This window comes from Edwardsiella sp. A.80236 (genome assembly GCF_044540725.1).
Classification (GTDB): Bacteria; Pseudomonadota; Gammaproteobacteria; order Enterobacterales; family Enterobacteriaceae; genus Edwardsiella; species Edwardsiella tarda.
Genome location: NZ_JBIUCY010000014.1, coordinates 1 through 57671 on the forward strand (window position 1 = coordinate 1; position 57671 = coordinate 57671).

Consider the following 57671-nt stretch of genomic DNA (forward strand, 5'->3'; position numbering starts at 1 on the left):
TTTTGCTTTCTCTGCCTGGCTGGGCGACGTTGTTGTCGTTGTTCCCGGTCAGTGGTGGCGCATTATAGGGACTTCTCACGAGGTGACAAGTCTTAATTTTAAAAAATCTGCCGTTCGATTTATTTTTCAACAAATTTGATAAATTAGACGGTAGCTTTCGCGGATTCGTCCACAAAATGAGCAAAATCGCGTGCAAAATGGTCAACCTGCTGCCAGTCGGTATATTCGATCTCTTTCGTCGTATCCGTCTCGCCGCCAGTCATCTTCATAATCATCTTAATCATCACGCGATCTAGCCAACCATAGCGGGGATAACGCAATGCGCCCGCAAAGACGACACATTGTGTCGGTTGCCAAGGCGTCGCCAATAGAAACTTACGCGTATAACCATTGGTCTGCGGCGTCCGCTTTTCCGGTTTACGCGCCGTCAGGTTAATAGCAAAGAAGGCACTCGGCATGGTATTCAGTTGCTGAGCATGACGCTGAGCGAAACGGTACAATGTGCGAGGGAAGTGGCCATAACGCACCGCGGCCCCAATCGCGACGGCTTGATAAGCGCACAGATCGATATCTGCCGCCTGATCGAGATCTCGCAGCTCACATTCCAGCGTCTCGCTCATCGCCGTCACGATCGCCGTCGCGATGGCCTTGGTTTGCCCGTCATGGCTCGAGTACAGCACTAAGGTTTTCATACCTGACCCCTATTCCATCAGTTGCGCCAGAAGGTTGGCGTAAAGAGTACCAATAATGTAAAGACTTCCAAGCGGCCAAACAGCATGGTGACCACCAGTATCCATTTAGCGGCATCATTCATCGAGGTAAAGTTATCGGCCACAACCCCGAGGCCGGGCCCAAGGTTATTCAACGTGGCCACCACCGCGGCAAACGCAGAGAAGTCATCCACTCCCGTCGCGATAATTGCCAGCATGCTGATGATAAAGACCAACGCATAAGCAGAGAAGAATCCCCATACGGCCTCCAAGATCCGCTCTGGTAAGGCGCGGTTACCCAGTTTGATGGTGTAGACCGCGTTAGGATGTACCAGACGTTTCAACTCACGCGACCCCTGCAAGAACAGAAGAAGAATACGGATAACCTTCAGCCCACCGCCCGTAGAACCGGCACAACCGCCGATAAACGCGGAACAGAGCAGCAAGACCGGTAGGAACAGTGGCCACTTGGCGATACTGTCAGTAGTAAACCCCGCGGTGGTGGCCATCGAGACGACCTGGAAGAAGGCCTGATTCACCGTTTGCCAACCGCTGGCATACACATTATGTAGCCATAGCACCAGCGTACATACGCTGACCAGCGTCAGTTGTACCACGATAAACATGCGAAACTCGGGGTCGCGCCAGTAGACCTTGGGGCTCCTTCCGCTGAGGAAGGCAAAATGCAGGCTGAAATTACAGCCAGAGATCAGTAAGAACACCGCGATGATGGTGTTGATGGTCGGGCTATTAAAGTAACCGATACTGGCATCATGGGTCGAAAAGCCGCCGATGGCGATGGTTGAAAAGCTGTGCGAGATAGCGTCGAACACATCCATTCCTGCCCCCCATAATGCGATGGCACAGGCGATAGTCAGCATCACATAGATCAGCCACAGGGTTTTCGCCGTCTCGGCAATGCGCGGCCGCATCTTATTATCTTTCAACGGTCCCGGCATCTCGGCCCGGTAAAGCTGTAGGCCACCGACGCCCAGGATCGGCAAGATGGCCACCGCCAACACGATGATCCCCATCCCCCCCAGCCATTGCAGCATCTGGCGGTAGAACAGTATCGCTTTGGGTAGCGAGTCCAAACCGACCAACGTGGTCGCCCCGGTGGTCGTCAACCCCGAGAATGATTCGAAGAAGGCATCGGTGACGCTGAGATTGGGGCGCTCAGAAAAGAGGAAGGGCAGCGCCCCGACACTCCCTAGCACAGTCCAAAACAACACGACGATAAGAAAACCTTCGCGTGGCTTCAGCTCGTGCTTCTGCTTACGCTGCGGCCACCAGAGCAGCAGGCCGATCCCGAGGGCGACGAAAAAGGTTTCCACAAAGGCGCGCCCGGCACCATCGCGATAGATGAGTGCCACCAACCCGGGAATAAACATAGTACCGGAGAAGAGAATAACCAGTAGGCCGACGATGCGAATGATGGCGCGAAAATGCATCCAGAAACATTCCTTGCTCAATGAGAACTCAATAACGGGAGAGCGCGGATTATTGCGAAGTTACCTGCAATTGCAATGCACCACGGCTGATGTTGCGGAGTTTCTCGCCGACCTCATCCTGACGGCCACACGGTAAACTAAGCTGCAGCATCACCTGTGCAGTGAACGAGCTACCCTGCACATGACCGCCGGCCTGCTCCACGATCCCTTCAACCTGCGCCAACTGGGCATAATCGCAACACAGGGTATAGTCCACCATCGGCACCCGCTGTTGGCAATGGAGCGCCTGCAACGCCTGCTGAACGCCGCTGCCATAGGCTCGGACCAGACCGCCCGTCCCCAGCTTGATCCCTCCGTAATAGCGCACGACTACCGCACAGATCTCTCCCACGCCGCTGCCCATCAGTTGGGCCAACATCGGCTTACCCGCCGTACCGGATGGCTCACCATCATCCGAGAACCCCAGTTGCTGAGTATCATCCGGCGCACCGGCCACAAATGCCCAACAGTGGTGGCGCGCATCGGGATGATTACGCTTTGTCTCCTGGATGAAGGCCTTCGCCGCCTCGACGCCCGGCGTATGAGCCAGCAACGTAATGAAGCGGCTTTTCTTAATCTCCTCGCAGACACTGACGGCCTGCGCAGGAATGGGGTACGGCTGTAACATCAGGCGAGATGCAGGTCGCGCGTCATGTTCTCTACGCCATTCGCATGGAAGATCACGTTATCTTCAATACGAATACCGCCATAGGGACGCAACGCCTCGATACGACGACGGTCGAAGTGATGGCCAAACTCACCCTCCAGCCACGGCGCCAACAACGTATCGATGAAATAAAGCCCCGGCTCGATGGTCATCACCATGCCTGGCTCCATGATGCGCGTACACCGCAGATAAGGATATTGCGCCGGCGCGGCCAGATGTGTCCCTTGCTCATCCTGCATAAAACCCGCGACATCGTGCACCTGCAGCCCGAGCGGATGCCCCAGGCCATGCGGCATAAACGGCGTGGTCAGCCCTTGCGCTACCGCTGCCTCATCGCTAATACCGGTCAGAATGTGATGCTGACGCAGAATCGCCGCCAGACGCTGATGGAACTGTAAATTATAGTCGCTATAGCGCACACCGCAGCGCAGGGTGGCGATCAGCGCCTGCTGTGCCTGATTAACGTCGGCAACCAGGGCGGCAAAGTCACTCTGCGCCTGTGCGGCGTAAGTTCGAGTCAAATCTGCGGCATAACCATTGAACTCCGCACCGGCATCGATCAGGAAACTCTGGATCTCGGCGGGGGCCCGGCGCTCTAAATGGGTATAGTGTAGGACAGCGGCATGCTGATTGAGGGCGACGATGTTGTCATAAGGGACATCGTTGTCGCCCTGCCCCGTCGCACTCAGATAAGCCAGGTTGATATCGAATTCACTCATCCCCGCACGGAAAGCCTCGAGCGCCGCCTGATGGCCGTCTACCGCGATCCGCTGCGCCTCACGCATACAAGCCTGCTCATACTCGCTCTTATAGGCACGGTGGTAATGCAGAAAATCCAGCACTGCTTGGGGATTCAGATTGGCCTCACTGATCCCTAGCGCCCGCGCCCGCTCACTATTCGGCCCAATATAGGCCACATTGTGACGCTCGCTTGGCAGTAGCGCGCCGATCTCATCGACCTGGCGCAGCGCCGTCATCTCCACCTGTTCCGTCCAGAAGGCCTGAGGAAGCGGAGAGACGCTATGCCAATAGTCTAATGGCGAATAGAACCATAGCTTAGGTTTATTGACGCCGTCGACCCACAGCCAGCTATGCGGCACCTGTGTCACCGGGACCCAGGCCTTAAAGTGCGGATTAACTTTAAAAGGGTAATCTTGATCATCCAGAAAGCGGCCAAGCGGTTCGCCAGAATGGATCAGTAAGCCATCCAGATTATGACGTTCCAGAATGGTGCGTGCGCGCTGTTGCAGTAGCGCGAGGTGCTTCGTGTAGAGCGAGGCCAAGGTATCCATGTCATTACCCTTTACAGACGTCGAATAGTGCCCATCTTAGCATAGGGTAGTGCACAAAATCCCCTCGCGGCGACCCGGCTAAAGAGGCGGCAATGCCCGAGATGCAGAGAGGGCGATGAGAGTGATACGGGGCAAAAAGCGGATCACGCTACCCCGCATCGCCATGAGCGGCAGACGTCCTACGTCTCCCGCTTGCTCGATCAGATAAACGCGAATGCGTCGCCGTAAATATGCTCCGGGTTAGCTTCCCGTTCATTACAGAAACGCTCACGGGCGATCTTCGCCATCTCGAAACGACCGGCGATATAGATATCGTGTTCGGCCAGCGAGCCGTAGTCTTGCATCACCGCGCTGATCACCGTCCCCGTTCGCCCCGCCCAGTCGGCCTCCGGCTGCTCTACCGTCGGGATGACCCGGAGATTCGGGTAACGCTCGCTCAGCCGCGATAACTCGTCCAGATCGTACAGATGCTTCAGTTCACGCCCCCCCCAATAGAGGGCAATCTCACGCTGCGGGTGTTGCGCCAACGCCATCAGCAAGATCGAACGGGTATAAGAAAATCCGGTTCCGCCGGCAATCAACACCAGAGGACGCTGACTATCCTCGCGCAGCCAGGCGTCACCGTGGGGCATATCGACACACAGCTCCCGATCGCGCAGGATACGATCCATGACCGCCATGGCGTAGAGATTCAATTCCGATGCGCCGATATGCAGTTCGATGCAGTCGCTCTGTAACGGTGTGGACGCCATGGAGAAGGGACGTTTATCCCGCTCATCCATCACCACCATCAGATATTGGCCGGCGCGAAAAGCGACCGCCTGCTCAGGCACCAGACGCACGCGATACACGGTATCCGTAATGGCATCTACTGAAGTAACTTTACAGCTCAACATTGTCATGTGATTACTCTATCGGCTCATGCGCACAGCGTTGAAACTACTGTGCATCCTCATCATCGTTAGCAAAAATGTTCAACTCGTTCCAAATGGCGTCGACTCTCTCCCGTACACGCTCATCCATCACGATGGGTCTCCCCCACTCCCGCTGTGTCTCTCCCGGCCACTTATTGGTCGCATCCAGCCCCATTTTCGAGCCTAAACCGGATACCGGAGAAGCAAAGTCCAGATAATCAATCGGGGTATTTTCCACTAATAGCGTATCACGCGCTGGATCCATTCGTGTCGTCAATGCCCAAATCACATCCTGCCAATCGCGGGCATTGATATCATCGTCACAAACAATCACAAATTTGGTGTACATAAATTGGCGAAGGAATGACCACACGCCCATCATCACCCGCTTAGCATGGCCAGGATACTGCTTTTTCATCGTCACCACCGCCATGCGGTAGGAGCATCCCTCAGGGGGGAGGTAAAAGTCGACAATCTCGGGAAACTGCTTCTGCAAGATGGGAACGAAGACCTCGTTCAGCGCCAGACCTAACACCGCAGGCTCATCCGGTGGCCGTCCGGTATAGGTCGAATGGTAAATCGGCTGTTCACGCCGGGTCAGATGAGTGACGGTAAAGACCGGGAAACGCTCCACCTCATTGTAGTAGCCGGTGTGGTCTCCATAAGGCCCCTCAGGAGCCAACTCACCCGCCTCGATATACCCCTCCAACACGATCTCGGCGCTGGCGGGCACCTCCAGATCGCAGGAAAGACACTTCACCACTTCACTCTTATGGCCGCGTAGCAAACCGGCAAACGCATACTCTGAAAGGGTATCCGGTACCGGCGTCACCGCAGCCAGCAGTGTCGCCGGGTCAGCCCCTAACGCGACCGCGACGGGAAAGCGCTCCCCGGGATGCGCCTGACACCACTCCTGAAAATCTAGCGCCCCGCCACGATGCGAGAGCCAGCGCATGATCAGTTTATTCTTACCCAATACCTGCTGACGATAGATCCCCAGATTCTGGCGGCTCTTATGTGGCCCCCGCGTCACCGTCAGCCCCCAAGAGACCAAGGGAGCGACATCTTCCGGCCAGCAATGCATCACCGGCAATGTCGCCAGATCAACCTCATCGCCTTGATAGACGCGCTCTTGGCAGGGCGCCTTGCTCAGACGCTTGGTCGGCATATTTAAAATCTGCTTAAACTGAGGCAGCTTATCCACCAGATCGCGGAACCCCTTCGGCGGCTCGGGCTCCTTGAGGAAGGCCAGGAGTTTCCCTACGTCGCGTAGCGCACCCACCTCCTCCTGCCCCATCCCTAACGCCACCCGTTGCGGTGTACCGAACAGGTTACATAACACGGGAATGTCATAACCTTTCGGATTTTCAAACAATAAGGCTGGCCCGCCGGCACGTAGGGTACGATCGGCGATCTCGGTCATTTCCAAATAGGGATCGATAGGGTGTTGGATACGTTTTAGCTCACCGCGCTGTTCGAGCAACTCGATGAATTCACGCAAGTCACGGTATTTCATGGCATTCTTATAGATTCGGGTGAAGAGCACATTATAAGCGTTCTTCACCCGACTTGCTGCACTTTTGTTACAAACAGGTAACTCATGCAGAGAAAAAGAGCCGCCAGACGATGCGCCTCAAACCTTCACTTAGCGGCAGTGGAACGGCACCAACGACGCGAGCGCCTGAGTATCGTGGTACTCACGAGCCTCTTCGCCATGGCGGAAGACCTTATAGCCCTGCGCCTTAGCACTATAGTATTGCAGCGTCTCGCCGCTGACATGCAGCAGACTTCCCTCACGCAACGCAATCACCGACTCGCTGGGGTTTACCGCACAAAACTCAGCGATGCGCTCATCACGGGTTTCCCCCATATGGCCACTGAGGTGCGCGTCGATATAGTGTGGATTAATCTGCACCGGGAACAGCCCCAGCGATGGTAACACCACGCTGTTGCGTACCGGCATATCATTGGTCGTACGGATGCTCGGTGTGGCCACGTTACAACCGGCGCTCCAGCCGATATAAGGGATCTCACGCTCACGCACCGCCCGTTGGATCGGCACGACCAAACCGTTCTCATGTAGCATCTGGTTCAGCACCCAAGTATTACCACCGCTGACCAGGATACACTCAGCCTCTTCCAACGCCTTCACCGGATCGGCGTGATGATGGATGCTCTCCACCTTGATACCCAACGAATGCTCCAGCTCGGCGGCGCGAGCATCATAGCCGCTACGGATCAACGCATACGGGATCAATAATGCCCGGCGGATCTTCTTCTCCAGTAGCATCGACTGGATCATCCCTTTAGCATAACCCAGCAGTTCAGACTCACCGGATACTTTGCCATTACTCAGTAAAAATAACTCCATGATTTCCCCCGAGGTAAAGCGCCGACGTCGCAACACCGTCCGATAAACAGGCGCCGACGTCGCGCAGCAATTTTTCCCGGCCTTTATAACCAAACATAAAATTTATTGATGTGATCTTATGCCGACCTCGGGTAAAAAACCGTGTAAAAGGCACGATTTGGCGAGCAAATACCCTCACACGGCGCCGAGTCACTTCTGCCCGCGCCGCGAGATATGATAGGCTGCAACGCGTGAGAGGAGTATGACAATATGGAAGCGTGGTATCTGTTGTATTGCAAACGGGGACAATTAGAGCGGGCGCGTGAGCACCTGACACGTCAGGCGATCCCCTGTGTGACCCCGATGATCGCCTTGGAGAAAGTCGTGCGCGGTAAACGTACTCAGGTACAGGAACCGATGTTCCCCAACTATATGTTTATCGAACTCGACCCGGAGCGTATCCACACGACGACGGTGCAATCGACGCGCGGCGTGAGCCACTTTATCCGCTTCGGCAAGCGGCCCGCTACTGTACCGTTTCGTGTCATCAAGCAATTGATGACGGCCCCGATGGCAACGGCTGCCGCCCCACAAACGCCGATGCCTGGCGATAGGGTCCGTATCCTGCAGGGAGCCTTCAGCGGACTTGAGGCGATTTATCGTGAGAGCGACGGCGAAAAGCGCGCCATCCTGCTCCTGAATCTCCTTAACCAAGAAGTGAGTCAGTCAGTGGACAACGGCGACTTTGAGAAGATCCTCTAGTCTCGCCAATACGTTTGAGGCCCGCCTAGGCGGGCCTCGTCATATCACATCACTCAGCGATTCATCTCAGCGTCGTGCAGCCATTGGGCCACCCGCTTAGCGAAGTAAGTCAGTACGCCATCCGCACCGGCACGCTTGAAGCACAGCAGCGACTCCATGATCGCCGGCTGCTCCTGCAACCAACCATTCTGGATGGCGGCCATGTGCATGGCATACTCGCCAGAGACTTGGTAGGCAAAGGTCGGTACGCCGAAAGTATCCTTCACGCGACGGACTACATCCAGATAGGGCATCCCCGGCTTGACCATCACCATGTCGGCCCCTTCTTGCAGATCCTGCGCCACTTCCTGCAACGCCTCGTCACCGTTGGCCGGATCCATCTGGTAGTTCTTCTTATTGCCCCCCTTCAGGTTCGCAGAAGATCCCAGTGCGTCGCGGAATGGGCCGTAATAGCACGAAGCATACTTAGCGGAGTAGGCCATGATCTGGGTATTAACCAGCTTCTGGCTCTCCAACATGTTACGAATAGCGCCGATACGGCCGTCCATCATGTCGCTCGGTGCCACGATATCGGCACCGGCTTCAGCATGAGATAATGCCTGACGAACCAGGATCTCTTTAGTGATATCGTTGACGACATAGCCATCCTCATCGATCACCCCATCCTGACCATGGGTGGTGAACGGATCCAGGGCGACGTCGGTTAAGATCCCCAACTCCGGCACCGCATCCTTCAGCGCACGTACCGCACGTTGTACCAGACCGTCGGCGTTATAGGCCTCTTCGGCATACAACGACTTCTTCTCCGTCCCCACAACCGGAAACAGCGAGAGAACCGGGATCCCTAATTTGGCAATCGCCTCCGCCTCGCGCACCAACACATCGATGGTCATGCGCTGCACACCCGGCATCGAAGAGACGGCTTCCTGATGGTTATTCCCCTCCATCACAAATACGGGGTAGATCAGATCGTCGACCGTCAGTACGTTTTCAGCGCATAGACGGCGGCTGAAATCGTGCCGGCGCAGACGGCGCAGGCGGCGCCCCGGAAAGGCACCTGGGAATGCATAGCTCACGGTAATCTCCTTTACTTATGCCAGTCGAAATAGTCGACGGGCATTGTCTTCGGTCACCTGCCGCAGCCAGCTGGCATCCTGTTGTCGCCAGCGAGCCGCCTGCTCTACGATGTGGGGCAAAAAGCAGGGTTCATTACGCCGCGACGTCGGTTTAGGTGCTAAATCGCGCGGCAATAAATAGGGGGCATCCGTCTCCAGCAGTAAACGCTCGGCGGGGATGTGCGGCAGCAATGCCCGCAACGCCAAGCCCCGCCGCTCATCGCAGATCCAGCCGGTAATGCCGATATATAGCCCCAGCGCCAGGCACTCCTCCAGCTCTTCACGCGTACCGGTAAAACAGTGCACGACCGCACCAGGGATCTGCGTCAGCCAGGGGCGCAACAACGCGATAAAGCGTGGATGCGCCTCACGGCAGTGGAGAAATAACGGTTTCGACACACGGGCAGCCAGACTCAGTTGAGCCTCAAACGCCGCCTCTTGTTGCGCCGGAGGTGAAAAGTTGCGAGCAAAATCCAACCCACACTCCCCAACCGCCACCACCGAGGACTCACTAAGCAAGCGCGCTAACTCCGCGGCACTATGCTCTCCCCAGCTCTGCGCCTCATGGGGATGAACCCCCGCTGTCGACCAGCAAAACCCGGGATAACGCTGTGCTAGGCGATGCGCCTGAACACTCTCTGCCAGATCGGTCCCGGTAATAATCATACCATTTAACCCGACCTGACGAGCGCGAGCAACCACCTGGGGCACATCTTGGGCAAACTGGCTACTGGTCAGATTGACCCCGATATCCAACATAAGCAGGCTCCTTGTGATAATGAGCGTGCGAGGCTCGGCGCAAAAACAAACAGGCCGCCCTAAAAGGCGGCCTGTTAAGCGAGATCCGATCAGCCCGCTTTAGGCTGTTCTTCATCGGGTTGAGCGTCATCCTCGCCATCTTCACTCTCTTCGCCATCACGGCGCCGTTTCCCCACATAGAAGCGGGCAAAGAAGACCCCCACCTCAAACAGCAAGCACATCGGAATGGCCAGCAGCGTTTGTGAGAACACGTCCGGCGGCGTCAACAGCATACCAACGACAAAGGCGCCGACGACGACGTAGGGTCGCTTCTTCTTCAGCTCAGCCGGCGTGGTCACCCCAGTCCAACACAACAGGATGATCGCCACCGGCACCTCGAACGATACGCCGAACGCCATAAATAGCGCCATGACGAAGTCGAGATAATTATTGATGTCGGTCGCAATCGTCACCCCGGCAGGCGCGGTCTTAGCAAAAAAACCGAAGGCCAATGGGAAGACCACGAAGTAGGCAAAGGCCATACCGACATAAAATAGCAGGGTGCTGGAGATCAATAACGGTGTCAGCATCCGCCGCTCATGCTTGTACAGTGCCGGCGCCACAAAGGCCCAAACCTGATACAGAATAAACGGAGCGGAGACAAACACCGACACGATCATAGTCAGCTTAATCGGCGTGAAAAACGGCGATGCCACATCGGTAGCGATCATGCTGGCGCCGTGCGGCAACTGGCTGATCAGCGGTGCTGAAACCAGGTGATAAATGTCGTTGGCAAAATAGACCAACGCCAAGAACACCACCAGGATACAAACAATAGAATTTAACAGCCGCTTACGCAGCTCGATCAAATGACTAATCAACGGCTGGGTATCTTCAACGGCCATGCTGCGAACTATCTTGTGAGGTGGATGGAGACGATGCGGGCTGCACGCTGGCAGGCGTAGCATCGGCGTGATTGGATGATGTAGCCGGCCCATCCTGGGGCACCGCTGGGACATCCTGCGCCGCATCTTGCCGCGGCGCTAACGCAGCATCAGGCTGCGGTTTGACCATATCTGGATGATGGATCGTTTCCGCCGCCGCCGACTCCTTGTCCGTATCGGATCCAGTGATCTCTGAATGATAACTGCGCTTCATTGATTCGGCTGCCTGCTTCAGTTCATCCATGGAGGCTTTCAGCTCGGGAGTCAGATTCTGCAAGCCAGCACTTTCCGCTTTCTTGAGGCTATCCTGCAGCTCCTGGAGCTTCAATTCCTGCGACAGTTCGTTCTGAACCGAGGTTGCCAACGAGCGCAACGCTTTGATCCATCCCGCTACCGTCCGCACCGCTACCGGTAACCGCTCCGGCCCCAAAACCACCAGGCCGATGACCATTACCAGCAGCAGTTCACTAAATCCGATGTCAAACACGGTTTACACCTGCTCTTTATTCTGACTCTTGGACTCGTCTTTCTTCACTTCCGGCTGCTGCTCAGTGATCGATTTGAAATCGGCATCCTGAGGCGCCGCACTGCTGTTTGCATTGCTGGAAGGGGGCGTCTTCTCATCATCACCAATGGCTTTCTTAAAGCCTTTGATCGATGCACCCAGATCCGAACCCAGAGTACGCAGCTTATTGGTGCCAAACAGCAACACCACGATCACTGCAATAATCAACAACTGCCAAATGCTGATACCGCCCATTTTTACTCACCTCTATCGCAAGGGGTTATTCGTGACGCCGCATTATACGGTACACTTCGTCATTTTGAACGTCTTTCGGACCTTTACATCTCCCTAATTCGAGGGATGGATCACCGGATATAACGCCAGCCTGCGAGCCAGATCACGACTCCAGCAACATACAGGCCCACTGGCCAGATCGCAACATCGGCCATCATAAGGATGGTACCACTGAGCAACAGGGTGGCGCCAATACCGAAAAGATAACGTGCCCGCCCCTGTTTATTACCCTGCTGTCCCAACTGACGCGTCATGTTATCCATGCTGTATTGCAGGCGCCGCTGCTGTTGTAAGCTGTCATACAACAGCTCCGGCATTTCCGGCAATTTCTCACTCCAGTAAGGTGCCTTCGCCTTCAGCGCACGCAGCAAAGCTGGTAAGCCGACCTGATCGTGTAGCCAGTTTTCCAAGAAGGGCTTGGCGGTGGTCCAGAGATCTAACTGTGGGTACAGCTGACGCCCCAACCCTTCGACATACAGCAGCGTCTTCTGCAACAGGACCAGCTGCGGCTGAACCTCCATATTGAAGCGTCGTGCGGTGTTAAACAGGTTAAGCAGCACATGGCCAAAGGAGATCTGATCTAATGGTTTCTCGAAGATCGGCTCACACACGGTACGAATGGCGAACTCGAACTCTTCGACGTTGGTGTCCGGCGGTACCCAGCCAGAGTCGACATGCAACTCCGCCACTTTACGGTAGTCACGATTAAAGAAGGCGATGAAGTTCTCCGCCAGATAACGCTTATCCGCCTTATTCAGACTGCCGACGATACCGCAGTCGATGCCGATATATTGCGGATCCTGCGGATGATCATAACTGACGAAGATATTCCCTGGGTGCATGTCGGCATGGAAGAAACTATCGCGGAATACCTGGGTAAAAAATACCTGTACGCCGCGCTCTGCCAACAGTTTCATGTTGGTGTTCTGTGCGCGCAATGCTGCGATATCCGACACCGGTACCCCGTAGATCCGCTCCATCACCAGTACCGATTCACGGCAATAGTCAGAGAACACCTCCGGCACATACAGCATCGGGCTGCCATCGAAGTTACGCCGCAGTTGGATGGCGTTGGCGGCTTCACGCAGCAGATTCAGCTCATCTAACAACGTCTTCTCGTACTCGCGCACCACCTCGCGCGGGCGCAAACGGCGCCCATCCGGTAGCAACTTAGGTACCCAGCCCGCCAGACGATACATCAAGCGAATATCGGCGCGGATGATCGGTTGAATGTCAGGCCGGATCACCTTCAACACTACCTCTCGACCATTCTCCCGCAGCGTGGCGGTATGCACCTGAGCGATGGAGGCCGACGCTAAGGCCTGACTATCAAAGTGATCAAACCACTGAGAGAGATCGCCGCCTAGCGCCGCCTCAATCTGCTGGCGCGCCAGCGCGCCGTCGAATGGCGCGACGCGATCCTGCAACAACGCCAACTGATCGGCGATGGCCGGTGCGAAGAGATCGCGCCGCGTCGAGAGCATCTGGCCAAACTTGATCCACACCGGCCCCAACGTCTGCAATGCCAGACGTAAACGCTCGCCGAGTGGCTTGTCCGCATGGCGGTTGCGCATCCAAAACAGGCAACGACGCCCGATACGCAGCGGCAAGGTAATGCGCATCTTCGGGATTAACTCATCCAGACCATAGGCCAAGAAGACACGAATAATCAGGCAGAGACGGCGCAGTTCACTGGGTGTCATCGGCGCTTCTCCAATTGAGCAAGACGTTGTGCTAACGCCGCCTCTTGACGTTGCAGAGCCGTGACCTCGTCCTGGAACCAGGCATACTCCAACACACCGGGAGCGAGACGCCACTCTTCGATCAGCGCATCTCGGGCATAGTCGCGTTGCCGACACAGCGTACTGCCAAACGCCTGCGCCCCTTTTTGCACCGCCGAGCACACGCCCTGAGCCACGATGTCACCGGTATACGGTGCCAAGAACTCGGCTGGCGCCCACTCGGCGAGATCGAGTAGGGCGACCAACTGCTGCACCACCTGAATATCCCCATCGACCCGCAGATCTCCGGCATGCATCAACGCCGCCAGACGACGGCGATCGCGCAGTTGGGGCAATACCGCCAAGCGTGTACTCACCCGGCAATCGACCGCCCCTTCCCAGGCGGCCAAGACATCGACCTGCTGCTGACTGAAACTCAGGAAGAAGGGCCGATCCAGCTCCGCCAGCGCAATCTGTAGCACGCGTCCGGCCAAACGTTGCCGGGCACTCTGCAACGCGCGATCCCGATACAGCGCGCCATTCAGCGCGCGCTCCAATAACGCCGTGCATAAAGGAGTCAGCATGCCGTCTCCTTCAGCTTAGAACTTATAGCCACGATGCAGGGCCACGATACCGCCCGTCAGATTATCGTAGGAGGTATTTTCAAACCCGGCCTCGTCCATCATCGACTTCAGCGTCTCTTGATCCGGATGCATACGAATAGACTCCGCCAGATAGCGGTAGCTGTCACCATCGTGTGCCACCGCCTCACCGATACGCGGCAATATGTGGAATGAATAGGCATCATACGCCTTACTCAAGGCCGCAAACTGCGGCTTGGAAAACTCCAGCACCAACAGGCGTCCACCCGGCTTCAGTACCCGGAACATGGAGCGCAACGCCTTGTTTTTATCTGTCACATTACGCAGACCAAAGGCGATGGTGATGCAGTCGAAATGATTCTCGGGAAAGGGCAACGCTTCCGCATTCGCCTGTACATAGTTCAGGTTGCCGGCGATCCCCATGTTGCGCAGCTTCTCACGCCCGATCTTCAGCATCGAGTCATTGATATCGGCCAGAACCACCTCGCCCTGCTCACCCACGATCCGTGAGAATTTCGCCGCCAGATCGCCGGTTCCACCCGCCAGATCGAGCACGCGCTGCCCCTGGCGCACACCGCTGCAATCGATGGTAAAACGCTTCCACAGGCGGTGGATGCCGAATGACATCAGGTCATTCATTAAATCGTACTTGCCCGCCACGGAGTGGAACACCTGCGCGACTTTTCCAGCTTTTTCGGTGGTGGCGACAGTCTTATAACCAAAGTGAGTGGTTTCCGGCGTTTGATCTACCATTTCTTTCCTTAGCCTAAATTGGTGGTTGCATGGCACCCGGCCGCGGCGAGGGCACCTCAACGTCAACGTCGCCCGAGGGGAGCGACACAGTATCAACATCAACGGGGTGGAGGGCAGGCGTTACCGGCGCTGAGGGGGTGGAGAAACGAGCAGGGGATGCGGCCTCCACGCAGGCTGCCGCGACGCGTTCTCCGTCCGCTGACAACGGGCCGGTATCCTGGACCAGAGGCGGGCTGATGGGGCGCTTGACTTCCACGCCTAGCCCGCGAAAACTTTCCACTTGGCCTATCAGATTACCACGCCCGTGACTCAGTTTGTTCATTGCCTGACGATAACTTGACTGAGCGCGCTCTAAATTTTGTCCGAGTGTAGACATATCATCGACGAATAAGCGCACCTTATCGTATAGCTTAGCGGCACGATCCGCGATTTTTTGCGCATTTTGACTCTGATATTCGTAACGCCATAAATTATTAATGGTGCGTAGTGCCACTAATAAGGTCGTCGGGCTGGCCAGCATAATATTATGGCGTAACGCCTCGCTAATCAGCTCCGGATCGCGATCGATGGCCGCCTGGAAAGCCGGTTCGAGCGGAATAAACATCAACACGTAATCCAGAGTCTGTAGGCCGGGTAGACGTTGATAATCTTTACGCCCCAACTGGCGAATATGGGTGCGTAACGACAGGATATGCTGTTGTAGCGCCTGTTCACGCACCGCCTCATCCTCCGCGTTGAAGAAGCGCTCATAGGCCACCAGCGACATCTTGGCATCCACCACCACATCCTTACCTTGGGGCAAATGCACCACCACATCGGGCTGCATGCGTCCGCGATCTTCCGTCTGCACGCTGACCTGCGTATGGTACTCATACCCCTCGCGTAAGCCCGAGGACTCCAATACCCGACTGAGTACGACCTCGCCCCAGTTCCCCTGCGTCTTATTGTCCCCCTTGAGGGCACGCGTCAAGTTGAGCGCCTCACGCGCCATCTGAGCGTGTAGCTGTTGCAGGTTGCGGATCTCATGGGTCAAGGTGTGACGCTCTCGCGCCTCCTGGCCGAAGCTATCATTAATCTGGCGACGGAAGCCGTCTAGCTGTTCGCGCAGTGGCATCAAGAGCGCATCGAGACTCTGGCGATTCTGCTCCTCGACCCGCCGCCCGCTGTGCTCGAAGATACGGTTAGCGAGATTCTCGAACTGAACGTTGAGCCGCTGCTCGGCATTCAGCAGCAAACGCTGCTTATCCTCCGCCCCCATGCGTGTCTCTTCCAGGCGAATCGTCACCTCGCGTAGCTCCGCCTCCTGTGCGCTGTTAACCTCGCGCAATGCGCGTAGCTCCTGATTAAGCCGTTCGCACTCCTCGTGCCATAGTTGCTGTTGGCTGATGCGCTCCTGTGCGGCGGCTAACTGGCTCTCCAACGCCCCCAACGCCTGTTCATGCAGCACCCTGACCTGCTGAGCTCGCAGCGAAGCCGTCAACCAACCAATCAGCGCGCCAGCGAACACCGCTATGACGACCCATATTATCGCGTTATCCACCCTGCCTCCGCCTCCATTGTCTCGTCCGACACGGTAATCAGCACCTGTATGGATGTCCAGAGATTAACACTGCAGAATGTGAAACGGCGCGGCATTATTCGCGCCAGGTTAACCCATCCACTGTCCCAACCAGCGTATCCCCAACATGCCGGGCGCCAAGATACCGGCACCCCAGATCAGCGCCGATAGCAGATTCGCCAACTGAAAGTAGCGCTGCGGCATGGCGCAAATGCCTGCCACCAACGGCACCGCCGCTCGCAACGGGCCGAGAAAACGGCCGAAGAAAACCCCCCAGAATCCCCACCGTTCGAAGTAACGGTGGCCGCGCTGCAAGATGTGCGGATTACGCGACAACGGCCAGACATGGCCGATCTGATGTTGATAGCGATAGCCCAGCCAGTAGGAAAGCCAATCGCCGAGAAAGGCACCGCTCGCCGCCGCCATCCAGACCGGGACGAAAGCTACGCCGCCCTCGCCCAACAGGGCGCTCAGCGCGAACAGGATCACCGTCGCCGGCAACAGCAGGGAAATGAAGGCCAGCGACTCGCCGAAGGATAAAACGAAGACCAGCGGGACCGCCCAAGCCTGATGCTGGCGGACAAATTCGACAATGCCTTGAATAATGCTATCTAACACGCCTCACTCCTCATACGACAGCTGGATGCCCAGCTTACCCGCAGTGAGAGCGAGAAAAAACCAACGGCCGCTAAATCGGCCGTTGGTTTTTGGTTAAGCGGGAGACGCGCTGGTTAGGCAGCCGCTTCGGCCTGAGCCGTCGCCAGCTCACTGCCGCGTTTCACCCAGAGCTCACGCCACTTACGCAATGCCGACAGCAGGATCACCATCCCCAGCACCAACATGATGATAGAGATGGTACCGTTGAACAGGTTATACCCCGCCGCCTGCGGATTGAAGTAGACGTTTTTTACCATCCAATAACCGGCATAGTTCACCGTAATGAACAGGTAAACCAGCGGCACGATACACGTCAGCATATACACACGCTTCGTCGCCAGACGCAGGATAATTGTCGCTCCGATGATCAGACCGACAGAAGCCATCAACTGGTTGGAAACCCCAAACAACGCCCATACCGAGTTGATATCGCCGGAGTTAAGGAGATACCCCCACAGTAGGCAGGCCACGATGGAGCAGAAGATCGAACCAGGCAACCAATCGGTACGTTTCAGCGGTGCCCACAGATCGCCGAGGAAGTCTTGCAGCAGATAGCGCGCGACGCGCGTCCCAGAGTCGACCGCCGTCAGAATGAAGACTGCCTCGAACATGATGACGAACTGGAAGAAGTAGGATGCCAGACTGCTAAACCAAGGCACCCGAATAAAAATGTCGGTCATGCCGACGGCCAGGGTCACGGCCCCGCCGGTACGGCCATACAGATCCAAACCAATCTCCTGACTCAGCTGCGGCAGGTGAACCACCTCCATCCCCAACCCGGCCCAAGCCTGAGCACTGGAGTTGATGGCGAAGTAATCCGCCGGATGCAGTGAGGTGGCCGCGATCAACGCCATCACCCCGACCACACACTCTGCTAGCATCGCCCCAAAGCCCACCGGCAGAATGTCGCTCCACTTATCAATCTGCTTTGGCGTGGTGCCGGAGCCGATGAAGGCATGGAAGCCCGAAATGGCGCCGCAGGCGATGGTAATCGAGATAAACGGCCATACCGGACCGGAGAGAACCGGGCCACCACCATGGATAAATTGGGTGATGGCGGGGAACTGGATCGCCGGGTTGATGAAAACCACCCCCACCACCAGCGCGCCGAAGACGCCGATCTTCATGAAACTGGACAGGTAGCCTCGCGGTGTCAGCAACATCCACACCGGCAGCGCGGTAGCGAAGAAGGCATAGGCCGGCAATAACAGGCTTACGGTTGAAGACTTCCAGGTCAGCCACTCGCCAAAGGTGGTGTGCTGAATATAGGGACCGGCAAAGACGCACAGGATGATAGCGGCAATACCGACATAGGTGGCCCCTTTCATACTACCGGTGATGCGCTCCCACAACCCGACGCCGATGGCGATAGGGATGGTCATGAAGACGGCGAAAGTCCCCCACGGGTTACGCTCCAACGCATGGACCACCACCATCGATAAACCGGCCATGGTGATGGTGATGATGAATAACATCGCCAACCCGGTACACCAGCCGGCGATCGGCCCCAGTTCCGCCTTCGCCACCTCGGACAACGATTTTCCCTGGTGTTTCATCGAGGCGAACAGTACCACGGTATCGTGTACCGCGCCGCCGATGACACAGCCGATCAGTAGCCATAATAGCCCGGGTAAATAGCCAAACTGCGCGGCCAGTACCGGCCCCACCAGCGGACCCGCGGCGGCGATGGCGGCAAAATGGCTACCGAAGTTGACCCATTTCTTGGTCGGTACATAGTCTTTACCATCTTCGTAAGTGTGCGACGGTGTGACCTCACTGTCGTCGGCACGTAAGACTTTCTTCACGAAGAAGAGGCCGTACAGGCGGTAGCAAATCGCCAGAATACATAGCGTCGCCACCACGAAGGTAATCGCATGTTGCATGGTTATACTCTCCCCTGAGGATTTCTCAGGGATTACCCTAACCGCTTCCGCGCCACCATCCTGTCCTACACTGATTAAGCGGTCGCCTGGCTCACTAAGCGGTCGAAAAATGCCGCCAAGCGGCACGGCACGGCTGATGGGCGACGCTCATTCTCTCCCCATGCTTCTGCTGTCCCGATCACAAGATGGCTGCCTACTATCTCGCCAAATCACGCCATTAATGTGAAAATAGTCACAATATTTTGTCACTACTGATATCGTTTCTTCACACAGAGTGACTCAAATCACGCATTTGTCCTATAAACTTCAGTAGAGTGATTTCTTGTTCCTCACTGGAGGATAAAACGATGACACAGGAGTCAGCAGCGATGTCTAAACCTGAAGTATTTCACCTCGGACTGGCCAAGAGCGATCTGCACGGCGCCTCACTGGCCATCGTGCCCGGCGACCCGGAGCGCGTAGAAAAAATTGCCAAACTGATGGAGAATCCGGTCAAGCTGGCCTCTCATCGTGAATTCACCAGCTGGCGTGCCGAGCTGGATGGTCAGGCGGTTATCGTCTGCTCCACCGGCATCGGTGGCCCATCGACGTCTATCGCCGTCGAAGAGCTGGCGCAACTCGGCATCCGTACCTTCTTGCGCGTCGGCACCACCGGCGCCATTCAGCCGCATATCAATGTCGGTGATGTGCTGGTGACCACCGCCTCCGTACGCCTCGATGGCGCCAGCCTGCACTTCGCCCCGATGGAATTCCCGGCCGTGGCCGACTTCGCCTGCACCACCGCGCTAGTCGAAGCCGCCCAGGCTATCGGCGCCGCGACGCATATCGGCGTCACCGCCTCTTCGGACACCTTCTACCCGGGCCAGGAGCGCTACGATACCTTCTCTGGTCGCGTCACCCGTCGCTTCCGTGGCTCGATGAAAGAGTGGCAGGAGATGGGCGTAATGAACTTCGAAATGGAGTCCGCCACGCTGCTGACCATGTGCGCCAGCCAGGGGCTGCGTGCCGGCATGGTGGCCGGGGTCATCGTCAACCGCACCCAGCAAGAGATCCCTAACGCGGAAACCATGAAGCAGACCGAGTCCCATGCGGTACGCATCGTGGTCGAGGCAGCGCGTCGTCTGTTGGCGGCGTAACCACACTCATTCGCGCGATCCAGGCCGGGCAATGCCCGGCCGACGACTCAGTCATCGCGCATCCCTGCCTCCTCCCGCAAGCGGCGTGCCGCCGCGACCATGTTAGCCAAGGATTGACGCGTCTCGGCCCAAGCACGGGTCTTTAAGCCGCAGTCGGGATTCACCCACAGCCGCTCAGCCGGAATATGCTCAGCCGCCTTACGCAGTAACGCCACCATCGCCGCCTCCTGTGCTACATTCGGTGAATGAATGTCATACACGCCGGGACCTATCTCATTGGGATAATCGAAGCGGGCAAATGCCTCCAGCAGCTCCATGTCGGAGCGCGCGGTCTCGATGGTGATCACATCGGCATCCAGTGCCGCAATCGCCGCCATGATGTCATTGAACTCGCAATAACACATATGGGTATGGATCTGCGTATCGTCGTGTGCAACCGCCGCCGTCAGACGGAAGGCCGCCACTGCCCACTCCAGGTACGCCGCCCACTCCTCCCGGCGCAACGGTAACCCTTCACGCAACGCCGGCTCATCGATCTGGATGATGCCGATTCCCGCCCGCTGCAAATCGTCGACTTCATCGCGCAACGCTAACGCCAGTTGGCGAGCGATCACCTCACGCGGCAGATCCTCGCGCGGGAACGACCAACACAACATGGTGATCGGCCCTGTCAGCATCCCCTTCACCGGACGCGAGGTCTGAGCCTGAGCGAAGGTCGCCCACTCGACGGTGATCGGGGCGGGGCGACTGATATCACCGATGATTATCGGCGGTTTAACGCAGCGTGAACCATAGCTCTGCACCCAGCCATGACGCGTAAAGGCAAATCCCGCCAGTTGCTCGCCGAAATACTCCACCATATCGTTACGTTCGGCCTCGCCATGCACCAGCACATCCAGTCCCAACAACTCCTGTTCGCGGATAGCCTGGCAGATCTGCTCACCGATCCCACGATGATAGTGTTGTGGTGTTAACGTGCCACGGCGGAAGTCGAGCCGCAGCGTACGGATAGCCGGCGTCTGGGGAAACGAACCGATGGTGGTAGTCGGCCAGAGGGGCAGATTGAAACGTTGGCGCTGATGGCGCGCCCGTTGCGGATAGGCGCTGGTACGCCGTGTATCCGCCTCGCTCAGTGCCGCCAGGCGTTCAGCCAAGGCCGGGTTATGTACCCGCGCGGAGTGACGGCGTCGATAGAGCGGCGCGCTATACGCGAGCAAGGCTTCTCGTTCACGATCCGGCGTATTGAGGGCGCGCGTCAATAATGCCAACTCCGCGCACTTTTGCCGGGCAAAGGCGAACCAACTGCGTAGCTCCTCATCCAGTTCGCTTTCCGCCGCTAGATCGATAGGAGAATGCAGCAACGAACAGGAACTCCCCAGCCAGAGTGGACGCGAGCCGACCCAAGGCTGTAGCCGTTGCTGCCAATCGGCCAGATCGGCGCGCCAAACATTGCGCCCATTGATCACGCCTAACGACAGTACCCAGTCTGACGGCAATGCCCGATGCAGGTTCGCCAGGTCATCATCCCCTTGAGCCAGATCGACATGTAGCCCCTGTACCGGCAGCGTACGGATCAACGACAGGTGATGCCCGATGGCGCCAAAGTAGGTGGTCAGCAGCAGCTTCACCGACCCCTGTAGATAGCGATAGGCTCGTTGATAGGCCTCACGCCACGCCGGCGGCAACGTCAGTACCAGCGCCGGCTCATCCAGTTGGACCCACTCCACGCCGCGCTCGGCCAGTGCCACCAACACCTGACGATAAACGGGTAGCAGCGCATCGAGCAGGCTGAGACGATCAAAGGGCTCCCCCTTCTCCTTGCCTAGCCACAGGTAGGTCACGGGCCCCAACAGCACCGGTTTCACCCGGTGGCCAAGCGCCAGTGCCTCGTCGACCTCCTCCAATAGCTGGCGCCAGCCTAAGAAGAAAGGCTGGTCACGAGTAAACTCTGGCACAATGTAGTGATAGTTGGTGTTAAACCACTTGGTCATCTCCGCGGCCGCCGCCGGTTGGGCGCCAGGCGACTGGCCACGCGCGATACGAAACAGGGTATCCAGATCGATCGTCCCGTCGGCGCGACGATGGCGCGCGGGGACATTTCCCACCATCAGGCTGGTCGCCAACACATGGTCATACCAGGCAAAATCGCCCACTGGCAACACATCAACGCCAGCCTCTTGCTGTTGGCGCCAATGGCGCGCCCGCAGCTCGGCGCCACAGGCCAACAGCGCCTGTGACGACGTCTTACCGGCCCAATACGCCTCTAACGCCTTCTTCAATTCGCGTTGCAGGCCGACGCGAGGAAAACCTAGGGTATGGCTGATTACCGTCATCGTCTCACTCTCTCCTCTCACCTATCGCCCGGCGTCAACCGGCATCGACAATCAATTATGGATGTTTAGCCATCCAGATGTTTACACATCCATAATCGACAGGTAGTGTAGAGGACTCAAGCGCAATCTGTTCACTCATTGACTGAAGGCTTCTCATGATCGAACTGAAACATCTCCGGACGCTCCAAGCGCTGCATCGCTGTGGCTCGCTGGCCGCCGCCGCCGCCCAGCTACACCAGACCCAGTCGGCCTTGTCCCATCAGTTCAGTGATCTGGAGCAGCGCCTGGGTTATCGCCTATTCGTGCGTAAGAGCCAGCCTCTGCGCTTAACTCCGCAGGGAGAAATCCTGCTCGCCCTGGCGCAACATGTGTTACCGCAGGTTCAACAGGCATTGCAGCAGTGTCAGGAGCCGGCATACCAGACATTGCGCCTGGCTATCGAGTGCCATAGTTGTATTCAATGGCTCACGCCCGCCCTGAGTCAATTTCAGGCCGCCTTCCCACAGGTGACGCTCGACTTCCACTCCGGCGTTACCTTCGATCCACAACCTGCGCTGCAACGCGGCGAACTGGATCTGGTGCTGACCTCCGACATCCTGCCGCGCAGTACCCTGCACTACGCGCCCCTGTTCGACTATGAGGTCCGCCTGGTGATGGCGCCCAGTCACCCATTGGCGCGACGCGTCACGATCCGCCCGCAGGATCTGGCACAGGAGACGCTGTTGATCTATCCGGTGGCGCATCAGCGTCTGGATGTCTGGAATCATTTTCTACAGCCGCACGGCATCACACCGCGCTGGAAAGTGGTCGACAATACGTTGCTGTTGTTGCAGATGGTGGCGGCGGGGATGGGCGTCGCCGCCCTACCGCATTGGGTTGCGGATAACGGCGAACGCCAGGGGGCCTTACTTACCCGTCCGTTAGGCGAGGGATTATGGCGGCGCTTGTATGCCGCGCTGCGCACAGGCGAGCAGCGCCAGCCGACGATGCACAGTTTTATTCAGCAGACGCGCCGTCATGCCTGCGATCAGCTGCCGTTTGTGCGCGATGTGGCACGACCCAGCGCCGGTGTACCCAGAGCGATAGGGCGATCACCGTCCCCCCCAGCGTCAGCCTGATCCAGTCGGGGTGTTGTTGCCAGATAGCGAGGTTGACCAACAGCCCCGCCGGGATTAATGCATTATTCATGATCGCCAAGGTACCGGCATCCACCTGGGTCGCGCCATAGTTCCACATGAAGTACCCCAGCCCGGAGGCGCCAACCCCCAACCACAGCAGGATCCCCCACTGTAACGGCGAGCTGGGAAGTTGTTGCGTATTGCCATACAACCACCAGGCAGGCAACGCAATCGCCAATGCCCCGAGATAGAACCAGGAAAAGGCGCGGTACTGTGGCAACGGCATCACCTCCATCAAGCGCTTATACCCCACCTGCCCTAGCGCGAAGCACAGATTCGCCCCCTGGATCAGGGCGAAGCCAAACAGGAATTGTGAGCTAAGTGGGTTATAACGGATGATCAACGCCCCCACGACTGCCAGCAAGGCACTCCCCAGATAGCCGGGGCGTAGTCGCCGTCCCTGCAACAGATCGTAGATCAGCGTGACATATAACGGCGTCATGATAGTGAACAGTAATACCTCCGGCACCGTCAGATAGAGGAAGGCCGGATAGTAGAACAAATACATCAACCCCAACTGGCAAGCCCCCACCGACATATAGGCCAGCGTTTGACGCGGACGTACACCACGCCAACGCAGGAAAGGCAGGAAGACCAACGTCGCCAGCGCGACACGCACCAGCACAGCGAACCAGCTATCGACCTGGCCCGCCAGATAGACGCCGATCAGACTAAAGGAAAAGGCCCACAATAGTGTGGTAATAAGCAACAGCGGCACGGCAACGATCCACTCGTTATATTCGATAGGCGTCATTCTACCCAAGACGAACGAGCGTTGCCGTACGGAGTGGGTTTACCAGTGGATAAACATTAGTCCATTGCACACTTAGCGCTTGCGTGACAGTTGCACACCATCTTGTTCTCGCGCAAAGTCCGCCAAACGATCGAAATCGTGCCAGGTGTAATAACGGGAGGGGGCGGGAAGACGTTTCATCGCACTGCCCGTCAGCAGGTGTAACTCCCCCAGCGAGGCCAGATCATAGTGATACAAGCGGGTCGGCAGCATCAGACGCAGTGGTGGTGCCAATTCGCCTGGCACCGGTGTCGGCAGGCGATCGTCCGCGGTATTGTAGTTGCGCTTCAACACCAAGAATTTCTGCGGCACGGCCTGACGACTGTCCCACCAGCGGCCATCCAACATATCAAACTGAAAACGCGTCAGCACGGCGGGCTGCGCCTGGAGCTGACACAGTGCCTGCGGCAACAGCGTCATCATCGCGGCATCGTATTGCCCCAATGAGGCCAGATGACCATTCAGGATCAGATTCAATGCCAGGCGCGTCCCCAATAGGTTGGAGTAGAGATCCTCCGGGGAAAAGGCCGAGACACCCTCGGAAAAACCGCGAATGGACTCGTAACCATACCACTGAGCGATCTCGTGCCAGGCCGCCACTTGGAACGCCAGGCGTGCCGCCAAATAGGCCGCCAGGGTATAACGCTCCTGCGCCTCTTCTGGCGGAGTAAAGGCGTTGAATACTAGGCGGCGCTGCGCGAGCTCATCCCCCAGATTCAGCTGAAACGCCTGGCCGAGACGCGGATAGAGGTGGCTAAAGATATAGGCCGTCATGTCGGCGCTGTCGCGCACGTGCGCCATATCGATAAAGCCGCCACGACGCGTATACAACACGCCATTATGCTCATTACCCAACCCGGCCAGGCTGGCCAGGGCGCCGAACAGACTGTCATTGTAACGGTGGCGACCCAGCGTATCCGCCTCCACCACGTTATTCAGCCGGTAAAAGGGGATCGGTACCCCCAACGCTTCGGCATTAAGGTCATAGCCGAAGGCGCAACAAGGACGTAGGCCGTCCGGTGGCGGCAATGGCGCACTCACCGGCCAGGCGTGTGCCGCCTGTTGCGGTTGCAACTGTGTCAAATCGAGACTCATCGGTAAGCCGAAAGCACCGACCGTGCCACAGTAAAGCAGCAGCGTCGCGCACCATCCGCGTAGTCTCCCCATCAAAACGCCTCTCCTACCTGAAAATAGAAGCCGCTACTCGCGCGGCCAATACCATAATCCAAACGAATATTAATTCCCGGCTTAAAGGCAAAGCGGTAACCGACGCCCAACGTTGGCAGCCAACGACTGCTGCCCAGCTCACGCACGTTAGGCCCCATGGTGCCAGCGCCACCCCAGACGACAAAGCCATGCCGCCAGCTCAGCTTCTGCCGGTACTCCAACTGTGAGCTAATCAGGTTACGGTCACGATAACGCCCCTGGTAGTAACCGCGCATCCGCTGATCACTGCCGAGCGACGGCAACATGTTCCATGGGACCGCTCCCTGGGTGAACTCGCCATCGATCTCCCAGGCCAGCACACGCCACTCATCCAAGGCATGATAGGTACTGAAACGCGCGATGATATTATCGAAGCGCGTATCGCTGCCCATCTCCGGCAGGTAGTGGGTGTAACGCAGGCTAGCCAGCATGCCACGCCGAGGATTCGGGACAAAGTCCCGGCTGTCATACTGCAGCGACAGGCTCGGCCCGGAACTGGATACCGCGCGGCCATGGGGGATCTGCGCCAAGCGATCGGTCGACTTGACGTCGGCGGCATGCATCATCGACAGCGACCAACCGACACCGAGATAGGTCTGGCTCGCCAGGCGATACAACACCTCAGGCTGTAGACGCAACGACTGTGCCGTGTACTTCTGCCGCCCCTCATCGTCGGCCCCGGCACGGAAACCTTGCCCCCAATAGTAGGTTGGCGTATCGCTGATCCCACCATTGATAAAAATACGCCACTGATCGTTGGCGAAGAAGCTGTAGTTACGGATCCCCAAGCCAAAGGCGCCGGTCGAACTGATATAGCCGCTGAGGGTGATGCTGGAGTTTTGGCTCACCGTATCCGTCGCATCGGGTCGATAGAGCCCCGCTACCGCCGCGCCTAACCCAAGCCCCAGCTCGGGATTGAAGAATGGCCCCGGTAACACCCCCCAATCGATCCCCTTGTCGGGGTCGAAACGATCGTCACCGCCCAATTGCGTCAACCAGCTATCAACCTGCGCACGCGTCGGTAACAACGCCGCCGCGCCCGCCAACGGCGAGAGCGTGCAGAGCAGAGTCAACCCACGCAGGAGGTAACGCATCAGAAACGGTACTCGCCAGCGATAAAGAAGCTATTGCGCTCGGCAAAGCCCACTTCGCTCGTCAGGTTAAAGTTACGGGTGATCTCATACTGTGCGCCAATCAGCACGTTCCACGGCGACGACAGATGCTGGCGTACATCGAAGCGACCTTGCCCTTTCTGGTTAGCGATCCCCATCAATACGGATAACCCCCCCGGCATTGACAGATCGCTAAGGCTACCCTTGAACTCCTGCTGTACATCCTGGTACATGCTGCCGACCCACAGGCTGAGCTTGCCGTTAGGCAGCCCGATGGTATCGATGCCGGGGGTGGTGAAGCGGTAACCGACACGCGGCGACAGGGTGAAGGCGTCGATGCTACCGTCGAGAATATCGAAGCGGGTCTGGGTATAGTTCATATCCATCAGACCGAACCAGTTACCATAGCCACCGGCGAAAACCGTACCGGCACCGTAGGTCGTTCCCTTGAAGTTCAGACGAAAATCCAGATCGCGCAGTTGGCCACTCTGATTCATCGAATGAATAATCCAACCAATCAAACCACTGCTTGGATCGGCATCGACAGAAACCTTGGATAATGAGCTGCCACGCGTCTTGCCCACGATGCCATAGACATTCATGAAGGGAAATACCCACGCATCCAACTTAATCGTTTGAGTGACGCTACGCTGACGCGTACTCCCCACCTTAATCTTGAACAGATCCGTAGGCAGCGTATAACTATCCCAACCTAACCCGCTAAAACTAATGCTATCCACCACAATATTCTGGCGCATATTCATATAGTTAACATTGATACCGAAAGGCTCGGGCAGATCGTAACCGCGCGCGCGCGCCTCATCGCCCCAGATGGGCAGCAGCGAATGCTCGACTGGCGGCTCGCTAGACTGCGCTGGAACAGAGGATTTGCTGCCCGCCGCGTGGGTTTGCTGCGGCAAACCATAGTAAGTGGGAAGAGTGGCGCTGAACTCAGACGGTGTCTCCTGCGTGGCCGCATGGACAACACCGCTCATCAGCACGCCAGACAGGCAGAACAGCAATGCGCGATTATTCATTTTGTTAAGGTGATTAATAATAAAAATGGATAGGAATAAAAAGTAGGTGCGGAGTATAGCAGTAAATGACTGTAACTTCGTGCAACATAACGTGCGTATCCCCCCCGAGGGCGATACGCACGTTATGGCTTAGCGCCGGCGCAAGAGGCGTAGGGCGTTAGCCGTCACCAAAGCGGTCGCTCCGGAGTCGGCTAATACCGCGAGCCATAGCCCGGTGATCCCCAACAGACTGGTGATCAGGAAGATCCCCTTCAGCCCCAACGCCAAGGTAATGTTCTGACGAATGTTAGCGTGGGTCGCCCGCGACAGGGCGATCATCTGCGCCAGCCCCACCAAGCGATTATGGGTTAGCGCCGCATCCGCGGTCTCCAAGGCCACGTCGGTACCACCGCCCATGGCGATACCGATACTGGCCGCCTTCATCGCCGGCGCATCGTTGATGCCGTCACCGACCATCGCAGTCTGCGCGCGTTGGCTAAGCGCCTCCACCTCACGCACCTTATCCTCCGGCAATAGTCCGGCACGATATTCAATACCCAGAGAGCCAGCGATGGCCGCCGCCGCCCGCGGATTATCCCCGGTCAGCATCACCGCCTCCACCCCGAGGGTGCGCAGTGCATCCAGCGCCTCACGCGCGTCGGGGCGTAAGGTATCACTCATGGCGATCACCCCGATGGCTTGGCTATCATGTAATACCGCCACGACAGTCTGCCCGAGCTCCTCCCAAGCGATAATTTGCGCTTGCATACGTTCGGGTAAGACATCGCGCGCCAAGCGTCCCGGTGCAACGACCTGGACTAACGCGCCATCGACCCGTCCCTCAACACCGACACCGGCGCGTGCCTGACAAGCCTCAGCCTGTACGACGGCCAACCCTCGTTGCTCACACGCCTGGAGTACCGCCTTGGCCAATGGATGATGCGAACCCACTTCCACCGCCGCCGCCAGCATCAATACCCGCTCGTCAGAGACACCATCGCGCGCGCTCACTCCGCTTACCTGCGGCGCGCCCTGCGTCAGGGTACCCGTCTTATCGAAGGCGATGGTACGTACCCTACCCAACTGCTCCAACGCCGCACCGCCCTTAATCAAGGCACCGTGACGCGAGGCGGCGGCCAGGCCGGAGGTGATCGCCGCCGGTGTCGAGATCACCAGTGCGCACGGACAGCCAATCAGTAGCATCGTCAACCCACGGTAGATCCAGGTATCCCAGGGCTGGGCGAAGGCCAGCGGCGGGATCAGGATCACCAACAACGACAGCAACATCACCGCGGGCGTATAAAAACGGCTAAAACGATCCAAGAAACGTTCGATCGGCGCGCGACGCTCCTCCGCCTCCTCGATCAGTTGCAGGATACGATCGATAGCATTCTGCCCGGGCTGAGAAATCACCCGCAGACGACATACCCGATCCACCACCAACACGCCGGCTGGGATACGATCCCCCTGCTGGCGCTCCACCGGCAACGACTCACCGGTCAGCGCACTCTCATCGAAGCTGACACCATCCTGCAGCAATTCGGCGTCGGCGGGTAAGCGCCCGCCAGGCGCGATTTCGATCACCATATCAGGGCGCAGCGCCGCGACCGGCAGGGTTCGCCGTTCCCCCCGTTCAATCACCAGCGCCTCATCCGGCACCAACGCCATCAACGCACTCACGCCTTTCCGCGCCCGATTGGCGGCGTAAGACTCCAGGCGCTCACCCAGCATAAACAGCAGCAGCACCATCGCCGCCTCTTCCGTCGCCCCGATAAACAACGCCCCCAACGCGGCGACGCTCATCAAGGTCTCGATGGCGAAGTAGCTGCCGCTACGCATCAGCCTGAGCGCCTTCAACATGATCGGGGCTAAGCCGACCAGCGTGGTGGCGATAAAGGCCACCCGCCCCCAGAGTGGATTGACCCACTCTAGGGCATAACTCAACAGCATCAGCCCAGCCAATAGCAGCAGTGGGGCCGCTTCGCGCCAATGCCAAGCCGTCCCTTGCTGCGGCTTGGCACCGGCCGCTTGGAGGCTAAATCCCGCCTGACGCACCGCCTGCTCCACCGCGGGCGAAATATCTTTCTGAGCGTCGACCACCAGACGTTGCGTCGCGAACAACACCGCGGCGCGCTCCACGCCCGCGAGCTGGCTGACCGCCGTCTCAATCTTCCGGGCACAACTGGGGCAATCCATTCCTGCAACCTGCCAGCTAAAGCGCTGACGTCCAGAGGCTGGAGGGGGGAGGGGGTGAGGATCGGCGTCCTCCTCGACGCCGTCATGGACATGCGCAGCCAGACAGCAGGCGCCATCGCTAGCGGGCGCCAACGGTGACGCCATGCTGATCTTCATGCCACCTTTACCTTGGGTCGGGCGGCTACAACCGTGTTGCGTTGCCGCATGCTGATGGCCACAGCCACAGGCTGCGTCAACGCCATTAGCATGAATAGAGTTATGGGTCATACATCCTCCTCACATCGTTCCCCATATCGCGTTATGGATCACTCTACAGGTTGGAGTCGACTCCAGAGTCAAGGCGCAAATGAGAAATATTCTTTTTCCGTCGCTCTCCCCCACCGCCTAGGTCTGTTGCCAATGCCATGGCCAGAAAGCCGCCGCCAGATCATGCCGAAGACTCGATTTTTTGTTACACTGAATACTCCCGACAAAGAGTATATATTTCATTGAAAATGAAGAAAAAGCGCCCAGTGTTGCAGGATATAGCCGATCGCGTCGGCGTCACCAAAATGACCGTCAGTCGTTATTTGCGTAATCCTGATCTGGTTTCCGCTCCATTACGTGGCAAGATCGCCGCCGCACTGGACGAGCTGGGCTATATCCCCAATCGGGCGCCCGATATTCTCTCCAACGCCACCAGCCGCGCCATCGGGGTGTTGCTACCCTCGCTGACCAATCAGGTCTTCGCCGAGGTATTACGCGGTATCGAAAGCGTCACCGATCAGCATCACTACCAGACCATGCTGGCCCACTATGGCTACCGCAAGGAGAAAGAAGAGGAGCGTCTCACCTCGCTGCTCTCTTACAATATCGATGGTTTGATCCTCGCCGAACGCGACCATACCCCGCGGACCCTGAAGATGATCGAAGTTGCCGGTATTCCGGTGGTGGAGTTGATGGACAGTGTCTCACCCTGCCTGGATATGGCTGTCGGCTTCGATAACGTCGCGGCGGCTCGGGCAATGACCCAGGCGATCATCGATCGTGGTCACCGCCATACCGTCTACTTCGGGGCCCGTCTCGATGAACGTACCGTGATGAAGCAGCAAGGCTATGAACAGGCCATGCGCGCCGCCGGGCTGGAGCCACACAGCGTCATGATCCCGCGCAGCTCCTCCTACTCCGTCGGCGGCGAGCTACTGCGCGAAGCATTGAAGCGTTACCCACAGATGGACAGTATCTTCTGCACCAACGACGATCTGGCCGTTGGCGCCGCCTTCGAGTGCCAGCGCCTGGGGTTACGTATCCCGCAGGATATGGCGATCGCCGGTTTCCATGGCCATGATATCGGCCAGGTGATGGAGCCGCAGATCGCCAGCGTTCTCACGCCGCGTCAGCAGATGGGGCAACTGGCGGCGGAATGCCTACTGGCCCGCCTACGTGGCGAAGCTGGCCACGATGGCAGCCAGATCGACCTCGGTTTCACCCTGCTGCACGGCGGCAGTATCTAACGCCGCACCCGCGCCACGCCACCTCGGCGGTCGCTACCGCGGCCGCCCGCCATCGCCACGATCAACTGCGAGAAGCGTCACACTTATTAATCATACTATTTAACATTTGTTGCTAATCTCTCCAGCTCACCAGAGAATGTTACCCATAACAGTTACCAGTAACATTGATTGTGCGGCGCCTTGCCGCCAACCGGGGAATACAGCATGAGCGAAAGCCAACAACAAAAACACGTCTTTGTTCTGATGGGCGTTTCCGGCAGCGGTAAGTCCGCCGTCGCCAGCGCCGTCGCCCAGCAGCTGGGTGCCGCCTTCCTGGATGGCGACTTCCTGCATCCACGCGCCAATATCCGTAAGATGGCCGATGGCCATGCCCTGAACGACGAGGATCGTACACCGTGGCTCCAGGCGCTCAATGACGCCGTCTTCGCCATGCAGCGTACCAACGAGGTCTCGCTGATCGTCTGTTCGGCGCTGAAAAAGCGTTACCGCGACATGCTGCGCGACGGTAACACCAATCTCTCGTTCATCTACCTGCAAGGGGACTTCGCGCTGATCGAGAGCCGTTTGCTGGCACGCAAGGGGCACTTCTTCAAGCCCCAGATGCTGGTCTCTCAGTTCGATGCCTTGGAAGAACCGACGGCCGATGAGCGTGACGTACACGCCATCGACATTAGCCAGTCGCTGGATGGCGTCGTCGCCAGCACCCTGAACACCATTAACTCCATCATTGCCTAGGAGCCCTGACGATGAGTACTTTAACCCTCGTAATGACCGCAGTCGGCTCCGTGCTGCTGCTGCTGTTCTTGGTGATGAAAGCGCGCATGCACGCCTTCGTCGCCCTGATGCTGGTATCCATCGGCGCCGGGATCTTCTCCGGCATGCCCATCGATAAAATTGCCCAAACCATGCAGAACGGGATGGGCGGTACGCTGGGCTTCCTCTCCATCGTGGTCGCTCTGGGCGCCATGTTCGGTAAGATCCTGCACGAAACCGGTGCCTTGGATCAGATCGCCGTCCGCCTGCTGAAAAGCTTCGGTGAGAAGCGCGCCCACTACGCGCTGGGGATCGCCGGCCTGGTCTGCGCCCTGCCGCTGTTCTTTGACGTCGCAATCGTATTGCTGATTGGCGTGGTGTTCGCCGTGGCGCGCCGCACCAACGGCAACGTGGTTAAGCTGGCGATTCCGTTGTTCGCCGGTGTCGCGGGCGCTGCCGCCTTCCTGTTGCCGGGGCCGACACCGATGCTGCTGGCCTCCCAGATGGGTGCCGATTACGGCTGGATGATCCTGATCGGTCTATGCGCCGCTATCCCGGGCATGATCCTGGCGGGTCCGCTGTACGGTAACTTCATCAGCAAGCACGTCACCCTAGAGTTGCCGAAAGATATCCAAGAGCCGAGCCTGGGCAAAGGCCAACTGCCTTCCTTCGGCTTCAGCCTGGCGCTGGTACTGTTCCCGCTGGTGCTGGTCGGCCTGAAGACCATCGGCGCCCGTTTCGTCGAGCAGGGCTCTGAGTTGTACAAGTGGCTGGAGTTCATCGGCCATCCGTTCACCGCTATCCTGCTGGCCTGCCTGGTCGCCACCTATGGCCTGGCTATCCGCCGCGGCATGAGCAAAGAGAAGGTGATGGACATCTGTTCCGCCGCTATCCAGCCTGCCGGTATCATCCTGCTGGTCACCGGTGCCGGTGGCGTCTTCAAGCAGGTCCTGGTGGACTCCGGCGTTGGCCCGGCGCTGGGTAACTCCCTGATCGGTGCCGGTCTGCCCATCGCCGTTGCCTGCTTCGTCCTGGCCGCCGCGGTACGTGTCATCCAGGGTTCCGCGACCGTCGCCTGTCTGACTACCGTCGGCCTGGTACTGCCGGTCATCGGTGAACTGGGCTACAGCGGCGCTCAACTGGCGGCCCTGTCCGTCTGTATCGCGGGCGGCTCCATCGTCCTGAGCCACGTCAACGACTCCGGCTTCTGGCTGTACGGTAAGTTCACCGGCGCCACCGAGGCACAGACGCTGAAGACCTGGTCAGTGATGGAAACCATCCTCGGGACCACCGGTGCAATCGTCGGTATGCTGTTCTTCATGGCGCTGTAAGCCAAACGCTTGAAACACGACGGGGCGCGAATATCGCGCCCCGTTTTTTTCGTTTTCCGCCCCCGAGCAACCGACGATAGCGCCGTTCTTTGCGCCCGCGACTCGGCTTAGCGCGTCAGGATCAAATGCAAACCAAAGGCGGTAAACAAGCTCCCCGCGACACCATCGATCCAACGCGCCAGACGCTGGTACCCACGGCGCATCACCGGTAGGGCAAAGACCGACGCCACCAGGCTAAACCAGAGCACCGTCTCGGCGACAATCAGCACGAACAGACCGAGACGTTGCCCGGCCCCCACCTCATCGCCCACAAACAACGAGAAGACCGAGCCGAAGTAGATCACCGCCTTAGGGTTAGAGAGATTGGTTAACAAACCGCGCCAGAAGGCGCTGCCGTGTAGCGGAGCCCCGCGCAAAGGCGCGTCCGTGGCAGGATGACGGGCGGCGCACAACATCTGCCAGCCCATCCAACACAGATAGAGGCCACCACCGAGGGTAATGATGCGCTGCAACCAAGCCATCTTCAGTAGTAGCAGGTGCAACCCCATCAACGCCACCGCCGCCCACACGACGACGCCTAGCGAGATGCCGATCACCGCGCGTAACGCCTCTGCGCGCGACCGACTCAAGGCCGTTTGAGAGACAAAGAAAAAATCGGGGCCGGGTGTCATCAGTGCCAGCAGATGGACCACAGCGACAGTAAGAAATAGCATCATCGCAGGAGACTCAGGGGTAAGGTTTTCCCCTATGCTAGCATCGTTGGGACGCCGTATGCGGCATGGTGAATAGCGATTATGCTGATTATTTCACCGCAATTAATCACTGCCTCGGCTACCCACACCCGATGTGACGGGATGAATAGGCCTCACCGCGTACCGAGGGACACCGGCAGGCCATGCCGGGTTATGCGCGACACGGCCGCCGAGACTAGGCCTCGTCGCCGTCAAGATGCTCACGGATCAGCGACATAAAGGGCGCGCCAAAACGCTCCAGCTTACGCTGACCGACCCCGTTGATACTGAGCAAATCGCCCGCCCGTAGCGGCATCTGCTCGGCCATCTCCAGCAGGGTCGCGTCGTTGAAGACCACGTACGGCGGAATATTCTCTTCGTCGGCGATCGCCTTACGCAGCTTACGCAGCTTGGCGAACAACTTGCGATCATAGTTGCCCGCATAACTCTTCTGCATACTGCTACGCGCCTTCAGGTTGATGACGCGCGGCACCGCCAACGGTAATGTCACCTCACCACGCAACACTGGGCGCGCCGCCTCGGTCAGCTGCAACGCCGAGTGCAGGGCGATATTCTGCGTCACTAATCCCAGATGGATCAGCTGGCGCAGAATGCTCACCCAGTGCTCGATCGTGTGTTCGCGGCCAATGCCATAGACCGACAGCTTGTCGTGCCCCAACTCGCGGATGCGGGCGCTGTTCGCGCCACGTAGCACTTCAACCACATAGCCGATACCGAAACGCTGCCCGACGCGTGCCACGGTGGAAAGCGCCTTCTGAGCGTCGACCAAGCCATCATAGCGCTTAGGCGGATCCAGGCAGATATCGCAGTTATTACAGCTCTCCTGCCGCCCCTCGCCGAAGTAGTTCAACAGCACCAGACGGCGACAGGTCTGCGCTTCAGCAAAGGCATTCATCGCGTTCAGTTTATGACGCTCGATCTCCTTCTGCACCCCTTCTGGCTTCTCCTCCAGACAGCGGCGCAGCCAGGCCATATCGGCCGGATCGTAAAACAGCAATGCCTCCGCAGGCAGGCCGTCGCGCCCGGCACGCCCGGTCTCCTGATAGTAGGACTCAATATTACGCGGGATATCGAAGTGCACCACGAAGCGCACGTTCGGCTTATTGATCCCCATGCCAAACGCCACCGTCGCCACCACGATCTGCAGATCGTCGCGCTGAAACGCCTCCTGCACCTCGGCGCGCCGTCCATGTTCCAACCCAGCATGATAGGCTGCCACGCTTAGGCCGCGACTCTGCAGACGTGCGGCGGTATCCTCGACCTTGGCGCGGCTGTTGCAATAGATAATGCCGGACTTGCCGCGCTGCGACTGCACGAAATGCCACAACTGATCCAACGGCTTAAACTTCTCGATCAGGGTATAGCGAATATTGGGTCGGTCGAAGCTGCTGACCTGTACCAGGGGATCGCGTAAATCGAGCAGACGTAGGATATCCTGACGAGTGGCATCATCGGCGGTCGCTGTCAGCGCGATCACCGGCATCGCGGGGAAACGTCGTTTGATCTGCCCCAGCGCGCTGTACTCCGGGCGGAAGTCATGCCCCCATTGCGAGATACAGTGCGCCTCATCGACCGCCAACAGCGTCGGATGCCACTGCGGCAACGTGTCCAGCAGGTTATCCATCATCAGACGTTCAGGAGCGATGTACAGCAGACGGATCTCCCCGCTACGACACCCCGCATAGACCGCCTGTTGCTGTTCCCGACTGAGGGTTGAGTTCAGACAGGCGGCGTTGACGCCGTTAGCCTGCAACTGATCGACCTGATCCTTCATCAGCGAGATCAATGGCGAGACGACAATCGTCAGCCCATCACGTACCAACGCCGGGATCTGATAACACAGGGACTTTCCTCCCCCGGTCGGCATCACGACCAGACAGTCACGCCCCGCGATCGCCGCCTCGACGATCGCCCGCTGCCCTGGGCGAAATTGCTGATAGCCGAACGTATCTTTCAATACTCGTTCAGCCAGCATCTCTGAATCGATCACTGCTGCCGTTGCCACACTACTCCCCATCAAGCCAAAAATATCGGCGCTATTTTAGGCGCACACGCCTATTTTGTCCCGTGTTACAGGATATCGTTCAGCATGATGCCGACCCCGAAACGGGTCTGGCGGAAGTTATAGTCGATCAGTGACTCGCCATAACCGCTAAACAATTGGGTATAGAAACGGACGTGGCGACTCAACGGATAGCTCCAGCCCAACTCCGCCGCACCATAGCCGCTATTCCAGTTATAACGTCCACGTAGACTGAAGACGCTCTCCCCCAAACGATATCCCATCTCGGCCTCGTAGTAGCCCATATATTTGGTGATATCCGGGTTATCGTCCTTGTTTGGGCTCTCTGGGATGCGATACCAGGGGGTCAACTGCAGTTGAAAGTTTCCATTTTGTGCCAGCAGGCGGGTATAGACCCGATTCCAACTACGCGAGGTGGGATCGGCACGCCCGTTAGACTGATGCACCGCGCCCACCTCGATATCGCGCAATGACCAACCACCGAGTAGGGTGTAATCCGTTGCCCAACCGAGGAAGAGACGTGGCTCATAGTTAGTCTCACGGAAGGGGGAGGATTCGCTGCGGTTAAAAGCCTGCCACCACGACTGTTGCGTATAGGCGGCGCCGAGCACCGAGTTCTCGCCGGCGATGCCTCGCCAGATAGGAAACGCTAGGCTGATCTGAAACTTAATTTCGTTCTTCTTCGCCTGATCGCCCCAGTCATAGGAGCTGATCGCTTCCTTATTAATATCGCTGGTCTGGGTATACAGCACATAGTTTGTCGAGTAGGGGTAAAGCGTAAACGGGTTATCATACTGCCGCAGCATATTGGCAATCACCCCGTCGTTATGCTGCAATGCCTGGGTTACTCCCGACGCCCCCTCCGCCTGTACCGTTAACGGCAACAGCGCCAGCCCGGCCACCATCCATGTCCGGCCAGAGATATTCTGTTTTTTTAATTCGCTCATCACTACATCACTCATTGAAATACACCGCCCATAACGGGCAAAACACACCGGAAAGCGCGTGGATGGCGCCCGGCACTAGCCCTAAACACTCGCATCGACACCGTAATTTGATGTCATTTCCTCTCGACCGCACAGCGCCCATACCCGCGGCTTCGCGCCGCCATTTTAACGCTGAGTCTTTACGGAAAAATACAGTAGACTCCTCCTCTCACTATTCTGCGGGACGCGACGAGAACACCGACATGGACACACAACACACCCGCCAGGGGATCTTACTGGCACTGACCGCCTACCTGATCTGGGGGATCGCGCCGATCTACTTCAAGCTGATCCAGCAGGTTCCGGCGACCGAGATCCTGACCCACCGCATCATCTGGTCCTTTTTCTTTATGCTGATCCTGCTGGCCATCGGCCGCAATTGGCGACAACTGTATGCCCTACGCCACAGCCCCTATAAGATCGCCCTGCTCGCACTGAGTGCCTGTCTCATTGGGGGCAACTGGTTGCTATATATCTGGGCAGTGAATCATAACCACATGCTGGAGGCCAGCCTGGGATATTTTATTAATCCCTTGGTCAACGTGTTGCTAGGAATGCTATTTCTTGGCGAACGCTTTCGCCGCCTGCAATGGCTGGCCGTCGGCCTGGCTATCATCGGCGTCATGGTGCAACTATGGCAGTTTGGCTCCATACCCATGATCGCCCTCGGCCTAGCGTTTAGCTTCGCCTTCTATGGCCTGCTGCGTAAGAAGATCGCCATCGATGCCCAGAGTGGCATGTTGATGGAGACCCTGTGGCTACTGCCATTGGCGCTCTACTATTTATTCGGCGTCGCCGACTCGCCGACCAGTCATCTGACGGCCAACCCGACCTCACTAAACCTGCTCTTAATCGCCGCCGGGGTCATCACCACCGTTCCCCTATTGTGCTTCACCGCCGCCGCCACCCGCCTGCGCCTCTCGACCCTGGGCTTCTTTCAATATCTCGGGCCAACGCTGATGTTCCTGCTGGCGACCCTCTACTACGGCGAACAGATGACGAGCGATAAACTGATCGCCTTCGGCTTCATCTGGAGCGCCTTGCTCTTGTTTATCCTCGACGCACTCTATACACAACGACGCCTACGGCGATGACACCGCATGGCGCGAGATCCAGCGCGCCATCGGCGGTCCGATCAACAGGATGGTAAACAGACGTAGCATCTGTAACGCCATGACGAAAGCCAGATTCACCTGACTACCCGCGGCGATAATGGCGATGGTATCCAGCCCACCCGGGCTGGTGGCCAGGTAGGCGCTAAGGGGATCGATGGGTAAAACCTGCGTCAGACCCCAAGCCATTAGGGCACACAACGCCATCAGGGTGGCGATAGACAGTAGGATCTGTGGCAAGGTTCGTAACGCTAACTGAAAAATAGCACGGGTAAACAGCAGGCCAACATGCCAGCCGATCAGCGTATAAGCGATAACCAACAGCCACTCCGGTGTCTGCGGGGTCAATACCCCCGTCATGTTACACAGCGCGCCGATCAGCATCGGCAGCAATAGGGCGCCAGCGGGAATATGCAGACGCCGCCCTAGCCAACCGCCGACACCGGCAATCAACAGCGTCGCGACGAATGCCCACCCCAAGGGTGGAAACCAAGGCACGGTGGGGCTCACATGCGGCGTATCGCCCACGCCGAGACGCACCACCAGCGCCGCCGCCATGGCAACAAACAGCACCCGTAGATACTGCATAAAGGCGACCAGGCGCACATCGGCGCCGAACTCGCCAGCCATCGCCACCATGGCCGATGCGCCGCCGGGTGACGATCCCCACGCGCCGGTCGGGCCAGGCAGATCGCTCAGACGCACCAATAGCCAACCGGCTACGCCGCTACACAACTGGGTACATAGCAGGACCAACAGCACGATCGGCCAGTCATCCAGTAGGGGGGTTAATAACGAGAGAGAAAGTGAACGGGCGATCATGCAGCCCAAGATAGACTGCGCCAACGGCATCGCCAAACCATGAACCCGGATGGTGGCGCCGCGTAAACCCATCACCACGGCGGCCAACATCGGCCCCAGCAACAACGCCGCTGGCAGATGTAGCCACAGAAATAGCATACCCAGCCCCAGCGAAAAGAGCGCCAGTAGCGCCCATTGCTTCCCCTGTGCCTGCAAGCGCCCCATCTCCGTCTCCCCTTCATCGTCTTGGGACTATGATAAGCGCTTTTCTTCTACGGATTGTACAAAAAATAACGGCCCACACGGGGCCGTCATTACGCATCGGAACAGTGGCAACTTACAGCCATTTCTTACGCTTAAAGTAGAGGTAGGGAGCCAAACCTGCCAGGATCATCAGCAAGATGGCGCCGGGATAACCGAATGACCACTTCAACTCGGGCATAAACTCAAAGTTCATCCCATAGCTGGAGGCCACCAGCGTCGGCGGTAGGAATACCACGGACACCACCGAGAAGATCTTGATGATGCGGTTCTGCTCGATATTGATGAAACCCATCGCCGCCTGCATCAAGAAGTTCACCTTCTGGAATAGGGATTCATTGTGCGGCAACAGCGATTCGATATCGCGTAGCACCTCACGCGCCTGCTCTAGCTGACTGGCCGGTAGACGCGCCTTACGCACCAGGAAGTTGAGCGCACGCTGGGTATCCATCAGACATAGGCGCACCTTCCAGCCGATATCTTCCAGCTCCGCCAGGGTCGAGAGCGCGTCATCGTATTCGTCACCCTGCTGCCCCTCCATGATCACTCGGCTCAGCTTCTCCAGATCGCTGTAGATGTTTTCGATCTCGTCGGCCAACTGCTCGATCTTGGTTTCAAACAGATCCAACAACAGCTCATAAGCATTGCCGTCTACTAACGTCTGGTTGCGTGCCCGCATACGATAGAGGCGAAATGCCGGCAGCTCACGCTCGCGCAGGGTAAACAGGCGCCCTTCACGGATGGTAAAGGCGACAGTCGAGTTGCCCGCATGATCCTCCGCGTCTTCATAATAGAAGAAGGAGTGAATGTGCAGACCATCCTCATCTTCGAAGAAACGCGCAGAGGCCTCGATGTCGTCCAGCTCGGGACGGGTGGCCAAGCTCTGGCCTAGCTCGCGCTGTACGCGCTGGCGCTCATCCTCTTCTGGCTCAACCAGATCCACCCACAGCGACGCCGTGAGATTGTCTGTGTCATCCAGCTCCATACGGGATAAGCGGCAGTTATCTAAACGAAATGCACTTAGCATGCTTTAACTCCGTTGCGGTGACTTCAGGATCACGCATGGAGCACGGGAAACAAACCGGGGGGTACGTCACCTGCCTGTTTCAGACCATATCAGATCTGACTCTGCGACGCATAAAGGGTCGCTGACAACCACTAAGGCCATCAGCATCGGTGGATAGCCTTAGAAGTTGCACCCGCGTACGGGTCCAATGAGCCAGCATCTACTGGGTGTGTCCAAGGCGTATCTCCTCACAGATTATTCGTGCGCGCATGTTACGCCGACAAGAAAAAGGCTGTCAACAGACTTCCGCATAAATCGCCGGCCTGCGGCGCGTTGGGCCAAACGGAAGCTTCTACAGCGTCTCTAAGCGAGCATAGGCGGCAACCAACCACTTGATCCCCTCGCCTTTAAAGGCGATCTGTAGACGGGTATGTTCGCCGCTCCCCTCTAGGTTAATGATCGTCCCCTCGCCAAACTTGGCGTGAGCGACTCGTTGCCCCAGACGATAGCCGCTATCGCTCTGGCTGAGCGGTGTACCGAGGCGAGCGTGGCTGACCGGACGCGACACGCTGGCGCGCAAACGCACCTCCTCGACGCACGTCTCCGGCAATTCGCCGACGAAGCGCGAGGGACGATGGTACACCTCTTTACCATACAGACGGCGACTCTCCGCATAGGTCAGGGTCAACTTACGCATCGCTCGGGTTACCCCGACATAGGCCAGACGGCGCTCCTCTTCCAGTCGTCCTCCTTCATCCAAGGACATCTGGCTGGGAAACATCCCCTCTTCCATGCCGACGATAAATACTTGGGGAAACTCTAACCCCTTGGCGGAGTGTAGGGTCATCAGCTGCACCGCATCCTGGTAAGCATCGGCCTGCCCTTCGCCCGACTCGAGGGCGGCATGAGACAAGAACGCCTGGAGCGGTGGCAGATCCTCATCGTCATCCTCATAACTGAATTGGCGCGTCGCCGTCACCAACTCCTCGAGGTTTTCGATGCGCGTCTGCCCCTTCTCACCTTTCTCCTGTTCATACATCTGACGCAGACCGGAGTCACGGATCACCCGATCGGTCTGGACATGCAGCGGCAGATCGAGGCTCTGTTGCTCGAGGGCATCGATCAACTCCAAGAAACGACGCAAGGCATTGGCCGCCCGACCAGGGAACACCGCGTCCTGCAACAGCGCGCGGGTCGCCTGCCACAGCGTAAGCTGACGGTCACGCGCCGTCTGACGCACCACATCCAGCGTCCGATCGCCGATGCCGCGTACCGGGGTATTCACCACCCGCTCGAAGGCGGCATCATCATTGCGGTTAGCCAACAAGCGCAAGTAGGCCAACGCATCTTTAATCTCCTGGCGCTCGAAGAAACGCATCCCACCGTAGATACGGTAGGGCATCGCGGCCTGTAGCAGTGCCTCCTCCAGTACACGCGACTGGGCGTTACTGCGGTACAGGATAGCGCACTCCTTCAACGCACCGCCGTTGTCCTGCCAGGCCTTGATGCGATTCACCACGAAACGCGCCTCGTCCAACTCGTTGAAGGCGCAATACAGTGAGATGGGTTCTCCCTCACCATCTTCCGTCCACAGCTTCTTACCCAAACGTCCGTCGTTATTCTCGATTAATGCGTTGGCGGCACGCAGGATGTTGCCGCTGGAGCGGTAGTTCTGCTCCAAACGGATGGTCTGCGCGCCGGGAAAATCATCGAGGAATTTTTGAATATTCTCCACCTGGGCGCCACGCCAACCATAGATCGACTGATCGTCATCGCCGACGATCATCACCCGACCGCTATCGCCAGCTAGCATGCGGATCCAGGCGTACTGGATGCGGTTGGTATCCTGAAACTCATCCACCAAGATATTGCTGAAGCGGGCGCGATAGTGTTCGAGGATCTGCGGCTTATGCAGCCACAACTCATGAGCGCGCAACAGCAGCTCGGCAAAGTCCACCAGCCCGGCACGATCACAGGCCTCCTGGTAGGCTTGGTAGATGCGCAGCCAGGTCTGCTCCACCGGATTGCCATAGCTCTCAATGTGTTGGGGACGCAGACCATCATCTTTCTTGCCGTTGATGTACCACATGCCCTGACGCGCCGGCCACTGTTTCTCATCCAGATTCATCGCCTTGATGAGTCGCTTGAGCAGACGCAACTGATCTTCGCTGTCGAGGATCTGAAAATCCTGTGGTAAGCCGGCATCCAGATGATGAGCCCGTAGCAGACGGTGTGCCAAGCCATGAAAGGTGCCGATCCACATCCCTCCTTGACTGGTGCCAATCAGCGCCTCAATACGATGACGCATCTCCGCCGCCGCCTTGTTGGTAAAGGTGACCGCCATGATGGAAAAGGGAGAGCAGTGCTCCACGGCGAGCAACCAGGCGATGCGATGCACCAGAACGCGAGTCTTACCACTGCCCGCCCCCGCCAGCACCAACAGGTTACTGCGTGGCGCGGCAACCGCCTCGCGCTGTCTATCGTTCAGGCTTTCGAGCAGGTCAGATACGTCCATAGGGCACCGTCTTTTCACTGGGGAAATAGCACCATCGGTGCCATTTTACTGGAGATTTATACAGATTCTGTCGGGAATTATAGCAGTGCGAGCAGCGAAGCCAACCGGGAAATCTCGACATGGGGCAACAGGCGGCCATCGGCGGCCTGCATCAGCGAGCGGGCCCGATCGTTGATCCAACATGCCTGTACGCCACTACGCACCGCGCCAGCGACATCGGTCGTCAAGTCATCACCGACATGCAGTAACTGCCCGGGAGCCAGCCGCAAACGACGAGCCGCAGCCAGATACATGTCACCGTAAGGTTTGGCGCGCCCATCCGGGCCCGCGCGTAATACGAAGCGAAAATAGTCGCCCAGGCCACAGCGCGCCGGGTCGGCGTTACCATTCGTGATCGCCACCAACGGCAGTTGTTGAGCCAACAATCCCAAGACCCGATGGGTCTCATCGGGGACCTCGATGCGGCTACGCCACTCGGCGAAGTGCGCCAGCGCCTCATCGGCACCTCGGCGACACGCCTGCGGCGAGAGCCCACCACGCCATAGCGCCTCATGTACCGCGCGCCAACGCCATTGAGTCACATCATGGTAGATTTCCGGATCGCTGGCACGCAGTTCGGCACGCAGCCGCTGCCAATCAGCGCTCTGGAAATCCTGCAACGGAGCAAAACGATGGCGTAAAAAGTCGAGCGCCGCCTGCTCGCTACGCACGATCACCGGATGGTTGTCATACAGCGTATCGTCCAGATCGAAAGTCAACGCCGCGGGGCGCTGCACAGCACGGTAGAAATGCATCAGGTTTTCCCTCTTTTCGCGCGGGGATGGGCCGCATCATACACGTTAGCCAGATGCTGAAAGTCGAGATGGGTATAGATTTGCGTCGTCGAAAGATTGGCGTGTCCCAGCAGCTCCTGTACCGCGCGCAGATCGCCGCTGGACTCCAAGAGATGCGTGGCAAAGGAGTGACGCAGTTTATGTGGATGAATATGGCTGGTGACACCCTGCTTCACGCCCCACTCCGCAAAACGCTTCTGTACGTTGCGTGGCGAGATCCGCCCTCCTCGACTGGAAATAAACAGGGCATCGTCCTGCGGCTGTAATGCGATACGAAGCGCCAACCACTTCTCGACCCAGCGAACCGCCTCTCGCCCTATCGGCAAGCGCCGCTCCTTGCTGCCCTTACCCAACACCCACACCTCACCCGTCGCCAGATCGAGGTGGCGGCAGTCTAACCCCACCAACTCCGACAGACGCAAGCCGCCGCCATACATCAACTCCAACATCGCCCTATCGCGTACCGCCAGCGTGTCGCTTTCGTCGATCGCTAACAGACGATTGACGTCATCCACATCCAAATTCTTCGGCAGATGGCGCCCCTGGCGCGGTGCGGCGACACCTTTGGCGGGATTAGCCGCCAACGCGCCGCAGCTGACTTGCCAGTCGAGAAAACTACGCAATGCCGATAGCCGTAACGCCAGGCTGGCCGGCTCCAGTCCCTGACGGCGACTACGGGCGACCAAGGCCCGCACCCTGGCACTATCCAGGGCAAGCCAATCCGTGACGCCAGACTCCTGCAACAACGCGATAATCGCCGCCAGTTGACGACGATAGGTATCAACGGTACGCGGGCTAAGCTGCCGCTCGACACGCAACATTTGCAGAAACGCCGACACCGGCGCATTCAACGTCTCAGCCGAACTGCTCATTGCCGTTCGATCCAACGCGTCAACATCGGGGGAAGCAGGCGGGCTAACTGTGCTAACAATTCAGTCCCCATCCCTTGCTGATAGTGCTGCGCATCGGCGCTGGTGAAGATCAGCAGCCCTAGGTCCGCGAAATCGCCCATCAATGACAGCGCCACCGAGCCGACATGATGCGCCTGCGGCAACAGGAGCAATAGCTCCTGACCGTTGAGTGTGCCCAGATAGTGGTTAGCATCGCCCAAACGTTGGATACGCAATAACTCCACCTCTGACCGGGCGATCGCCAGATCAGTGAAACGCGATGGCGCGCTCAGACGCCAACGGTCGGAGAATAACCGCACATAGGCCCCCGACAAGCCCAACGAGCGCGCCCAACGCTGCAGACGCTGTAGAAAGTCATCCAACGTCGGCGCCGACGCCAATTGACTTTGCAGCGTCAACAGGCCGCCAAATAGACGTTCATTGTCCCGCGCCAGTTCGATGAGCTGCTCGATCTCCCGATCCAACGCCGCAATCTGCCGACGCTGGCGCCCCAACTGCCACTCCAGCAACGACACGGCACCCCGCACCGGGTGCGGGATGACCATCTGCTCGACCTGACGGGCATTACGGATAAAAAAATCAGGATGTTGCCGCAAATAGGCCACCACCTGCGCATCAACCAGTTCTGATTGACGGCAGTTGTCGCTCTCGCTTTCACTCATCGCTACCTACCGTTTATAAATGGATGAATCCATCATAGACGTGAGTGGCCGGCCCGATCATCAACAACGGCGTACCCGGCCCCTGCCAACAGATATGGAGGGTTCCGCCAGGTAACTCGACCCGCACCTGCTCATCCAGCAAGCCTTGCTGAATCCCTACCGCCACCGCCGCGCACGCACCGCTGCCACACGCCTGCGTTTCACCGGCGCCACGCTCGTAAACCCGTAAGCGGATATAACCGCGGTCTACCACCTGCATAAAGCCAACGTTGACCCGCTCGGGAAAACGCTCATGGCTCTCCAACGCGGGGCCTAACAGGGCGACCTGTGCCTGACTCACATCCTCGACTTGCAACACGCAATGAGGGTTACCCATCGAGACCGCGCCACACAGCACGGTCTGCTGCGCTACACGTAAAATATAGGTTTTTTCCGCCTTGGCTGCCTTAAAGGGGATCCGTCCAGGGTCAAACTGCGGCTCACCCATGTTGACCGTCACCCGCTCATCGTCATCCACATGCAAGGTCATGCGCCCATTCTGCGTACTGACCCGGATATCTCGCCGATTCGTCAGCCCCTTAATGCGAACGAAACGCGCGAAACAACGCGCGCCATTGCCGCATTGGGCCACCTCGCTGCCGTCAGCATTGAAGATGCGGTAATGGAAGTCGAGGTCGGGATCATAGGGGGGTTCGACGACCAACAGTTGGTCAAAACCCACGCCGGTATGCCTGTCGGCCAGGCGGCGAATTAACTCGGGCGAAAAATAAACGTTCTGGGTGACGGCATCCACCACCATAAAATCATTACCCAGCCCGTGCATCTTGGCAAACTGCATGTCCCTACCCCTTGATGAATACCTGCCAACGTCTACCCTTGGCACACGGTGCGAAAATCAGTGGGCGTTCCCAGCCTCGGCGGGGGCCGTCTGCGCCGCCTTCGAGGTCGGTTCCTGCGTCGGCGCCGGTACGTTATAGACCTCCGGTGCCTTCTGTGCGGCCGGAGCCTGCTGCGGCGGAGGGAAATAGAGCGGCCCTTTCAGTCCACAGCCCCCCAACGCCGCGGCGCACAGCACCAATAGCGCACTACGGAATTGTCTGTTCATTGTATTAATGCCTGTGATTCCAGAGTTCAAGCTTTCTATAATCGCAGTTGGATACTGAAAAGCAATAGGAAATGATTATGAATGACAGCGAGTTTCACCAGTTGGCCGACGCACTGATGCAGTCGTTAGAAGAGGCGCTAGACGCCTATCAAGACGATGCCGACATCGATTGTGAAACCAACGGCGGCGTCATGACGCTTAGCTTTGAAGATGGTAGCAAGATCGTGGTTAACCGCCAGGAGCCGTTACACCAAATCTGGCTGGCGACCCGCGCCGGCGGTTACCACTTCGATTATCACGATGGACAGTGGCGCTGTTCACGCAGCGCGGCCACCTTCAGCCAGGTATTAAACGAAGCGTGCAGTGCCCAAGCGGGCGTAGCGGTGGCACTCGACTTAGCGTAAGTCGAGCGTCAATACACCTTAAAACGCTGACACGGCGCATCCTCACCGTCCCCCTCCGTAACGGGGGGCGGCACCGCTTTACTGCGGAAAGGGATCACCTGGGCGCGTCCATCCTTCGTCACGATCTGGTAGAACTGTGGCAGGTTAAAGTTGATAAAGCTAGAACCATAGGTGAAACGGTCATGTGACGAAGAGTAGAAGCGGCTGACATCGCGTACCAGCTCCTCTTTACTTCCTTCACAATGGTGATAGACCTCGACCCGATTAGACTCATCCAGGATATAGATGTTAAAGCCGTCGCGCTCGCCATCCTCGAAGAAGAACTGGATGATCCCCTCGCTAGCATAACCGTCGACGACCGCCGGTAGATGAGCCTGCTCGGTCTCTACCTGCATCGAGAGGCCGTGCAATTTGTTATTCGAGATAGCACCGTAAAACTCGACGGCATTCTCCAGCTTCTGTACCGAGACGCTCAGACGTTCGAAGAAAAGCCCCCACGTCTGCCCGGCCACACGCACCGCCTTAAAACGCCCTGGCTCTTGGCGCGTGCTGGAGAGACGCAGATCGATGCACTCCGAGACCAGTTGCTGCAAGCGCGTACGGATCAGGCCACGCAGATGACGACTGTAGCAGAACACCTCCACCGCCTCTGGCGGCGCGGCATCCTGATGCATCTTGCCCAGAATCGTCTTCAACGCCTCCAGCACCGCCTGCTCACCGCTAAAGTGCAGTGTACGCACCTCATTCCACGAGTTGCGATACAGCAGATCGACGCTACCGACCAAACACTGCTGCTGCTCACCGAAACTAAAGACATCCAACTGACGGAAATCGAAGTGCACCACCTGGTTACTAAAGGTGGCGGTCGGATCATGCTCCAGGTTGACGATAATCGCTAAGTGACGGATTTCACATGGACTGTACAATGCTTTCGGCGTCGGTGCAGGTAAACGCAACGGGAAATGATTCGCCACATCGCGCACCAGCTCACGTAGCTTATTCAGATCGCACTGGCTGCTATTCGCCTTCAAGTGTAGCCGCGTCTCTGACGTCAACAGACCATTGAAGTAGGCCCAGGCCACCAGCTTATTAAGGTAACGGTTATATTCCAGCGGCTGATGACTGACGATACTGTCGATGGTCGGAGCCTGGTTATAGAGATACCAGCCGCTGCGATTGGCACGCCCGACCGGGACATAGATAAAAGTCAGATCGCCCTCAGAGAGATCCGGCGAGATCTGCGGGTTGACCAGCGTCACCTTACCCGGCAACGCCTCGAAGGCGGCGTAAAGCTTACGCGTCAACACCCCAATATCCTGCGGGCTGGCACTAACACTCAAATTATTGCGCCGAGCGAAACGGATCAGGTTGCGATAACTCTGCATCATCGCGTCCAACAACTCGTTATGTGCCTCACGCACCTGGCCAATCTTCCAATTGGCACGATTATCCAACGAGCGAATCAACGCCTCATCCCAGCCCCATTGTGCCACCAACTGGCTGAGGATCTCCCGCCGCCAGCCCACGCAAGCGCGAGTACGCGACATCTTCTCGCACACCTTCAGATAGAAGCAGCGACGCGCTAAATCGAGACGAGCATGATCACCGATCTGCTCCAGATAATGGGTAACCCGCTCCAACATCATGCAGTAAGGGTCGAGCCCGAAGGAGACAATCTCTCCCTTATGCAGGCGATTCTTGATATCCATCGCCAACAGTTCGGTATTGGGATACTCCCAAGAGTAAGCCTCCAGCAGCAGGCTCTTCAGCACCGCCTTATAGGGCGAGTCGATACTCTTATACAACTGCCACAGGCTGGCGCCGAAGTACTCTTCAGCCGACAACGAACTCAGCCCACCGAGATCGAGCCACTCGTTGGGTGTCAACGCCCCCTGCGCATACAGTGAGAGCACATACTCATCGTAGTGCCCCTCTTCTTCACAGGGCACCATGCTCCACAGAATACGCTTACCCGCCAGGCGAACAGCGGTACGATAAAACTCATCGAGCAAGAGAATATGTTGCGTCGAACCACAGTCTTCCCCGCCGAGGCTACCGCTCTCGTTATGACGAAAACGGTTCTCGTCGATCAAGAAGAAACTGACCTCAACCCCCAGCGAGGCAGCCCATTTCTCCAGCAGCAGACACTTCTGCTGCAGCTGATTGCGCTCACTGTTATCCAACCAGGAGTGATGGCAGACCCAGATATCCAGATCGGAGCTACAGCTCTGACCGATGGAGGAGGTGCTACCCATGGTATACAGCCCGGTGATCGGCTGTTGATCCGAGCCCGTCACCGGCGGAATACTACCCGGCGCACGCGTCTCGATATGGTGCAGATAGTGTTGCTGAGCGGCATCAGGCTTGAAGAAACAGATCCCATGCGGGACGCTTCCCTCTAAATAACCCGGCATCAGCGGATGATGAAAGTGCAATAAGGTAGGCAGCAGCGTATACACCTGCTGAAAAGCGGGTCCCATCGCCGACAGTGCACGATCAACCCGAAGTTGGTTAATCGCATCCAGTCGTTGCTTCAGTGTCTCGATGTAGAGGTACAAGACGTTTCGCCTGATTTTCTGGTGTACGAAAGGGGACTCGTTTCCATGCCCCCCAACAACGGTTCTATTAATAGTAATGATAGATGGGAAATTGCTGGAAACGTGATCAATTTAACACCTTGCCGATTGACCGTAAAGATAGAAACACCACACACTGAATATTGAGATTCCCTTGTCGTTGATCTTTCCCGCTTTTCCCCCGCATTTCCCGCTCACTGATGCGACCCCTCCCGTGCGCTGACACTGCCTGCTCAGGCCGCAACATGGTAGGATGAAGGCCAGGCAAACGAGGGATATACACATGCAATCAACGACTACGGCAGCGCAGCAGACGCTGCGCATCGCAACGCGCCAGAGCCCGCTGGCGCTGTGGCAGGCACATTATGTCCGGGATCAATTGCTGACCCACTGGCCACAGCTGACGATAGAGCTGGTCCCCATGGTCACACGCGGCGACGTGCTACTCGACACCCCTCTGGCCAAAGTGGGTGGTAAGGGCCTGTTCGTCAAGGAGCTGGAACTGGCTCTGTTGGAGGGGCGCGCCGACATCGCCGTCCATTCGATGAAGGACGTGCCAGTCGCGTTCCCCGATGGGTTAGGACTGGTCACCATCTGCCCGCGCGAAGATCCACGCGATGCCTTTGTCTCCCCCCACTTCGCCTCACTGGATCAGCTCCCGCCCGGAAGCATCGTTGGGACCTCCAGCCTGCGACGCCAATGTCAATTGCGTGCCGCGCGTCCAGATCTCCAGATACGTGACCTGCGCGGGAATGTCGGCACCCGTCTGGCAAAACTGGATGCTGGCGAATATGACGCCATTATTCTGGCTGCCGCTGGGCTCAAGCGTTTGCAATTGGAAGCACGTATCCGTACCCCACTGACGGCGGAGCAGTCGTTGCCGGCGGTCGGTCAAGGTGCGGTGGGTATCGAGTGCCGCCTGACAGACGAGGCGACCCGCGCATGGTTGGCCCCGCTCAATCATGAAAGCACAGCGTTACGCGTCAGCGCCGAGCGTGCGATGAATATGCGTTTGGAGGGGGGCTGCCAGGTCCCCATCGGTAGTTACGCTGAAATCGACGGCGATCAACTCTGGCTACGCGCCTTGGTGGGCCGCCCGGATGGCTCGCTGATCATTCGCGGCGAACGCCGCGGCCCATTGCACCAGGCAGAAAGCATGGGCATCGATTTAGCCGATGAGCTCCTGGCTCGTGGGGCGCGCGCCATCCTCGATGCTGTTTACCAACAGCCAGCGTAAACGGTCATGAGTATCTTGGTCACCCGTCCCTCCCCCGCCGGCGAACAGCTGGTCGAGCGCTTACGCGCGGCGGGGATGGCGGCCTGGCACAGCCCCTTGATCGACTACGCGCCCGGCGCGCAGCTGGCGCAATTGCCCGAACGACTCGCCGAGCTGGCGCCGGGTGATCTGCTGCTCGCCGTATCACGCCCCGCCGTCCAGTACGCCAGTAGCAGGCTACAACGCGCGGGGCTCCCCTGGCCGCCGACGCTACGCTACCTCGCTATCGGTCACACCACCGCCCAGGCGCTCCAGGCAGCGAGTGGTCAGTCGGTGATCTACCCGGATCACGGTGAGACGTCTGAGGCGCTGCTGGCCCTGCCCGCCCTACAGTCACTCAACGCGCGGCGAGCCCTGATCCTACGCGGTAATGGTGGACGCGAGCTGATCGCCGCCACCCTACGGGCTCACGGCGTAACCGTCACACTATGCGAATGCTACCAGCGACGCCCCTGTATCCCTCCGGGTAGCGATCACTATCGACGCTGGCAACAACAGAAAATCTCGACACTGGTGGTGACCAGTGGTGAAATGCTGCAACAGCTCTATGATTTAGTTCCTGAATACGATCGGCGGCATTGGTTACTGTGCTGCCGACTCATCGTCGTCAGCGAACGCCTAGCGCAACGCGCCCGCGATCTGGGATGGCAAGAGATCCGGGTGGCCGACAGCGCCAACAACGACGCATTATTGCGCACGCTACAGATCACTTGACCATGGGACATGCCACGATGACGGAACCCACTACCCCGCCAGAAAAGGCGACTAACGCCGAGACGGCCAGCGAACCGGCACAGCAGCCGCACACCTCACAACCGCAAGAGCGCTCCCGTAAGCCGACCAATCATGCCGCCCAAAAATCCTCCGCGGGCGGCCAGGCGTTGGGCGCTATCGCCATTGTGTTGGTCATCGCCCTCGGTGGCGGCCTCTATTACCATGGCCACCAGCAGGCACAGCGCCAACTCGCCGATGAACAGAATTTACAGGAGCAACTGAGCGCGCTACATACGGCACAGGCGCAAGAGAAACTGCGGCTAGAAGCCCTGCTGAATAAGCAGACCAAAGCCCTCGACATCGCGCAACAACTCCAGGCTACGCAATCACAACAGCTGAAGGAGCTAGAGCAGAAGGTCGCCGCCATCTCCGGCAACGATGCGGCGACCTGGAAACTGGCCCAAGCTGATTTCCTGGTGAAATTGGCCGAACGTAAGCTGTGGAGCGACCAAGACGTGACCACCGCCATCGCCCTGCTAAAAAATGCGGATGCCACCTTGGCTGGTATGAACGACCCCAGCCTACTGAGCGTCCGCCGGGCGATCACCGAGGATATCGCCACCTTATCGGCACTCGGTCAAATCGACTTTGACGGCATCATTCTACAACTTAACCAGTTAGCCAATCAGGTCGACGATCTACGCCTGGCCGACAACGACAGCGACGAAGCGCCGATGGATCAGGATGACGGTGAACTAAGCGCCTCATTGAGCCAATGGCGACAAAACTTGGCGAAAAGCTGGCACACCTTTATCTCCGAGTTTATTACCATCCGCCGACGAGACAGCAATGACGAGCCACTACTGGCGCCCAACCAAGATGTTTATCTCCGTGAGAACATTCGCTCGCGCCTGCTGATCGCGGCCCAAGCGGTGCCGCGCCACCAGAACCAAATCTATCAGCAATCGCTAGAGAGCGTATCGGCTTGGGTACGTGCCTATTTCGACGTCAACGATCCGAGCACCAAGGCATTTCTTAATCAGATCGATGCCCTCAGCCAGCAATCCGTCAGCATGGTATTGCCCGATGCTCTCAAGAGCCAGCCTCTGCTGGACAAGCTATTACACTCCCGTAGCAACGCCCCGATGGCGGCGCCGGCCACGCCTGCAACACAGGGGGAATAACCATGCTCAAGGTTCTGTTGCTGTTTATCATCCTGATTGCAGGCATCGTGCTCGGTCCGATGTTTGCGGGTCATCAGGGGTATGTGCTGATCCAGACCGACAACTACAATATCGAGACGAGCGTCACCTCGCTGGTGATCATGTTAGTGCTACTGATGGTCGTACTGTTCGCCCTGGAATGGCTGCTACGTCGTCTGTTACGCACCGGTGCCCGTACGCGTGGCTGGTTTATTGGCCGCAAGCGTAGTCGCGCCCGTCGTCAGACGCGCGAAGGGTTACTCAAACTGACCGAAGGCGACTACGGCCAAGTCGAAAAGCTCCTAGCACGTAACGCCGACCATGCCGATCAACCGCTGGTCAACTATCTGTTGGCGGCCGAGGCCGCGCAACAGCGTGACGATGAACTGCGCGCCAATCAGTATCTGGAGCGGGCTGCCGAAGTGGCCGGCAGCGATCAACTGCCGGTCGACATCACCCGAGTTCGCCTACAGCTTGCACGCAAGGAGTACCATGCCGCGCGTCACGGCGTGGATGCACTGCTCAATTATGCTCCGCGTCACCCAAAAGTGTTACGTTTAGCGGAACAAGCGTATCTACACACCGATGCCTTTGAGCCGTTATTGGAGATCCTGCCGGCACTGGCTAAGGCGGGTGAGCACAGCGATGAACAGATCGAAAAGCTCCAGCTACGCGCCTATATCGGCCTGATGGACCAAGCCATGGCCAATGGTGGCAGTGAGGGGTTGAAACAGTGGTGGAAGGCGCAGGGACGTAAGACCCGTCATGAGACGGCGCTCCAGGTCGCGCTGGCCGAACACCTGATCGAATGCGACGACCACCTGGCTGCCCAGCAGATGGTGGTTGACGGCCTGAAGCGACGCTTTGACGAGCGTCTGGTACGCCTGATGCCTCGCCTAAAATCGAGCCAACCGGAGCAATTGGAGAAATTACTGCAACAGCAGATCCGCCAGCATGGTGCCAGCGCACTGCTCAACAGCACCTTAGGGCAACTGCTGATGCGTCACGGAGAGTGGCAAGCGGCAGCCGATGCACTACGTGCCGCCCTCAAGCAGCGCCCAGATGCCTACGACTACGCCTGGCTGGCAGATGTATTAGAAAAACTGCATCGCCCCGAGGAAGCGGCTCAGATGCGACGTGATGGCCTATTGCTGACATTGCAGCAGGACCATGCCACGCACTAACTCATCACGGTTACACAAATCGGCCCGCATTGCGGGCCTTTTTTTGGCAAAAAAAAACACCTGCCAGCAGGCAAGTGTTGAAAAAGGACAATCAGATCTTAAGACAACTGATCGGTGCCTCACTCAACGACGTGTCCGCGGCGTGCTGATCAAAGACAGCATGATTCGGACCATAGGCACCACAAGTCGGCTCTGCATCATTCTCAGTTTTATGAAGCTTACGCAAACATAAGGGGGCGAATGAGCATCTACAGACCAAGTATTGCATAAACCATGCCAATATTTAAAGCCAGCACCGGTCATTGCTCCATCGCCGCTCAGCGCCAATGTCGTCTCCAGATGACGACATCTATCGATGTCTTAATAAAATTTCATTTAAATACAAAAGAATAAGTGTCGCCAATTAGAGACATCTAGTGTAAAAATGGTCACCTAACAGCACCATTGAGAATAAAAACATTTAGAATCAATCTGTTAATCAGATGCGCTTTGCCTTGATGACAGCACATCACCAACACGCGCAGAGTCATACGCACGTACGGCAGGCAACACAAAATGATAGTAGAAAGAGAAGAGGAGAAAACGCAGATACAAAAAAACCTCGACAATGCGAGGAGAGAGGGTGGTCGGCGAGAGAGGATTCGAACCTCCGACCCACTGGTCCCAAACCAGTTGCGCTACCAAGCTGCGCTACTCGCCGATTTTATAATACCCCAGTAGGGTGTGGTGCGAAGAGAGGGACTTGAACCCTCACGTCCGTTAAGACACTAACACCTGAAGCTAGCGCGTCTACCAATTCCGCCACCTTCGCATGCCACTTTAATCTGGGGTGGCTAATGGGACTCGAACCCACGACAACTGGAATCACAATCCAGGGCTCTACCAACTGAGCTATAGCCACCAATGTACTTCTAACGCGGTAATGATACCACCGCAGCTCCGACGCCGTAAAAAATAATGGCGCGCCCGACAGGATTCGAACCTGAGACCTCTGCCTCCGGAGGGCAGCGCTCTATCCAGCTGAGCTACGGGCGCTCAGCGCCGTTGCGGGGGTGGATACTACGGGCTTCAGGCGATCCTGTCCAGTGCTTTTTTGCAGAAAAAACGCGTTTGATTACAGTTTGCCCATTCTGACGCAAAAAACCTCACTACACAGGCCACTCCCCCTATTGGCGCTACACCATCCCCCACGGAAGACTAGAGCTTACCGCGATAGTAATAGCTGACGAAACGCAACAGCTTCGCCTGACGGCGCCAGCGTGTCGGTTGGGAGAGCAGACGATACAACCACTCTACGCCCAGGCGACGCCACAATAGTGGCGCTCGGCGCACCCGCCCGGTAAAGACATCGTAGGTTCCCCCTACCCCCATATATAACGCCTGAGGATAGTGAGCCCGACAATCGCGCATCACCATCTCCTGGCGTGGAGAGCCCATCGCCACCGTCACGATCTGCGCCCCACTGGTACGAATGCGCTCAAACAGTGACTCACGCTGATCCGCAGGAAAGTAACCATCCTGCGACCCGACGATATTAACCCCCCACTGACGGCGCAACTTCTCTTCGGTCTGCGCCAATACCTCGGGCTGACCTCCCACCAGAAACACCGGGACACCTAACTCCCCGGCACGCTGCATCAACGCCTCCCAGAGATCCGCGCCCGCGATACGGCTCACCTGTGCCGCCGGATACTTACGGCGTATCGCCCGCACGATGCTAATACCATCGGCATACTTATACTCTGCCGCCGCGATCAACGCCTGGAGCGCCTTATCCTGCTCGGCGGTGATCACCTTCTCGGCATTGATCGCCACCAACGTCCCCGGCCGTACTCGCCCTTCGGCAAACAGATGCTGTAAAAACTGCTCGCTGTCGCGAAATCCCCAGATATCGATGCCGCGGATGTCATAGTGTGGGATCGCCTGATTACTCTCCATCGTTTTTTCCCTTAACGGCAGCCCATTCCTCGCTCGCAGTTAGCCTACGCGGACGGATCAATCCCGCCACATCGAATAACCAATACAACAGCTTAGCCAACAATAAGCAGCAGCCAAAAATGATACAGAAGAACACCACGCGCGAGACAAAGGCATCCAATCCCTCGCGCGCCAACACGATAATGTTGAATACCGCACCGAAACAGAAGGCCTGGATCACCGCCGCACGATAGCGATTCGCCTCCACCCGTCCGCGCGCGTACAGCCAATCAAACCACTTGATGATCAGCCCAACCGCCACCGCCCCCAGCGGAATAAATGCCACGCCTCCCATCACGACTAACGAGCCGATCAACGTCGGCGAGATAGCCAATCCGGAGTGGTTATCCAACACCTCCCAGGTGAAGTAGTTGGCGCTATTCAGCACCAAATGGGGACGATCTGGCCACAGCCAGCTGGGGATGAAAACATAGAAATCACGGGCGATCGGTGCCAGCCCCTGAAAGTCGATCTGGCTATAGTGCTGAAGCAGCAATGCCAGGTTTTCCCAGGGGGAGAAGGTATCGCGCGTCAGGTACAGAAACGTATACAACGCCTCATCACCACTCACCGCCAGGCCATAGCGTTTCAGCGCCAGCCAGAACATCCCGACCACACCGACGACGCCGGCCAACGCCAACATCCACAGGGTGATCCAACCACGCTGAATGCCGATAAACAGGAACAGGGCGAAAGCGATGATGATATTGGCGCGTGTCCCACCGACAATCACATAGGTCAGTAGACCGAAGGCGACGGTACTCGCCAGGAAGAAAAACCAGGCTCGCGGCGTTTGACGCAGGAAGTAAACCACCAACATCGCCGGGATAAAAAAGTAAAAGAAGCGCTTCAATGCCACGCCGGAGACGCTGCTGGAAAAAATCTGACTATAGGAGTGCAGTTTGAATAACAGAAAACCGTTGTTAAGAAAGAAGATGGTCACGGTTACTAAAGCCAGCAGTGCCAGCAACAGCCAGATCAACTGCGCTTCGACCCGGTTGACCTGTAGCCAAGGCGCGCGCTGTCGTATCATCGTAGGCTCCGCGGCACGCAGGCGCGTCTTGTAGCTAACGTAGTAAATGGCGTAGAAAGCCGTCGCCGACAGCAACGCGTACAGCAGATCCTCCGTAGGCACCGTCTGTACTTCAAAGCGGAACACCAGCGCACAGGTTAACGGGAAGCCGAAGTAGAAAGTAAGCAGAAAGAGCAAAGAAAAGAATACGTTAAAATTAAAACGTACCCGGCGAAACTCTTTGTAGGTCAAAAACGCGACGAACAGCAGTGAGAAGAAGTAGACCAGCGCCAAACCGGCAAATTGCATCAGCGTCATGTGCGCTCTCCCAGCGCCAGCGCCTGCTGCCAGCCCTCGATATAATTGGGATTAAAAAAGGCGACGCGTTGCAGGTCACACTGCGCCAACTGATGCTGCGCCGCCCGAACCGCCGCCTCATCCAGCGCCTCACCGTCAAACAACAACGGGAGCTGTTGCTCAGCCAGATCGTGCCAGAAGGGGTTATTCCGACTCAATACTACCGGGATACCCTGCTGTAGCAACAGACACAACGTACCGATGCCCTGCTGCCGTTCAAAGATGAAATAACCCAGATCGCACTCTGCCAACAACGCTAGATAGTCGGCAAAAGCCAGCTGCGACGTCAATGGGGTAGCATGAGCGCCGAATAGACGCTGCGCCTCGGCACACACCTGCCCCACATACTCCCGGTTATTCGCCGGGTAGCCCAATGGGATAATCACCCGGATCCGCTCGCCGAAGGCGGCATGTAACGACCGTAACGCCGCCAGATGGCGATTGCTGCGATCGCCCGAGTTCCCCAGCAACACCGTTAACGGTCCGCTCGTCGTGCGCGG

The 57671-nt window shown here is 57.7% G+C and carries 50 protein-coding genes, 4 tRNA genes and 1 pseudogene (1 of these 55 running past the window's edge); 12 read left to right on the top strand and 43 right to left on the bottom strand.

Features of this window, described 5'->3' with window-relative positions; all coding sequences use genetic code 11:
- Window positions 1–143: 143 nt before the first annotated feature.
- From hemG to pepE, 7 genes are all read right to left on the bottom strand, one after another.
- Window positions 144–692, bottom strand: coding sequence for a menaquinone-dependent protoporphyrinogen IX dehydrogenase (gene hemG / locus ACEQFP_RS12270; protein WP_035599813.1), 549 nt, complete (start codon window positions 690–692; stop codon window positions 144–146).
- Window positions 693–709: 17 nt separating this feature from the next.
- Window positions 710–2161, bottom strand: coding sequence for a Trk system potassium transporter TrkH (gene trkH / locus ACEQFP_RS12275; RefSeq protein WP_005290289.1), 1452 nt, complete (start codon window positions 2159–2161; stop codon window positions 710–712).
- A gap of 49 nt (window positions 2162–2210) precedes the next feature.
- Entirely contained in the window at window positions 2211–2828 is a 618-nt protein-coding gene (locus ACEQFP_RS12280; RefSeq protein ID WP_005290288.1) for an IMPACT family protein, read from the bottom strand.
- Window positions 2828–4159, bottom strand: a complete 1332-nt coding sequence (gene pepQ / locus ACEQFP_RS12285; protein WP_035599817.1) for a Xaa-Pro dipeptidase — start codon at window positions 4157–4159, stop codon at window positions 2828–2830. Before pepQ ends, ACEQFP_RS12280 begins: the two co-directional genes overlap by 1 nt.
- Window positions 4160–4359: 200 nt before the next feature.
- Entirely contained in the window at window positions 4360–5061 is a 702-nt protein-coding gene (gene fre, locus ACEQFP_RS12290) for an NAD(P)H-flavin reductase (RefSeq protein ID WP_035599821.1), read from the bottom strand.
- 37 nt (window positions 5062–5098) lie between these two features.
- Window positions 5099–6589, bottom strand: a complete 1491-nt coding sequence (ubiD, locus tag ACEQFP_RS12295; protein ID WP_035599841.1) for a 4-hydroxy-3-polyprenylbenzoate decarboxylase — start codon at window positions 6587–6589, stop codon at window positions 5099–5101.
- Window positions 6590–6718: 129 nt separating this feature from the next.
- Complete coding sequence (pepE, locus tag ACEQFP_RS12300; RefSeq protein ID WP_035599824.1) at window positions 6719–7444, bottom strand: dipeptidase PepE; 726 nt, start codon at window positions 7442–7444, stop codon at window positions 6719–6721.
- 249 nt (window positions 7445–7693) lie between these two features.
- Between pepE and rfaH the strand changes: the two genes are divergently transcribed.
- Complete coding sequence (gene rfaH / locus ACEQFP_RS12305) at window positions 7694–8185, top strand: transcription/translation regulatory transformer protein RfaH (RefSeq protein ID WP_005290274.1); 492 nt, start codon at window positions 7694–7696, stop codon at window positions 8183–8185.
- 53 nt (window positions 8186–8238) lie between these two features.
- On the opposite strand, the gene hemB is transcribed toward rfaH, so the two are convergent.
- The 11 genes from hemB to ACEQFP_RS12360 form a co-directional block, all read right to left on the bottom strand.
- A complete protein-coding gene (gene hemB / locus ACEQFP_RS12310) occupies window positions 8239–9261 on the bottom strand; it encodes a porphobilinogen synthase (protein WP_005297183.1) in 1023 nt (340 codons plus the stop codon).
- A gap of 15 nt (window positions 9262–9276) precedes the next feature.
- Window positions 9277–10059: a 3'-5' ssDNA/RNA exonuclease TatD gene (gene tatD / locus ACEQFP_RS12315; protein WP_109611124.1), complete on the bottom strand. Its 783-nt coding sequence runs from the start codon at window positions 10057–10059 to the stop codon at window positions 9277–9279.
- A gap of 89 nt (window positions 10060–10148) precedes the next feature.
- Window positions 10149–10943 (bottom strand): Sec-independent protein translocase subunit TatC, encoded by a 795-nt coding sequence (gene tatC / locus ACEQFP_RS12320; RefSeq protein ID WP_005290267.1) that lies wholly within the window; start codon window positions 10941–10943, stop codon window positions 10149–10151.
- Window positions 10933–11469, bottom strand: a complete 537-nt coding sequence (tatB, locus tag ACEQFP_RS12325; RefSeq protein WP_097364219.1) for a Sec-independent protein translocase protein TatB — start codon at window positions 11467–11469, stop codon at window positions 10933–10935. The genes tatC and tatB overlap by 11 nt, the downstream gene beginning before the upstream one ends.
- A 3-nt stretch (window positions 11470–11472) precedes the next feature.
- Window positions 11473–11742 (bottom strand): Sec-independent protein translocase subunit TatA, encoded by a 270-nt coding sequence (tatA, locus tag ACEQFP_RS12330; RefSeq protein ID WP_005290263.1) that lies wholly within the window; start codon window positions 11740–11742, stop codon window positions 11473–11475.
- 110 nt (window positions 11743–11852) lie between these two features.
- Entirely contained in the window at window positions 11853–13484 is a 1632-nt protein-coding gene (ubiB, locus tag ACEQFP_RS12335; RefSeq protein WP_370558312.1) for a ubiquinone biosynthesis regulatory protein kinase UbiB, read from the bottom strand.
- Entirely contained in the window at window positions 13481–14086 is a 606-nt protein-coding gene (locus ACEQFP_RS12340; RefSeq protein WP_035599835.1) for an SCP2 domain-containing protein, read from the bottom strand. Before ACEQFP_RS12340 ends, ubiB begins: the two co-directional genes overlap by 4 nt.
- 15 nt (window positions 14087–14101) lie before the next feature.
- Entirely contained in the window at window positions 14102–14857 is a 756-nt protein-coding gene (gene ubiE / locus ACEQFP_RS12345) for a bifunctional demethylmenaquinone methyltransferase/2-methoxy-6-polyprenyl-1,4-benzoquinol methylase UbiE (RefSeq protein WP_005290256.1), read from the bottom strand.
- Window positions 14858–14870: 13 nt separating this feature from the next.
- Window positions 14871–16397 carry a DNA recombination protein RmuC gene (gene rmuC / locus ACEQFP_RS12350; protein ID WP_370558313.1) on the bottom strand — a complete coding sequence of 509 codons (1527 nt, stop codon included), beginning with the start codon at window positions 16395–16397 and terminating at the stop codon, window positions 14871–14873.
- A gap of 108 nt (window positions 16398–16505) precedes the next feature.
- Window positions 16506–17033 carry a DedA family protein gene (locus tag ACEQFP_RS12355; RefSeq protein WP_005290253.1) on the bottom strand — a complete coding sequence of 176 codons (528 nt, stop codon included), beginning with the start codon at window positions 17031–17033 and terminating at the stop codon, window positions 16506–16508.
- A 113-nt stretch (window positions 17034–17146) separates the two neighbouring features.
- A complete protein-coding gene (locus tag ACEQFP_RS12360; RefSeq protein ID WP_005297171.1) occupies window positions 17147–18955 on the bottom strand; it encodes a carbon starvation protein A in 1809 nt (602 codons plus the stop codon).
- Window positions 18956–19323: 368 nt separating this feature from the next.
- Between ACEQFP_RS12360 and udp the strand changes: the two genes are divergently transcribed.
- Window positions 19324–20091 carry a uridine phosphorylase gene (gene udp / locus ACEQFP_RS12365; protein ID WP_005297168.1) on the top strand — a complete coding sequence of 256 codons (768 nt, stop codon included), beginning with the start codon at window positions 19324–19326 and terminating at the stop codon, window positions 20089–20091.
- 47 nt (window positions 20092–20138) lie between these two features.
- On the opposite strand, the gene metE is transcribed toward udp, so the two are convergent.
- Complete coding sequence (gene metE, locus ACEQFP_RS12370; protein ID WP_370558314.1) at window positions 20139–22424, bottom strand: 5-methyltetrahydropteroyltriglutamate--homocysteine S-methyltransferase; 2286 nt, start codon at window positions 22422–22424, stop codon at window positions 20139–20141.
- A 155-nt stretch (window positions 22425–22579) separates the two neighbouring features.
- Here metE and metR point away from each other — a divergent pair, with 155 nt between their 5' ends.
- Entirely contained in the window at window positions 22580–23542 is a 963-nt protein-coding gene (gene metR, locus ACEQFP_RS12375; protein WP_098142757.1) for an HTH-type transcriptional regulator MetR, read from the top strand.
- 19 nt (window positions 23543–23561) lie between these two features.
- On the opposite strand, the pseudogene ACEQFP_RS12380 reads toward metR, so the two are convergent.
- The 5 genes and pseudogenes from ACEQFP_RS12380 to ACEQFP_RS12400 all read right to left on the bottom strand — a co-directional run.
- A pseudogene (locus ACEQFP_RS12380) lies at window positions 23562–24356 on the bottom strand (carboxylate/amino acid/amine transporter); the annotation flags it as partial.
- 72 nt (window positions 24357–24428) lie between these two features.
- On the bottom strand, window positions 24429–25562 hold the full coding sequence (locus ACEQFP_RS12385) for a DUF4056 domain-containing protein (RefSeq protein ID WP_005290241.1): 1134 nt from the start codon (window positions 25560–25562) through the stop codon (window positions 24429–24431).
- Window positions 25562–26695 (bottom strand): BamA/TamA family outer membrane protein, encoded by a 1134-nt coding sequence (locus ACEQFP_RS12390; protein ID WP_005290239.1) that lies wholly within the window; start codon window positions 26693–26695, stop codon window positions 25562–25564. Before ACEQFP_RS12390 ends, ACEQFP_RS12385 begins: the two co-directional genes overlap by 1 nt.
- Window positions 26695–27750, bottom strand: coding sequence for a hypothetical protein (locus tag ACEQFP_RS12395; RefSeq protein WP_035597880.1), 1056 nt, complete (start codon window positions 27748–27750; stop codon window positions 26695–26697). The genes ACEQFP_RS12390 and ACEQFP_RS12395 overlap by 1 nt, the downstream gene beginning before the upstream one ends.
- Before the next feature lie 129 nt (window positions 27751–27879).
- The gene (locus tag ACEQFP_RS12400) at window positions 27880–30192 is read right to left on the bottom strand and encodes a zinc/cadmium/mercury/lead-transporting ATPase (protein WP_370558315.1); all 2313 of its coding nucleotides are present in this window, start codon (window positions 30190–30192) and stop codon (window positions 27880–27882) included.
- 227 nt (window positions 30193–30419) lie between these two features.
- Between ACEQFP_RS12400 and gntR the strand changes: the two genes are divergently transcribed.
- From gntR to gntU, 3 genes are all read left to right on the top strand, one after another.
- Window positions 30420–31418 (top strand): gluconate operon transcriptional repressor GntR, encoded by a 999-nt coding sequence (gene gntR / locus ACEQFP_RS12405; protein WP_005290233.1) that lies wholly within the window; start codon window positions 30420–30422, stop codon window positions 31416–31418.
- 204 nt (window positions 31419–31622) lie between these two features.
- The gene (gntK, locus tag ACEQFP_RS12410) at window positions 31623–32153 is read left to right on the top strand and encodes a gluconokinase (RefSeq protein WP_005297150.1); all 531 of its coding nucleotides are present in this window, start codon (window positions 31623–31625) and stop codon (window positions 32151–32153) included.
- Window positions 32154–32164: 11 nt separating this feature from the next.
- The gene (gene gntU, locus ACEQFP_RS12415; protein WP_005290227.1) at window positions 32165–33502 is read left to right on the top strand and encodes a gluconate transporter; all 1338 of its coding nucleotides are present in this window, start codon (window positions 32165–32167) and stop codon (window positions 33500–33502) included.
- Window positions 33503–33609: 107 nt separating this feature from the next.
- Here gntU and rhtC read toward each other — a convergent pair whose 3' ends face one another.
- The 3 genes from rhtC to pldA all read right to left on the bottom strand — a co-directional run bounded on the left by rhtC (window position 33610) and on the right by pldA (window position 37224).
- Window positions 33610–34218: a threonine export protein RhtC gene (gene rhtC, locus ACEQFP_RS12420; protein WP_005290226.1), complete on the bottom strand. Its 609-nt coding sequence runs from the start codon at window positions 34216–34218 to the stop codon at window positions 33610–33612.
- Window positions 34219–34429: 211 nt separating this feature from the next.
- Window positions 34430–36259 (bottom strand): ATP-dependent DNA helicase RecQ, encoded by a 1830-nt coding sequence (gene recQ / locus ACEQFP_RS12425; protein WP_047060870.1) that lies wholly within the window; start codon window positions 36257–36259, stop codon window positions 34430–34432.
- Window positions 36260–36324: 65 nt separating this feature from the next.
- A complete protein-coding gene (pldA, locus tag ACEQFP_RS12430; RefSeq protein WP_035598192.1) occupies window positions 36325–37224 on the bottom strand; it encodes a phospholipase A in 900 nt (299 codons plus the stop codon).
- A 242-nt stretch (window positions 37225–37466) separates the two neighbouring features.
- Here pldA and rarD point away from each other — a divergent pair, with 242 nt between their 5' ends.
- Window positions 37467–38357 (top strand): EamA family transporter RarD, encoded by an 891-nt coding sequence (gene rarD, locus ACEQFP_RS12435; RefSeq protein WP_005290215.1) that lies wholly within the window; start codon window positions 37467–37469, stop codon window positions 38355–38357.
- Here rarD and ACEQFP_RS12440 read toward each other — a convergent pair.
- From ACEQFP_RS12440 to ACEQFP_RS12475, 8 genes are all read right to left on the bottom strand, one after another.
- Entirely contained in the window at window positions 38346–39401 is a 1056-nt protein-coding gene (locus ACEQFP_RS12440; RefSeq protein WP_097364226.1) for an AbrB family transcriptional regulator, read from the bottom strand. The two genes, rarD and ACEQFP_RS12440, sit on opposite strands and share 12 nt — an antisense overlap.
- A 112-nt stretch (window positions 39402–39513) precedes the next feature.
- Window positions 39514–40464, bottom strand: coding sequence for a magnesium/cobalt transporter CorA (gene corA, locus ACEQFP_RS12445; protein WP_005297140.1), 951 nt, complete (start codon window positions 40462–40464; stop codon window positions 39514–39516).
- A 331-nt stretch (window positions 40465–40795) separates the two neighbouring features.
- A complete protein-coding gene (uvrD, locus tag ACEQFP_RS12450; protein ID WP_370548025.1) occupies window positions 40796–42958 on the bottom strand; it encodes a DNA helicase II in 2163 nt (720 codons plus the stop codon).
- A gap of 77 nt (window positions 42959–43035) precedes the next feature.
- The gene (gene yigB, locus ACEQFP_RS12455) at window positions 43036–43752 is read right to left on the bottom strand and encodes a 5-amino-6-(5-phospho-D-ribitylamino)uracil phosphatase YigB (protein WP_035607831.1); all 717 of its coding nucleotides are present in this window, start codon (window positions 43750–43752) and stop codon (window positions 43036–43038) included.
- Window positions 43752–44663, bottom strand: a complete 912-nt coding sequence (gene xerC, locus ACEQFP_RS12460; protein ID WP_005290203.1) for a tyrosine recombinase XerC — start codon at window positions 44661–44663, stop codon at window positions 43752–43754. Before xerC ends, yigB begins: the two co-directional genes overlap by 1 nt.
- A complete protein-coding gene (locus ACEQFP_RS12465) occupies window positions 44660–45364 on the bottom strand; it encodes a DUF484 domain-containing protein (RefSeq protein ID WP_005290201.1) in 705 nt (234 codons plus the stop codon). The genes xerC and ACEQFP_RS12465 overlap by 4 nt, the downstream gene beginning before the upstream one ends.
- Before the next feature lie 13 nt (window positions 45365–45377).
- On the bottom strand, window positions 45378–46202 hold the full coding sequence (dapF, locus tag ACEQFP_RS12470) for a diaminopimelate epimerase (protein ID WP_005290199.1): 825 nt from the start codon (window positions 46200–46202) through the stop codon (window positions 45378–45380).
- Between the two features lie 57 nt (window positions 46203–46259).
- The gene (locus ACEQFP_RS12475; RefSeq protein WP_005290197.1) at window positions 46260–46469 is read right to left on the bottom strand and encodes a lipoprotein; all 210 of its coding nucleotides are present in this window, start codon (window positions 46467–46469) and stop codon (window positions 46260–46262) included.
- 77 nt (window positions 46470–46546) lie between these two features.
- Between ACEQFP_RS12475 and cyaY the strand changes: the two genes are divergently transcribed.
- Window positions 46547–46873, top strand: coding sequence for an iron donor protein CyaY (gene cyaY / locus ACEQFP_RS12480; RefSeq protein ID WP_005297133.1), 327 nt, complete (start codon window positions 46547–46549; stop codon window positions 46871–46873).
- Window positions 46874–46881: 8 nt separating this feature from the next.
- Here the strand turns inward: cyaY and ACEQFP_RS12485 are convergent, their stop codons facing one another.
- On the bottom strand, window positions 46882–49431 hold the full coding sequence (locus ACEQFP_RS12485; RefSeq protein WP_035607843.1) for a class I adenylate cyclase: 2550 nt from the start codon (window positions 49429–49431) through the stop codon (window positions 46882–46884).
- A gap of 301 nt (window positions 49432–49732) precedes the next feature.
- On the opposite strand from ACEQFP_RS12485, the gene hemC reads away from it, so the two are divergent.
- Genes hemC through hemY form a run of 4 tightly spaced genes read left to right on the top strand, consistent with a single transcriptional unit; the run spans window position 49733 to window position 53825 of the window.
- Window positions 49733–50686 carry a hydroxymethylbilane synthase gene (gene hemC / locus ACEQFP_RS12490; RefSeq protein WP_035598206.1) on the top strand — a complete coding sequence of 318 codons (954 nt, stop codon included), beginning with the start codon at window positions 49733–49735 and terminating at the stop codon, window positions 50684–50686.
- A gap of 6 nt (window positions 50687–50692) precedes the next feature.
- A complete protein-coding gene (gene hemD / locus ACEQFP_RS12495; protein ID WP_005290187.1) occupies window positions 50693–51439 on the top strand; it encodes a uroporphyrinogen-III synthase in 747 nt (248 codons plus the stop codon).
- 17 nt (window positions 51440–51456) lie between these two features.
- Entirely contained in the window at window positions 51457–52623 is a 1167-nt protein-coding gene (gene hemX, locus ACEQFP_RS12500; RefSeq protein ID WP_035598209.1) for a uroporphyrinogen-III C-methyltransferase, read from the top strand.
- A 2-nt stretch (window positions 52624–52625) separates the two neighbouring features.
- Window positions 52626–53825, top strand: a complete 1200-nt coding sequence (hemY, locus tag ACEQFP_RS12505) for a protoheme IX biogenesis protein HemY (protein WP_370558317.1) — start codon at window positions 52626–52628, stop codon at window positions 53823–53825.
- A gap of 623 nt (window positions 53826–54448) precedes the next feature.
- Here the strand turns inward: hemY and ACEQFP_RS12510 are convergent.
- The 7 genes from ACEQFP_RS12510 to ACEQFP_RS12540 all read right to left on the bottom strand — a co-directional run.
- Window positions 54449–54525: transfer RNA gene (locus ACEQFP_RS12510), tRNA-Pro, on the bottom strand.
- A gap of 24 nt (window positions 54526–54549) precedes the next feature.
- Window positions 54550–54636: transfer RNA gene (locus ACEQFP_RS12515), tRNA-Leu, on the bottom strand.
- A 14-nt stretch (window positions 54637–54650) separates the two neighbouring features.
- Window positions 54651–54726 (bottom strand) — tRNA-His (locus ACEQFP_RS12520).
- A 57-nt stretch (window positions 54727–54783) separates the two neighbouring features.
- Window positions 54784–54860: transfer RNA gene (locus ACEQFP_RS12525), tRNA-Arg, on the bottom strand.
- 162 nt (window positions 54861–55022) lie between these two features.
- On the bottom strand, window positions 55023–55763 hold the full coding sequence (gene wecG, locus ACEQFP_RS12530) for a lipopolysaccharide N-acetylmannosaminouronosyltransferase (RefSeq protein WP_109579548.1): 741 nt from the start codon (window positions 55761–55763) through the stop codon (window positions 55023–55025).
- Window positions 55753–57132 (bottom strand): ECA oligosaccharide polymerase, encoded by a 1380-nt coding sequence (gene wzyE / locus ACEQFP_RS12535; RefSeq protein ID WP_005290177.1) that lies wholly within the window; start codon window positions 57130–57132, stop codon window positions 55753–55755. Before wzyE ends, wecG begins: the two co-directional genes overlap by 11 nt.
- Window positions 57129–57671 carry the 3' portion of a TDP-N-acetylfucosamine:lipid II N-acetylfucosaminyltransferase gene (locus ACEQFP_RS12540; RefSeq protein ID WP_005290175.1) on the bottom strand. The gene runs 537 nt beyond the window's last position, so 543 of the gene's 1080 nt are visible here — the last part of the coding sequence; its start codon lies off the right edge, out of view; the stop codon is at window positions 57129–57131. The genes wzyE and ACEQFP_RS12540 overlap by 4 nt, the downstream gene beginning before the upstream one ends.

Bases quoted from the DNA above. Each gene is read 5' to 3' on its own strand.
- hemG (WP_035599813.1), bottom strand. From the start codon at position 692: ATGAAAACCTTAGTGCTGTACTCGAGCCATGACGGGCAAACCAAGGCC.
- trkH (WP_005290289.1), bottom strand. From the start codon at position 2,161: ATGCATTTTCGCGCCATCATTCGCATCGTCGGCCTACTGGTTATTCTC.
- ACEQFP_RS12280 (WP_005290288.1), bottom strand. From the start codon at position 2,828: ATGTTACAGCCGTACCCCATTCCTGCGCAGGCCGTCAGTGTCTGCGAG.
- pepQ (WP_035599817.1), bottom strand. From the start codon at position 4,159: ATGGATACCTTGGCCTCGCTCTACACGAAGCACCTCGCGCTACTGCAA.
- fre (WP_035599821.1), bottom strand. From the start codon at position 5,061: ATGACAATGTTGAGCTGTAAAGTTACTTCAGTAGATGCCATTACGGAT.
- ubiD (WP_035599841.1), bottom strand. From the start codon at position 6,589: ATGAAATACCGTGACTTGCGTGAATTCATCGAGTTGCTCGAACAGCGC.
- pepE (WP_035599824.1), bottom strand. From the start codon at position 7,444: ATGGAGTTATTTTTACTGAGTAATGGCAAAGTATCCGGTGAGTCTGAA.
- rfaH (WP_005290274.1), top strand. From the start codon at position 7,694: ATGGAAGCGTGGTATCTGTTGTATTGCAAACGGGGACAATTAGAGCGG.
- tatD (WP_109611124.1), bottom strand. From the start codon at position 10,059: ATGTTGGATATCGGGGTCAATCTGACCAGTAGCCAGTTTGCCCAAGAT.
- tatC (WP_005290267.1), bottom strand. From the start codon at position 10,943: ATGGCCGTTGAAGATACCCAGCCGTTGATTAGTCATTTGATCGAGCTG.
- tatA (WP_005290263.1), bottom strand. From the start codon at position 11,742: ATGGGCGGTATCAGCATTTGGCAGTTGTTGATTATTGCAGTGATCGTG.
- ubiB (WP_370558312.1), bottom strand. From the start codon at position 13,484: ATGACACCCAGTGAACTGCGCCGTCTCTGCCTGATTATTCGTGTCTTC.
- ACEQFP_RS12340 (WP_035599835.1), bottom strand. From the start codon at position 14,086: ATGCTGACTCCTTTATGCACGGCGTTATTGGAGCGCGCGCTGAATGGC.
- ubiE (WP_005290256.1), bottom strand. From the start codon at position 14,857: ATGGTAGATCAAACGCCGGAAACCACTCACTTTGGTTATAAGACTGTC.
- ACEQFP_RS12360 (WP_005297171.1), bottom strand. From the start codon at position 18,955: ATGCAACATGCGATTACCTTCGTGGTGGCGACGCTATGTATTCTGGCG.
- udp (WP_005297168.1), top strand. From the start codon at position 19,324: ATGTCTAAACCTGAAGTATTTCACCTCGGACTGGCCAAGAGCGATCTG.
- metE (WP_370558314.1), bottom strand. From the start codon at position 22,424: ATGACGGTAATCAGCCATACCCTAGGTTTTCCTCGCGTCGGCCTGCAA.
- metR (WP_098142757.1), top strand. From the start codon at position 22,580: ATGATCGAACTGAAACATCTCCGGACGCTCCAAGCGCTGCATCGCTGT.
- ACEQFP_RS12385 (WP_005290241.1), bottom strand. From the start codon at position 25,562: ATGGGGAGACTACGCGGATGGTGCGCGACGCTGCTGCTTTACTGTGGC.
- ACEQFP_RS12390 (WP_005290239.1), bottom strand. From the start codon at position 26,695: ATGCGTTACCTCCTGCGTGGGTTGACTCTGCTCTGCACGCTCTCGCCG.
- ACEQFP_RS12395 (WP_035597880.1), bottom strand. From the start codon at position 27,750: ATGAATAATCGCGCATTGCTGTTCTGCCTGTCTGGCGTGCTGATGAGC.
- ACEQFP_RS12400 (WP_370558315.1), bottom strand. From the start codon at position 30,192: ATGACCCATAACTCTATTCATGCTAATGGCGTTGACGCAGCCTGTGGC.
- gntR (WP_005290233.1), top strand. From the start codon at position 30,420: ATGAAGAAAAAGCGCCCAGTGTTGCAGGATATAGCCGATCGCGTCGGC.
- gntK (WP_005297150.1), top strand. From the start codon at position 31,623: ATGAGCGAAAGCCAACAACAAAAACACGTCTTTGTTCTGATGGGCGTT.
- gntU (WP_005290227.1), top strand. From the start codon at position 32,165: ATGAGTACTTTAACCCTCGTAATGACCGCAGTCGGCTCCGTGCTGCTG.
- rhtC (WP_005290226.1), bottom strand. From the start codon at position 34,218: ATGATGCTATTTCTTACTGTCGCTGTGGTCCATCTGCTGGCACTGATG.
- pldA (WP_035598192.1), bottom strand. From the start codon at position 37,224: ATGAGCGAATTAAAAAAACAGAATATCTCTGGCCGGACATGGATGGTG.
- rarD (WP_005290215.1), top strand. From the start codon at position 37,467: ATGGACACACAACACACCCGCCAGGGGATCTTACTGGCACTGACCGCC.
- ACEQFP_RS12440 (WP_097364226.1), bottom strand. From the start codon at position 39,401: ATGGGGCGCTTGCAGGCACAGGGGAAGCAATGGGCGCTACTGGCGCTC.
- corA (WP_005297140.1), bottom strand. From the start codon at position 40,464: ATGCTAAGTGCATTTCGTTTAGATAACTGCCGCTTATCCCGTATGGAG.
- uvrD (WP_370548025.1), bottom strand. From the start codon at position 42,958: ATGGACGTATCTGACCTGCTCGAAAGCCTGAACGATAGACAGCGCGAG.
- yigB (WP_035607831.1), bottom strand. From the start codon at position 43,752: ATGCATTTCTACCGTGCTGTGCAGCGCCCCGCGGCGTTGACTTTCGAT.
- xerC (WP_005290203.1), bottom strand. From the start codon at position 44,663: ATGAGCAGTTCGGCTGAGACGTTGAATGCGCCGGTGTCGGCGTTTCTG.
- ACEQFP_RS12465 (WP_005290201.1), bottom strand. From the start codon at position 45,364: ATGAGTGAAAGCGAGAGCGACAACTGCCGTCAATCAGAACTGGTTGAT.
- dapF (WP_005290199.1), bottom strand. From the start codon at position 46,202: ATGCAGTTTGCCAAGATGCACGGGCTGGGTAATGATTTTATGGTGGTG.
- ACEQFP_RS12475 (WP_005290197.1), bottom strand. From the start codon at position 46,469: ATGAACAGACAATTCCGTAGTGCGCTATTGGTGCTGTGCGCCGCGGCG.
- cyaY (WP_005297133.1), top strand. From the start codon at position 46,547: ATGAATGACAGCGAGTTTCACCAGTTGGCCGACGCACTGATGCAGTCG.
- hemC (WP_035598206.1), top strand. From the start codon at position 49,733: ATGCAATCAACGACTACGGCAGCGCAGCAGACGCTGCGCATCGCAACG.
- hemD (WP_005290187.1), top strand. From the start codon at position 50,693: ATGAGTATCTTGGTCACCCGTCCCTCCCCCGCCGGCGAACAGCTGGTC.
- hemX (WP_035598209.1), top strand. From the start codon at position 51,457: ATGACGGAACCCACTACCCCGCCAGAAAAGGCGACTAACGCCGAGACG.
- hemY (WP_370558317.1), top strand. From the start codon at position 52,626: ATGCTCAAGGTTCTGTTGCTGTTTATCATCCTGATTGCAGGCATCGTG.
- wecG (WP_109579548.1), bottom strand. From the start codon at position 55,763: ATGGAGAGTAATCAGGCGATCCCACACTATGACATCCGCGGCATCGAT.
- wzyE (WP_005290177.1), bottom strand. From the start codon at position 57,132: ATGACGCTGATGCAATTTGCCGGTTTGGCGCTGGTCTACTTCTTCTCA.